Annotated in this window: 50 protein-coding genes (1 of these 50 cut by a window edge); 32 read left to right on the top strand and 18 right to left on the bottom strand. The window is 61.9% G+C overall.

The genetic code is table 11. The features are described from left to right. Window positions 1-116: the 3' end of a B3/4 domain-containing protein gene (locus tag AB5Y64_RS09570; RefSeq protein ID WP_161469910.1), read on the top strand. The gene continues 568 nt to the left of window position 1, outside the view; only the last 116 of its 684 coding nucleotides appear in the window; the start codon falls outside the window, past its left edge; the stop codon is at window positions 114-116. A gap of 216 nt (window positions 117-332) precedes the next feature. Here AB5Y64_RS09570 and sugE read toward each other — a convergent pair whose 3' ends face one another. After that, entirely contained in the window at window positions 333-647 is a 315-nt protein-coding gene (gene sugE / locus AB5Y64_RS09565; protein ID WP_041211362.1) for a quaternary ammonium compound efflux SMR transporter SugE, read from the bottom strand. Window positions 648-986: 339 nt separating this feature from the next. Between sugE and asd the strand changes: the two genes are divergently transcribed. Then, the gene (gene asd / locus AB5Y64_RS09560; RefSeq protein WP_042016283.1) at window positions 987-2,099 is read left to right on the top strand and encodes an aspartate-semialdehyde dehydrogenase; all 1,113 of its coding nucleotides are present in this window, start codon (window positions 987-989) and stop codon (window positions 2,097-2,099) included. A gap of 116 nt (window positions 2,100-2,215) precedes the next feature. Here the strand turns inward: asd and cspD are convergent, their stop codons facing one another. After that, window positions 2,216-2,434, bottom strand: a complete 219-nt coding sequence (gene cspD / locus AB5Y64_RS09555; RefSeq protein ID WP_010674510.1) for a cold shock-like protein CspD — start codon at window positions 2,432-2,434, stop codon at window positions 2,216-2,218. A gap of 228 nt (window positions 2,435-2,662) precedes the next feature. Here cspD and clpS point away from each other — a divergent pair, with 228 nt between their 5' ends. Continuing rightward, window positions 2,663-2,980, top strand: a complete 318-nt coding sequence (gene clpS / locus AB5Y64_RS09550) for an ATP-dependent Clp protease adapter ClpS (protein ID WP_005325410.1) — start codon at window positions 2,663-2,665, stop codon at window positions 2,978-2,980. A 60-nt stretch (window positions 2,981-3,040) separates the two neighbouring features. Beyond that, window positions 3,041-5,293: an ATP-dependent Clp protease ATP-binding subunit ClpA gene (gene clpA, locus AB5Y64_RS09545; protein ID WP_010674511.1), complete on the top strand. Its 2,253-nt coding sequence runs from the start codon at window positions 3,041-3,043 to the stop codon at window positions 5,291-5,293. Window positions 5,294-5,362: 69 nt separating this feature from the next. On the opposite strand, the gene infA is transcribed toward clpA, so the two are convergent. The 3 genes from infA to aat all read right to left on the bottom strand — a co-directional run bounded on the left by infA (window position 5,363) and on the right by aat (window position 7,070). Next, window positions 5,363-5,581, bottom strand: coding sequence for a translation initiation factor IF-1 (gene infA, locus AB5Y64_RS09540; protein ID WP_005300033.1), 219 nt, complete (start codon window positions 5,579-5,581; stop codon window positions 5,363-5,365). Between the two features lie 68 nt (window positions 5,582-5,649). Beyond that, a complete protein-coding gene (locus AB5Y64_RS09535) occupies window positions 5,650-6,366 on the bottom strand; it encodes an arginyltransferase (RefSeq protein ID WP_045524744.1) in 717 nt (238 codons plus the stop codon). Next, a complete protein-coding gene (aat, locus tag AB5Y64_RS09530; RefSeq protein WP_103244646.1) occupies window positions 6,363-7,070 on the bottom strand; it encodes a leucyl/phenylalanyl-tRNA--protein transferase in 708 nt (235 codons plus the stop codon). Before aat ends, AB5Y64_RS09535 begins: the two co-directional genes overlap by 4 nt. Window positions 7,071-7,087: 17 nt before the next feature. On the opposite strand from aat, the gene AB5Y64_RS09525 reads away from it, so the two are divergent. After that, complete coding sequence (locus tag AB5Y64_RS09525) at window positions 7,088-7,558, top strand: glycine zipper 2TM domain-containing protein (RefSeq protein WP_041211363.1); 471 nt, start codon at window positions 7,088-7,090, stop codon at window positions 7,556-7,558. Between the two features lie 83 nt (window positions 7,559-7,641). Here AB5Y64_RS09525 and AB5Y64_RS09520 read toward each other — a convergent pair whose 3' ends face one another. The 3 genes from AB5Y64_RS09520 to ald form a co-directional block, all read right to left on the bottom strand. Continuing rightward, entirely contained in the window at window positions 7,642-8,883 is a 1,242-nt protein-coding gene (locus tag AB5Y64_RS09520) for a diguanylate cyclase (protein ID WP_029314438.1), read from the bottom strand. 58 nt (window positions 8,884-8,941) lie between these two features. Then, window positions 8,942-9,892, bottom strand: a complete 951-nt coding sequence (gene trxB / locus AB5Y64_RS09515) for a thioredoxin-disulfide reductase (RefSeq protein WP_010674516.1) — start codon at window positions 9,890-9,892, stop codon at window positions 8,942-8,944. A gap of 183 nt (window positions 9,893-10,075) precedes the next feature. After that, entirely contained in the window at window positions 10,076-11,191 is a 1,116-nt protein-coding gene (gene ald, locus AB5Y64_RS09510) for an alanine dehydrogenase (RefSeq protein ID WP_010674517.1), read from the bottom strand. Between the two features lie 150 nt (window positions 11,192-11,341). Between ald and lrp the strand changes: the two genes are divergently transcribed. The 7 genes from lrp to purF all read left to right on the top strand — a co-directional run bounded on the left by lrp (window position 11,342) and on the right by purF (window position 20,402). Further along, a complete protein-coding gene (lrp, locus tag AB5Y64_RS09505; protein WP_005300047.1) occupies window positions 11,342-11,833 on the top strand; it encodes a leucine-responsive transcriptional regulator Lrp in 492 nt (163 codons plus the stop codon). A 189-nt stretch (window positions 11,834-12,022) separates the two neighbouring features. Next, window positions 12,023-14,527, top strand: a complete 2,505-nt coding sequence (locus AB5Y64_RS09500; protein WP_041211364.1) for a DNA translocase FtsK — start codon at window positions 12,023-12,025, stop codon at window positions 14,525-14,527. Window positions 14,528-14,604: 77 nt separating this feature from the next. Beyond that, a complete protein-coding gene (lolA, locus tag AB5Y64_RS09495) occupies window positions 14,605-15,213 on the top strand; it encodes an outer membrane lipoprotein chaperone LolA (RefSeq protein WP_039039163.1) in 609 nt (202 codons plus the stop codon). Window positions 15,214-15,280: 67 nt separating this feature from the next. Further along, a complete protein-coding gene (locus AB5Y64_RS09490; RefSeq protein WP_368203684.1) occupies window positions 15,281-16,618 on the top strand; it encodes a replication-associated recombination protein A in 1,338 nt (445 codons plus the stop codon). Between the two features lie 282 nt (window positions 16,619-16,900). After that, window positions 16,901-18,196: a serine--tRNA ligase gene (gene serS / locus AB5Y64_RS09485; RefSeq protein ID WP_039039009.1), complete on the top strand. Its 1,296-nt coding sequence runs from the start codon at window positions 16,901-16,903 to the stop codon at window positions 18,194-18,196. Window positions 18,197-18,371: 175 nt separating this feature from the next. Continuing rightward, window positions 18,372-18,863: a CvpA family protein gene (locus AB5Y64_RS09480; RefSeq protein WP_010674522.1), complete on the top strand. Its 492-nt coding sequence runs from the start codon at window positions 18,372-18,374 to the stop codon at window positions 18,861-18,863. A gap of 18 nt (window positions 18,864-18,881) precedes the next feature. Further along, a complete protein-coding gene (gene purF, locus AB5Y64_RS09475) occupies window positions 18,882-20,402 on the top strand; it encodes an amidophosphoribosyltransferase (RefSeq protein ID WP_010674523.1) in 1,521 nt (506 codons plus the stop codon). 89 nt (window positions 20,403-20,491) lie between these two features. Here purF and AB5Y64_RS09470 read toward each other — a convergent pair whose 3' ends face one another. Then, the gene (locus AB5Y64_RS09470; protein ID WP_368203682.1) at window positions 20,492-21,922 is read right to left on the bottom strand and encodes a 6-phospho-beta-glucosidase; all 1,431 of its coding nucleotides are present in this window, start codon (window positions 21,920-21,922) and stop codon (window positions 20,492-20,494) included. Between the two features lie 30 nt (window positions 21,923-21,952). After that, window positions 21,953-23,410 (bottom strand): PTS cellobiose/arbutin/salicin transporter subunit IIBC, encoded by a 1,458-nt coding sequence (gene ascF / locus AB5Y64_RS09465; protein WP_368203681.1) that lies wholly within the window; start codon window positions 23,408-23,410, stop codon window positions 21,953-21,955. Between the two features lie 253 nt (window positions 23,411-23,663). Between ascF and AB5Y64_RS09460 the strand changes: the two genes are divergently transcribed. Then, window positions 23,664-24,674, top strand: coding sequence for a LacI family DNA-binding transcriptional regulator (locus AB5Y64_RS09460; RefSeq protein WP_319911263.1), 1,011 nt, complete (start codon window positions 23,664-23,666; stop codon window positions 24,672-24,674). A 93-nt stretch (window positions 24,675-24,767) separates the two neighbouring features. Beyond that, the gene (locus AB5Y64_RS09455) at window positions 24,768-25,526 is read left to right on the top strand and encodes a tRNA-(ms[2]io[6]A)-hydroxylase (protein WP_368203680.1); all 759 of its coding nucleotides are present in this window, start codon (window positions 24,768-24,770) and stop codon (window positions 25,524-25,526) included. A gap of 138 nt (window positions 25,527-25,664) precedes the next feature. Here the strand turns inward: AB5Y64_RS09455 and AB5Y64_RS09450 are convergent, their stop codons facing one another. The 6 genes from AB5Y64_RS09450 to pspF form a co-directional block, all read right to left on the bottom strand. Beyond that, complete coding sequence (locus AB5Y64_RS09450; protein ID WP_039039015.1) at window positions 25,665-26,450, bottom strand: ABC transporter ATP-binding protein; 786 nt, start codon at window positions 26,448-26,450, stop codon at window positions 25,665-25,667. Window positions 26,451-26,532: 82 nt separating this feature from the next. Next, window positions 26,533-27,531 (bottom strand): oligopeptide/dipeptide ABC transporter ATP-binding protein, encoded by a 999-nt coding sequence (locus tag AB5Y64_RS09445; RefSeq protein ID WP_010674529.1) that lies wholly within the window; start codon window positions 27,529-27,531, stop codon window positions 26,533-26,535. A gap of 79 nt (window positions 27,532-27,610) precedes the next feature. Beyond that, window positions 27,611-28,504 carry an ABC transporter permease subunit gene (locus AB5Y64_RS09440; RefSeq protein WP_010674530.1) on the bottom strand — a complete coding sequence of 298 codons (894 nt, stop codon included), beginning with the start codon at window positions 28,502-28,504 and terminating at the stop codon, window positions 27,611-27,613. Between the two features lie 89 nt (window positions 28,505-28,593). Further along, window positions 28,594-29,553, bottom strand: coding sequence for an ABC transporter permease subunit (locus tag AB5Y64_RS09435; RefSeq protein ID WP_202039991.1), 960 nt, complete (start codon window positions 29,551-29,553; stop codon window positions 28,594-28,596). A gap of 61 nt (window positions 29,554-29,614) precedes the next feature. Next, window positions 29,615-31,210, bottom strand: a complete 1,596-nt coding sequence (sapA, locus tag AB5Y64_RS09430; protein WP_010674532.1) for an ABC transporter substrate-binding protein SapA — start codon at window positions 31,208-31,210, stop codon at window positions 29,615-29,617. 136 nt (window positions 31,211-31,346) lie between these two features. Next, window positions 31,347-32,387: a phage shock protein operon transcriptional activator gene (pspF, locus tag AB5Y64_RS09425; RefSeq protein WP_247631824.1), complete on the bottom strand. Its 1,041-nt coding sequence runs from the start codon at window positions 32,385-32,387 to the stop codon at window positions 31,347-31,349. Between the two features lie 196 nt (window positions 32,388-32,583). On the opposite strand from pspF, the gene pspA reads away from it, so the two are divergent. The 12 genes from pspA to hutW all read left to right on the top strand — a co-directional run bounded on the left by pspA (window position 32,584) and on the right by hutW (window position 43,750). Next, the gene (gene pspA / locus AB5Y64_RS09420) at window positions 32,584-33,264 is read left to right on the top strand and encodes a phage shock protein PspA (protein ID WP_103858954.1); all 681 of its coding nucleotides are present in this window, start codon (window positions 32,584-32,586) and stop codon (window positions 33,262-33,264) included. A 3-nt stretch (window positions 33,265-33,267) separates the two neighbouring features. After that, window positions 33,268-33,504 carry an envelope stress response membrane protein PspB gene (gene pspB / locus AB5Y64_RS09415; RefSeq protein WP_005300084.1) on the top strand — a complete coding sequence of 79 codons (237 nt, stop codon included), beginning with the start codon at window positions 33,268-33,270 and terminating at the stop codon, window positions 33,502-33,504. 106 nt (window positions 33,505-33,610) lie between these two features. Continuing rightward, the gene (gene pspC / locus AB5Y64_RS09410) at window positions 33,611-34,015 is read left to right on the top strand and encodes an envelope stress response membrane protein PspC (RefSeq protein ID WP_052815256.1); all 405 of its coding nucleotides are present in this window, start codon (window positions 33,611-33,613) and stop codon (window positions 34,013-34,015) included. A 72-nt stretch (window positions 34,016-34,087) separates the two neighbouring features. Beyond that, window positions 34,088-35,494, top strand: coding sequence for a YcjX family protein (locus tag AB5Y64_RS09405; protein WP_103858955.1), 1,407 nt, complete (start codon window positions 34,088-34,090; stop codon window positions 35,492-35,494). A gap of 49 nt (window positions 35,495-35,543) precedes the next feature. Beyond that, a complete protein-coding gene (locus tag AB5Y64_RS09400) occupies window positions 35,544-36,587 on the top strand; it encodes a YcjF family protein (protein ID WP_183148520.1) in 1,044 nt (347 codons plus the stop codon). 166 nt (window positions 36,588-36,753) lie between these two features. Continuing rightward, window positions 36,754-37,548, top strand: coding sequence for a phenylalanine 4-monooxygenase (phhA, locus tag AB5Y64_RS09395; protein WP_041215282.1), 795 nt, complete (start codon window positions 36,754-36,756; stop codon window positions 37,546-37,548). Window positions 37,549-37,589: 41 nt separating this feature from the next. Continuing rightward, window positions 37,590-37,928, top strand: a complete 339-nt coding sequence (locus AB5Y64_RS09390) for a 4a-hydroxytetrahydrobiopterin dehydratase (protein WP_010674539.1) — start codon at window positions 37,590-37,592, stop codon at window positions 37,926-37,928. A 142-nt stretch (window positions 37,929-38,070) separates the two neighbouring features. Next, window positions 38,071-39,618, top strand: coding sequence for a transcriptional regulator TyrR (gene tyrR, locus AB5Y64_RS09385; RefSeq protein ID WP_368203675.1), 1,548 nt, complete (start codon window positions 38,071-38,073; stop codon window positions 39,616-39,618). Between the two features lie 198 nt (window positions 39,619-39,816). Next, window positions 39,817-40,359, top strand: a complete 543-nt coding sequence (locus tag AB5Y64_RS09380) for a YfiR family protein (RefSeq protein WP_269429286.1) — start codon at window positions 39,817-39,819, stop codon at window positions 40,357-40,359. Next, a complete protein-coding gene (locus AB5Y64_RS09375) occupies window positions 40,356-41,597 on the top strand; it encodes a diguanylate cyclase (protein WP_279982798.1) in 1,242 nt (413 codons plus the stop codon). The genes AB5Y64_RS09380 and AB5Y64_RS09375 overlap by 4 nt, the downstream gene beginning before the upstream one ends. A 33-nt stretch (window positions 41,598-41,630) precedes the next feature. Further along, a complete protein-coding gene (locus AB5Y64_RS09370; protein ID WP_368203673.1) occupies window positions 41,631-42,119 on the top strand; it encodes an OmpA family protein in 489 nt (162 codons plus the stop codon). Window positions 42,120-42,394: 275 nt separating this feature from the next. Then, window positions 42,395-43,750, top strand: a complete 1,356-nt coding sequence (gene hutW, locus AB5Y64_RS09365; RefSeq protein WP_368203686.1) for a heme anaerobic degradation radical SAM methyltransferase ChuW/HutW — start codon at window positions 42,395-42,397, stop codon at window positions 43,748-43,750. A gap of 56 nt (window positions 43,751-43,806) precedes the next feature. Here hutW and xseA read toward each other — a convergent pair whose 3' ends face one another. Both xseA and AB5Y64_RS09355 read right to left on the bottom strand, forming a co-directional pair. Further along, window positions 43,807-45,171, bottom strand: a complete 1,365-nt coding sequence (gene xseA, locus AB5Y64_RS09360) for an exodeoxyribonuclease VII large subunit (RefSeq protein WP_368203672.1) — start codon at window positions 45,169-45,171, stop codon at window positions 43,807-43,809. 106 nt (window positions 45,172-45,277) lie between these two features. Next, window positions 45,278-46,186 (bottom strand): DMT family transporter, encoded by a 909-nt coding sequence (locus AB5Y64_RS09355; RefSeq protein WP_368203670.1) that lies wholly within the window; start codon window positions 46,184-46,186, stop codon window positions 45,278-45,280. Window positions 46,187-46,241: 55 nt separating this feature from the next. On the opposite strand from AB5Y64_RS09355, the gene AB5Y64_RS09350 reads away from it, so the two are divergent. From AB5Y64_RS09350 to AB5Y64_RS09325, 6 genes are all read left to right on the top strand, one after another. Continuing rightward, window positions 46,242-46,376: a hypothetical protein gene (locus AB5Y64_RS09350; protein WP_268843373.1), complete on the top strand. Its 135-nt coding sequence runs from the start codon at window positions 46,242-46,244 to the stop codon at window positions 46,374-46,376. A 186-nt stretch (window positions 46,377-46,562) separates the two neighbouring features. Then, window positions 46,563-49,769, top strand: a complete 3,207-nt coding sequence (locus AB5Y64_RS09345; RefSeq protein WP_368203668.1) for an alpha-amylase family glycosyl hydrolase — start codon at window positions 46,563-46,565, stop codon at window positions 49,767-49,769. 822 nt (window positions 49,770-50,591) lie between these two features. Next, window positions 50,592-51,227 carry a YitT family protein gene (locus AB5Y64_RS09340; protein ID WP_010674548.1) on the top strand — a complete coding sequence of 212 codons (636 nt, stop codon included), beginning with the start codon at window positions 50,592-50,594 and terminating at the stop codon, window positions 51,225-51,227. Between the two features lie 263 nt (window positions 51,228-51,490). After that, entirely contained in the window at window positions 51,491-52,954 is a 1,464-nt protein-coding gene (gene guaB / locus AB5Y64_RS09335) for an IMP dehydrogenase (RefSeq protein WP_010674549.1), read from the top strand. Window positions 52,955-53,037: 83 nt separating this feature from the next. After that, the gene (gene guaA / locus AB5Y64_RS09330) at window positions 53,038-54,627 is read left to right on the top strand and encodes a glutamine-hydrolyzing GMP synthase (RefSeq protein ID WP_042863789.1); all 1,590 of its coding nucleotides are present in this window, start codon (window positions 53,038-53,040) and stop codon (window positions 54,625-54,627) included. A 185-nt stretch (window positions 54,628-54,812) separates the two neighbouring features. Then, window positions 54,813-57,272, top strand: coding sequence for a hypothetical protein (locus AB5Y64_RS09325; protein ID WP_368203665.1), 2,460 nt, complete (start codon window positions 54,813-54,815; stop codon window positions 57,270-57,272). Window positions 57,273-57,325 lie beyond the last annotated feature (53 nt).

The following is a 57,325-nucleotide window of genomic DNA, read 5'->3' as shown; positions in this document are numbered from 1 at the left end:
TGGAGTGTCTGCCGCCGATGCCACGCACGGCCTTGTGGGAGGCCGGTGACAGGCTGATTGCTGGTCTCACGCAGATGATGCCTGGGGCCCGCATCGAGCAGACGCTGGTGGAGTGATTGAAGGAGCAGACGAAAAGATAAAAGGAGGCGCCTCATGCTCGCCCGGGCGGTCATGGGGCGGATCTTGCTCGCCATGCCACGTCTGTGCCACCCGCCTTTACCCACCGTCTGCGAACACATCAGCAAGCAGAGGAACACCGCAACACGCCGGGCTGACATCGCCCCCTGGAGCTTGCCACGTCGGGGCCGGTGTACCCGGCCCTTTCAGCGCGCCTAACCGATGAATTTCAGACCCAGGATCCCGCCGATGATCAGCAGCAGGCAGAGCACCCGGGCCAGGGTGGCCGGTTCGTTGAACAGCCAGATCCCCATCAGCACGGTGCCGACCGCGCCGATGCCGGTCCAGACCGCATAGGCGGTGCCAAGGGGCAGCTGTTTGACCGCCATGGCGAGCAGCAGCACGCTCACGGCCATGGCGATCAGGGTCAGCAGGGTGGGGAGGGGACGGCTGAAACCGTCGGTGTATTTGAGGCCGATGGCCCAGGCGACCTCGAAAAGGCCGGCCAACAGCAATAGCAACCAGGACATAAGGCAGATTCCGCAGGAAGCAGGGTCGTCCCTGCGTATCAGGAGGCCTCGGGGCCGTCCCCGAGGGGCAGCGGGGCTGCCGGTTGGTCTCAATGATGCCCCAACTGGAGGCAGGATGCCAACCGGCTGCCCGCAGGTCGGCCAGGCCGACGGATATTGCAGCGAATGGCACAGAATATTGCGCAATTCGACTTGCGCCCGCCGTCACAATCCGTAATGTGGACAGACGCATTTTTTGCAACTCATATATTGTGAATCCCTTGTAAACGGCTGGCGCCAAGGCAGGGGTCACGGGTACCACACACGATTTCTATAAGCAGCTATCCAGGGTAGGACATTATGAAAAAAGTAGGTTTGGTCGGTTGGCGTGGCATGGTGGGTTCGGTCTTGATGAGCCGGATGCAGGAAGAGAAGGATTTTGCCCGCATTCAACCCACCTTCTTCACCACCTCCCAGGCCGGTGAGGCCGCCCCCAATTTTGGTGTCGATGCCGGCACCTTGCAGGACGCCTTCGATCTCGAGGCGCTGGCCGCACAGGACGTCATCATCACCGCCCAGGGCGGCGACTACACCAAGGATGTTTATCCGCGTCTGAAAGCCGCCGGCTGGCAGGGCTACTGGATTGATGCCGCCTCCTCCCTGCGCATGGAGAAGGACGCCGTTATCATTCTGGATCCGGTCAACGGCGACGTCATTGAAGATGCCCTGAACAACGGCATCAAGACCTTCGTTGGCGGCAACTGCACCGTCAGCCTGATGCTGCTGGCCCTGGGTGGCCTGTTCAAGGCCGATCTGGTGGAGTGGGTGAGCGTGGCCACCTATCAGGCGGCCTCCGGTGGTGGTGCCCGCCATATGCGCGAGCTGGTCACCCAGATGGGCATGCTGCGGGATGAAGTGGCGGTGGAGCTGGCGGATCCCGCCTCCGCCATCCTCGACATCGAGCGCAAGATCACCGAGAAGACCCGCTCCGGCACCCTGCCGGTGGATAATTTCGGCGTGCCACTGGCCGGTGGCCTCATTCCCTGGATCGACACCAAGCTCGACAACGGCCAGAGCCGTGAAGAGTGGAAGGGCCAGGCCGAGACCAACAAGATCCTGGGTATCGAAAACGCCGCTATCCCGGTGGATGGTCTGTGCGTGCGGATCGGGGCCCTGCGCTGCCACAGCCAGGCCTTCACCATCAAGCTGAAAAAGGATGTGCCGCTGGCCGAGATCGAAGCTCTGCTGGCCGCCCACAACGACTGGGTCAAGGTGATCCCCAACGATCGCGACATCACCGCCCGCGAGCTGACCCCGGCCGCCGTCACCGGCACCCTCAGCATCCCGGTCGGTCGTCTGCGCAAGCTCAATATGGGCCCGGAGTACCTGGCCGCCTTTACCGTGGGTGACCAACTGCTGTGGGGCGCCGCCGAGCCGCTGCGTCGTATGCTGAACATCCTGCTGGCCCGCTGAGGTAGCGGCAGCAGGGAACAGGGAAGGCTTGGCCTTTCTTGTTCCCCTCTTCGTGCCTGTCCATAAAAAAGCGGCATCCCTTGGGATGCCGCTTTTTAATTTATCCAGTTTGACTCTTAGATGTTCTGTGCTTCGTTTGGCACGATGACAGAGGCATGATTTCCTTTCGGCCCCTGCTGCAGTTCAAAGTTGACTGCCTGACCTGCTTTCAAGGTCTTGTAACCTTCCATTTGAATCGTGGAGTAGTGAGCGAAGATGTCTTCACCACCGCCTTCCGGACAGATAAACCCAAATCCTTTTGCGTTGTTGAACCACTTGACTGTTCCGGTTGCCATACATCTACATCCTTTTATTGATTACCCTGAAGTCGTTGAGTAACCTGCGCCAGCCTTATATAACTAGGGCATGACCCCGTAGCAGACGGGCGCCGATTAGCAAGTAACCAATCTAGTCCAACTTTTAAGCGAGTCAAGAAGTTGTTAACAACCGATGTGATCTGGTTAACAAGTCTATTGACAATCTTGAGCGACACGGTAGTAATCTAGAGGTACCAAAGCGCAACTATGAGCAAGCAGAAAGAACTCTTTGCTAATGAAGAGATTGCAGAGGCAGAGAAAACGAAGCTGCAACCGCCACCCATGTACAAGGTCGTCCTGAACAACGACGACTACACACCGATGGAGTTCGTGGTGGAGGTGCTGCAAAGGTTCTTTGGTATGGATCTGGAGAAGGCCACTCAGGTGATGCTGAGCGTGCATTATAGTGGTAAGGGGGTCTGCGGCACATTTACCGCCGAGATTGCCGAGACCAAAGTGGTCCAGGTCAACACCTATTCACGTAACAACGAACATCCACTGCTATGTACCATGGAAAAGGCTTGAATCTGATGACTTGATGGCGATAACGACACCGCATTGTTGCTGTACTGAGGGGAGGTGCCTATGTTGAACAAAGATCTAGAAAAGACGCTGAACGAGGCTTTCAAGCTGGCCCGTGACGAGCGCCACGAATTCATGACCGTCGAGCACCTGTTGTTGGCCCTGCTGGATAACAGCTCAGCCCATGAGGCGCTGAGTTCATGTGGTGCGGATGTGGAACAGATGCGCAAAGAGATCCGCGCCTTCATCAATCAAACGACCCCGCTCATCCCCCGTGACGACGAAGACAGGGAAACCCAGCCGACGCTGGGCTTCCAGCGCGTGCTGCAACGTGCCGTCTTCCATGTCCAGTCGTCCGGCAATACCGAGGTGAGCGGTGCCAATGTCCTGGTCGCCATCTTCAGCGAACAAGAGTCCCAGGCCGCCTACTTCCTGAAAAAAGCCGAAATAAGCCGCCTGGATGTGGTGAACTTCCTGTCCCACGGGGTGCGCAAGGACAACAAGCCCGAGAGTGGTGGCAACAATGCGGAATCTGATGACGAGGTATCCTCTGCCCAGATAGAAAGCTTTGCCACCAACCTCAACCAGCTGGTGCTGGAGGGGCGCATCGATCCGCTCATCGGCCGTGATCAGGAGCTCAATCGCACCATTCAGGTATTGTGCCGCCGTCGCAAGAACAACCCCTTGCTGGTCGGGGAAGCCGGGGTGGGCAAGACCGCCATCGCCGAAGGGCTTGCCTACCGTATCGTCAAGGGGGATGTGCCCGAGGTGATTGCGGGTAGCACCATCTACTCCCTGGACATGGGCTCCCTGCTGGCGGGCACCAAGTATCGTGGTGACTTCGAGAAGCGCCTCAAGGTGCTGCTCAAGCAGATCGAACGTCAGGAAGGGGCCATCCTCTTCATCGACGAAATCCACACCATCATTGGCGCTGGTGCGGCTTCCGGTGGCCAGCTGGATGCGGCCAACCTCATCAAACCGCTGCTCTCCAATGGTTTGCTGCGCTGCGTGGGCTCCACCACCTACCAGGAATATGCCCAGATCTTCGAGAAGGACAGGGCTCTGGCTCGTCGCTTCCAGAAGATCGACATCGTCGAACCCACAGTAGACGACACCACTCGCATTCTGATGGGACTCAAGAGCCGTTATGAGTCTCACCATGGCGTGCGTTATACCGTCAAGGCGATCCGGGCGGCGGTGGAGCTTTCCGCCAAGTACATCAATGATCGCCATCTGCCTGACAAGGCCATCGACGTCATCGACGAAGCGGGTGCAGGGCAACGCCTCTTGCCCGTCAGCAAGCGCAAGAAGGTGATCAATGTGCCGGAAATCGAGGCCATTGTTGCCAAGATTGCTCGTATTCCCGAGAAATCTGTCTCCTCCTCCGACAAGGAGGTGCTGAAGAATCTGGAGCGCAATCTCAAGATGGTGGTGTTCGGGCAGGACAAGGCCATCGAGGTGCTGACCGATGCCATTCGGTTGTCACGTTCAGGGCTTGGCAACGAACGCCGACCTGTGGGCTGCTTCCTGTTTGCCGGCCCGACCGGGGTGGGCAAGACCGAAGTGACCCAGCAACTGGGCAAGGCGCTCGGGGTCGAGGTATTGCGATTTGATATGTCGGAATACATGGAACGCCATACCGTGTCCCGGTTGATCGGGGCTCCTCCCGGTTACGTGGGATTCGAACAGGGAGGGCTGTTGACCGACTCCGTCCTCAAGCATCCGCACTCCGTCGTGCTGCTTGACGAGATCGAGAAGGCGCACCCGGATGTCTTCAACTTGCTGCTGCAGGTGATGGACAACGGTACCCTGACGGACAACAACGGGCGCAAGGCAGATTTTCGCAATGTGATCCTGGTGATGACCACCAACGCAGGGGTTCAGGAGACCCAGCGCAAGTCCATCGGCTTCCAGCAGCAGGACATGAGCCATGATGCCATGGCGGTGATCAACAAGACGTTCAGTCCGGAGTTCCGCAACCGGCTCGATCACACCATCTGGTTCAACCATCTCGACATGGGAGTGATCCATCAGGTGGTCGACAAGTTCATCGTCGAGCTGCAGGTTCAGCTGGATGCCAAGGGCGTTTCACTGGAGGTGTCTGAAGAGGCGCGCCACTGGTTGGCAGAGAAAGGGTATGACAGGGCAATGGGAGCAAGACCCATGGGCCGGGTCATTCAGGAGCACCTCAAGAAGCCCCTGGCCAACGAGATCCTGTTCGGTTCCCTGGTCGATGGCGGCATTGTGAAGGTCGAACTGGTGAACAACAGCCTCAGCTTTGATTTTCAGGTCAACGTTGAAGCTGTCTCTCACTGACTGTGAGCAAGGCCGGAAATGACAAAAAACCCCAACCGAGAGGCTGGGGTTTTTTGCTGAATTCCTGGCTTAGCGAGAGCGGAAAACAATACGTCCCTTGGAGAGATCGTACGGAGTCAGAGCCACCGTTACTTTGTCCCCAGTCAGGATACGGATGTAGTTTTTGCGCATCTTGCCGGAAATATGAGCGATAACCACGTGACCATTTTCCAGTTCCACACGGAACATGGTATTGGGCAAGGTTTCGAGAATGGTACCCTGCATCTCAATACTGTCTTCTTTAGCCATTGAATCCTCTTGATAAGCCACAACAAAAAACCGCTGGATCATGCCGGATTTAAGGCTATGTGTAAAGTTTACTCGGGCTTGGTGTCGATTTTTTTCCATTCGCCCTGTACCAGCAGCTCATGGGGCAGGTATTGGCGCTTGTAATTCATCTTGCGGCACTCCTCCACCAGATACCCCAGATAGAGCCACTGACGACCGGTACGTCTGGCCAGTTCCAACTGGCTCAGGATGGCGAAGGTGCCGAGCGACCGGTCGGCATAGTCGGGGTCGAAGAAGGTGTACATGGCGCTCAGAGAGTGGGGAAGCAGATCCGTGGTGGCCACGCCGATGAGGCGTCCCTCCTTGCGCATCTCCAGATAGAGGGGGGGCATCCAGTCGCAGTGCAGGAACCCCTTGTATTGGGTCCGGCTCGGTGGATACATGCTGCCATCCCGATGACGCTCACGGATATAGCGTTCATAGAGCTGGTAATACTCGGGCTTGTCGTCATAGCTCAGCACGAGCTCGAGATCCCGGTTCAACTGGCGGATGCGCTTCTGCCCACGGCTCGGGATGAAGCGTTCACTGTGTATGCGCAAGGATTGGCAGGCGCTGCAGGCGGGACAGTGAGGACGATAGATGTCGTTGCCACTGCGCCGGAATCCTGCCGTCAGCAGCCGTTCGTACCCGGCGGCGTTGAGCAGTTCATGGTCCATCAGGACCAGCAACTGCTCCTGCTCGTGACCGAGGTAGCTGCACGGGTGCCTGGGGGTCAGCCCGACCTTGAGGATCACTTCTTCACTCATAGGCTGATTCTCCTCGGTTGCCAGCATCCCTCTTGCAACGATTGCCGGGTCAGGGTGGCCAGGGTGGCCAGAAAGCGCTGCCTTGGCCACTCCTGGACACCCAGCGTGGCCAGAAAGTCGTTTTGCATCTGGCAGTCGATGAGGGCACCGCCGTGCCCTGCAAAGTGGCGACAGAGGGCCACCATGGCCAGTTTGGCGCCATTGTCGATGCGGCTGAACATGGATTCACCACAAAAGAGTCGGCCCAGGGAGAGGCCATAGAGGCCTGCCTGCAACTGATCATCCTGCCAGATTTCGATGGAGTGGGCATGACCGAGGCGATGAAGGCACCGATAGGCGTCGATCATGGGGGCACTTATCCAGGTGCCGCTGGCGGTGCGACGGGGGGCGGCGCAGGCTGCAATGACGTCATCAAAGGCGCGATTGATGTAAATCTCGAAGGGTGTGCGGCGCAAACACTTCTGCAGGCTGCGGCCGATGTGGAGTTCCTCGGGCACGATGACTCCCCTGGGGTCCGGTGACCACCACAGCAGTGGCTGATGGGGTTCATTCCACGGAAAGATCCCGCTGTGGTAAGCTGCCAGCAATCGAGCGGGGGAGAGATCTCCCCCAATCGCGAGCAGCCCGTTGGGCTCTTCCAGCGCATGGCTGGGGGAGGGAAACCAGCACAGCTCATCATCCAGTTCGGTAAGATAGCGAGACATAAGGCAGAGGTTCATAGATGAAGGCCATTATCCTGATAGTATCCAGCTTGCTTGGCTTTGTCACGGCGCCGGCCTGGAGTGCGGTGTATGAACGCAACACGGCGCGTCCGGTGGAGCAGGTGGTCTTCGGCCAGGTGGATGCGGTGCGCAACATCACCCAGCGCCAGATGGTGGAATCAGAGCATTCCGGCTGGAAAACGCTGGGAGGGGCCGTGCTTGGCGGGCTGCTCGGCAACCAGTTTGGCGGTGGGCACGGGCGGGAGATTGCCACTGCGGTCGGAGCGCTGGCGGGAGCGGCGGCGGTGCAGCAGTTTCAGTCAGGGGGCAGCGTGGTGGAGAACAAGCTGGTGGAGCTGCTGATCCGCAACGAGCAGAACGGGCTCATCAACGTGATCCAGGATTACGATCCGGCCATGGTCTTTGCGCAGGGCGACAAGGTGCGCATCCTCTATTTCAGCGATGGGGTGCGGGTCGACAAGACCTATTGAACGGTGAAGAAGGGATTGACCCGGCGGCCGCCACACAAGGGGCGCCGGGCGGTACTACACGGAGTGCCTCTGCTGATGCTTGCTCAGACGTCCTGACAGACTATCTTGTCTCGCCCGGTATTCTTTGCCTGATACAACTGGCGATCTGCCTCGCTCAGCGCCTCGTCCATGGAGAGCCGCCCGACATTGATGACGCCGAAACTGGCGCGTACAAAGAGCGATATCTCCCGGGACAGCGGTTGCTGGCGCATTTGCAGACGAAGCCCTTCCAGTCGCTTGAGCAGCACGGGAACGGGGCAGTGGGGCACCATCAGGGCAAATTCTTCACCACCGAATCGGGCTATCATGGCATCCGGGAAGAACTGGGTGAGCAGCCTGGCCAGATGACAGAGCAGCTGATCGCCGATGGCATGCCCCCAGTGATCATTGACCTGCTTGAAGTGATCCACATCGAGCACGCACAGGGAGAGCTGCGCCTGATGGCGCTGATGCTCCTCGAACCACTTTTGACCCTCGTTGAACCAGTAGCGTCTGTTGTAAAGTCCGGTCAGGTAGTCTCGGTTGGCCGATTCCTGGATGTTGTTGAACTGCTCAAGGGCCTCCAGGTTGTGGCTGACCCGGCACTGCAGCTCCTCGGGTTCAAAGGGCTGATTGAGAAAATCATTCGCCCCTTGCTTGAGGTAGCGTGCCGAGAGGCCGTGTTTGTCCGATACCGAGATGCCGATGATGGCGAGCTGCTGCTTGCTGTAGCGCTCGCGCAGCATTCGCACCAGGCTGATGCCGTCGATCTCCGGCATGTAGTAGTCCACCAGCATCAGGCGAATGGCGGGGTGCTGCTCGAGCTGCGCCAGCGCATCGCGGGCAGAATTGGCCTCGTGCACCTGCAACAACTGCTTGCGCAACTGGGCCGCGGTACGGTGACGGGAGGTGCGTGAATCGTCGACCACCAAGACTTCGATGGCCTGGTTGAGGTAGAGGCGGTGCACCAGACCGACAGCATATTGCAGGGAGTGACGTGAATCCTTCATCACGTAGTCCAGCACCCCGGCCTCCAGCCAGGCTTCCCGCTTCTCTTCGCTGATGTCGGCCGTCAGGATCACCACCGGCAGCCCACGCTCCCTCAGCACGTTGACAGCCTCTCCGCCGGGGGCGTCCGGCAGGGTGAGATCCACCAGGGCGACCACATAATCTTCCCCATGGCAATCGCGAGCCCCTTCAAGGGTATCGAACGCGTCGATTTCCAGCCCGGTCTGCTGCGCAATGGCCTGGGTCAGCATGCGGCGTACCGTCAGGCTGTCTTCCACTATCATTATTTTTCGTTTCATCCTGCTCCTTGCAATAAAAAAGGGCATGCCAACTGGCATGCCCTTTATATCCTTCCGATTATTGTGCGTCCAGATATCGCTCAGCATCGAGGGCGGCCATGCAGCCGGTCCCTGCGGAGGTGATCGCCTGGCGGTAGACGTGGTCGGCCACGTCGCCGGCGGCGAACACGCCCGGGATGCTGGTCTGGGTTGCGAACCCTTCCAGTCCGCCACGCACTTTCAGATAGCCGTTTTCCATCGCCAGCTGCCCTTCGAAGATCTGGGTGTTGGGCTGGTGACCGATGGCGATGAAGACCCCCATCAGCGGCAGCTCGGAGGTGGTGTCATCCCGGGTGCTGCGCAGGCGCACGCCGGTGACGCCCATGTCGTCACCCAGTACTTCGTCCAGGGTCTGATGGGTGTGCAGGACGATATTGCCGCTCTCGACCTTGTCGTTGAGGCGCTTGATCAGGATCTTCTCGGCGCGGAACTCGTCGCGGCGATGGATGAGGTGCACCTTTTTGGCGATGTTGGCCAGATAGAGTGCCTCTTCCACGGCGGTGTTGCCGCCGCCGACCACTGCCACTTCCTGATTGCGGTAGAAGAAGCCGTCACAGGTGGCGCAGGCGGAGACGCCGCGGCCCTTGAAAGCCTCTTCGGAGGGCAGACCCAGATATTTGGCGGAGGCACCGGTGGCGAGGATCAGCGCATCGCAGGTGTATTCACCGTTGTCCCCCTTGAGGCGGAAGGGACGCTCGGTCAGCGTCACTTCATTGATATGATCAAAGAGGATGCGGGTATCGAACTTCTCTGCATGCTCTTTCATGCGCTCCATCAGGGCCGGGCCGGTCAGCCCTTCCGCGTCCCCTGGCCAGTTTTCCACTTCGGTGGTGGTGGTCAGCTGACCACCTTGCTGCATGCCGGTGATGAGCAGGGGATTGAGGTTGGCGCGAGCGGCATAGACGGCCGCAGTGTAACCTGCCGGACCGGATCCCAGGATCAGCAGTTTGCTGTGAGTGACTTGGCTCATGATGTGATTTCCGAGACGTGATGAGTTTGCGCGATTGTAGGTAATTCGTGATCCGTGGTCAAAGGCCAGCGCATCGATTGGGGCAATCGCCAGCAAGAGGGGTGAGCCGGGGATGGCAGGCATAAAAAAACCGCCCATCGCGGGCGGATTTTCACTCATCTACCTCCCTTTGCAGGGACGCGATCAGTTCAGCAGGGTCAGGGGATCCGTGTAAGCCAGGTTGTGGGCCACGGCAACCTCCTTGCAGGTGATTTTGCCCGCCATCACGTTCAGGCCGTGCAACAGGTGGGGATCGGCGAGCAGAGCGTTGCGATAGCCCTGTTCGGCCAGCTTGATGATGAAGGGGAGGGTGGCGTTGTTCAGGGCCACGGTGGAGGTCCGCGCCACGGCACCCGGCATGTTGGCCACGCAGTAGTGCACCACCTCGTCGACGATGAAGGTGGGATCTTCATGGGTGGTGGCATGGGAGGTCTCGACACAGCCGCCCTGGTCGATGGCCACGTCCACGATGGCTGCACCGGGTTTCATGCGAGCAATGTGGTCACGGCTGACAAGTTTTGGCGCAGTGGCGCCAGGTACCAGCACGCCGCCGATGACCAGGTCCGCCGCCAGCAGATGGCGCTCCAGGGTCTCGCGGTTGGAGTAGACCACCTTGGCAGCCCCTTGGAACTCGCTGTCGAGACGGCGCAGGGTATCGACGTTGTTGTCGAGGATGGTGACGTCGGCACGCAGGCCGACGGCCATGCGGGCTGCGTTGGAGCCCACCACACCACCACCGATGATCACCACCTTGGCCGGTTCCACACCGGGCACACCGCCGAGCAGCACGCCGCTGCCGCCACGGGATTTCTCCAGTGCCTGGGCTCCGGCCTGAATAGACATGCGTCCGGCCACTTCCGACATGGGGGCCAGCAGGGGCAGACCGCCACGACCGTCTGTGACGGTTTCATAGGCGATGCAGACGGCACCACTGTCGATGAGATCCTGGGTCTGGGCCAGGTCCGGCGCCAGATGCAGATAGGTAAAGAGGGTCTGGCCGGGACGCAGCATGGCCCGTTCCACTGCCTGGGGTTCCTTGACCTTGACGATCATCTCCGCCTTGGCGAAAACTTCGGCAGCGGAGGCTAGGATCTCGGCTCCGGCAGCCAGATAATCTGCGTCACTGAACCCAATGCCATTTCCTGCGCCGCTTTGGACGAAAACAGTATGGTTTCGTGCTGTCAGTTCACGTACACTGGCCGGAACCATGCCTACGCGATATTCATGGTTTTTTATTTCCTTAGGTACACCGATAATCATGCTATCCCTCGTCTATCGATTGGTGGTTTATGTTGCCTAGATGTTAAGCGACATTTGCGCCTAGTATATTCAGGTATTGACAGGATTTGTGACCATTATTATAAAATGACTGGTGATTCTTACCAAAAAATAGCCAAAGGATGGAATTAAATGATGGAAGCTAAGAGTCGGCTAAAGGATTTGGACAGGATTGACCGCAACATTCTGAATGAACTGCAAAAGGATGGCAGGATTTCGAACGTTGAGTTGTCCAAACGAGTTGGCCTGAGTCCCACACCGTGTCTGGAACGGGTTCGTCGCCTGGAGCGACAAGGGTATATCGAAGGATATGCCGCCATTCTGAACCCTCATTATCTGGACGCGTCTCTGCTGGTGTTCGTGGAAATTACCCTCAATCGTGGCGCCCCCGATGTGTTCGAGCAGTTCAACAAGGCTGTTCAGGTGCTCGAAGAGATCCAGGAGTGCCATCTGGTGTCCGGTGATTTCGACTATCTGCTCAAGACCCGCGTCAGCGACATGTCCGCTTACCGCCGCCTGCTGGGTGAAACCCTGCTGCGTCTGCCGGGCGTCAACGACACCCGCACCTACGTGGTGATGGAAGAGGTCAAACAGAGCAGTCGTCTGGTGATCAGCACCCGATAAGCGGGGTTGTGCTGTGACTTGCAAGTTCCATGACGAGTCACGATAGTCAGAAACGAGCGGCCGGTCCGCTCGTTTCTTCTTATAGAGAGTTTCAGGCCCGCCCTCAGGCACTGGCTGACAATCGGTGGGCTTTTCAGGGATACTAGGCCCCCTATCCCCGCATTCATGTTTTCACAAAGGAGCCGGAGTTTGGCCGATAAAAAGCTGTTTACTCCTTTATCAGGTACACAACGGATCTTCGAGGCCGTCTTGATCGCCATCACCCTGATGGCTGCCTATCTTTTGCTTGCCCTGCTGACCTACCATCCCGCCGATCCCGGCTGGTCGCAAACCTCCTGGCAAGGGGAGGTGAAGAACCTCGCGGGCAGCGCAGGTGCCTGGCTCGCCGACATCACCATGTTTACCTTCGGGGCCTTCTCCTATCTGGTGCCCCCTCTGGTGGTGCTGCTTGGCTGGAGCCTGTTCTGGCGCCCGAGCAAGCTGCTGGAAGTGGATTACCTCACCCTGTCGGTACGGATCATCGGCTTCGTGCTGACGGTGCTTGGCATGTCCGCCATCGCCAGCATGAACTTCAACGACTTGCAGAACTTTTCCGCCGGCGGCCTGGTGGGGGATGTGATCGCCTCAGCCGTGGTGCCGCTCTTTGGCGGCGTGGGGGCCAACCTGATGCTGCTCTGCTTCGTGGCGACCGGCATCACCCTCTTTACCGGCTGGTCCTGGCTCACCATCGTCGAGCGCATCGGTGCCGCCTGCACCGGCTCAGTCAGCGCCATCTACCATTTCCCCACCACCCTGGGCCGCTGGCTCACCGGTGGTTGGCGCCAGCCCCGCTATGAGGGGCCGGATCCCCTGCTGGAAGGGGGCGTGGGCAGCTTCGATCAGGAAGAGGATGACGAAGACCCCCACGGCAGCTGGACACGCAACCCCAAGGCGAAGAATCGCGCTCAAAAGACAAAAGCTGACGAATGGCTGCCGGAGCTTGACGAAGACACCTTCCAGTTCGATCCGCAGTTTGACGACGAAGAGGACGAGGCTCCGGCGCCTGCCGCCAAGGGCAAGCGCGTGGCCAATGGCCGTCCGCGTCCTGCCGTGCGCCAGGAAGAAGATGACCTCGACTTGCCCTGGGCGGAGGGGGATGACGAACCCGATGCTCCCGTTGCCGCTGCGCCGGTGAAAGCCAAGCGCCGTCCCCAGCCCGGTCTGGCCCCTTTGCCGAGCATCGATCTGCTGGACAGGCCGCCCGCCAAGACCCAGATGATGAGCAAGGACGAGCTGGAGCGCATGGGCCGGCTGGTGGAGGCGAAGCTCGCCGATTACAACGTGCAGGCCAAGGTGGTGGGCGTCTATCCCGGTCCCGTCATTACCCGCTTCGAACTGGACCTGGCGCCGGGCATGAAGGCGAGCAAGATCACCAATCTTTCCCGGGATCTCGCCCGTTCTCTCTCTGCCAGCAGCGTGCGGGTGGTGGAAGTGATCCCGGGCAAGACGTTCGTCGGGATCGAGCTGCCCAACCGGGTACGCCAGACCGTCTACCTGCGGGAGACCCTCGACTGCGAGGCGTTCGCGGCCAGCCGCAATCCGCTCACCATGGGGCTGGGTCAGGACATCGCGGGGGAACCCGTGGTGGTGAACCTCGCCAAGATGCCCCACCTGCTGGTGGCCGGTACCACGGGCTCGGGCAAGTCGGTGGGGGTGAACACCATGATCATCTCCATGCTCTACAAATCCTCCCCCGAGGATCTGCGCTTCATCATGATCGACCCCAAGATGCTGGAGCTCTCGGTCTATGAAGGCATTCCGCATCTGCTGACCGAGGTGGTCACCGACATGAAGGATGCCGCCAACGCCCTGCGCTGGTGCGTAGGCGAGATGGAGCGTCGTTACAAGCTGATGTCCGCGGTCGGGGTGCGCAACCTCAAGGGGTACAACGACAAGGTGTTGGCCGCCATCGAGGCGGGGGATCCCTTGGTCGACCCCCTGTGGCGTCCGGGTGACTCCATGGATCAGATGCCGCCGGAGCTGGAAAAACTGCCCCACATCGTGGTGGTGGTGGACGAGTTCGCCGACATGATGATGATCGTCGGCAAGAAGGTGGAGGAGCTTATCGCCCGTATCGCCCAGAAGGCACGGGCGGCCGGTATTCACCTTATCCTCGCGACCCAGCGTCCGTCGGTGGATGTCATTACCGGTCTCATCAAGGCCAACATCCCGACCCGTATCTCCTTCCAGGTGTCGAGCAAGATCGATTCGCGCACCATCCTGGACCAGGGGGGCGCCGAATCCCTGCTCGGCATGGGTGACATGCTCTACATGCCTGCCGGCACCTCCAACCCCACCCGTGTCCACGGTGCCTTCGTCGATGACCACGAGGTACACAAGGTGGTGGCGGACTGGAAACTGCGTGGCGAGCCGGATTACATCGACGAGATCCTCTCCGGCGAGTCGGACGGCGAGGGCGGCGGTGGCGACTTCGGCGGGGGCGGCGATGAAGAGCTCGATCCCCTGTTCGACGAGGCGGTGGCCTTCGTGGTGGAATCCCGCCGTGGCTCCACCTCCAGCGTCCAGCGCAAGTTCAAGATCGGTTACAACCGGGCGGCCCGTCTCATCGAGCAGATGGAAAACCAGGGCATCGTCAGCGCCCCGGGCGGCAACGGCCAGCGCGACGTGCTGGCACCGCCGCCGGTTCGTGACTAAGCCTAACTCCTGTATCATTCTGGCCATGCCCTCTGCGGGCGTGGCCTTTTATCGAGAACCTCCCTATGAAGAGCCTGATGAAAAAACAACTGTTGATGGGTTCCATTCTGCTGGTCGCCAGCAGCCAGGTATGGGCCGATGCGGCCAGTGATCTCAAGGAGAAGCTCTCCTCCGTCAATGTCTTCTCCGCGACGTTTGCCCAGACCGTTTATGACAGCAAGGGCAAGGAGCTGCAAAAGGCGAGCGGCTCCCTGCTGGTGCAGCGACCCAACCGCTTCAACTGGCACACTACCTCCCCGGACGAGAGCCTGATCGTGGCCGATGGCAAGGATGTGTGGGTGTACGACCCCTTCGTCGAGCAGGTCACCGCTCTCAAGATGAAGGATGCGGTGCTCAACACCCCCTTCGTGCTCATCGCGGGCAACGACAACAGCCTCTGGAAGAACTATGACGTGACCCAGGAAGGGGATGTCTATACCGTCACCAGCCGCAACAAGGACGAGCTGATCGCCTCCTTTCGCATCACCTTCGACCGTCAGAACAACATCAGTCGCTTCGACGTGAAAGAGGCCCAGGGCCAGTGGAGCGAGTTCACCCTGAGCAGCTTCAACCGCAAGCCGGTGCTCAAGGGCAACGAATTTGTCTTCAAGATCCCGAAGGGGGTCGAGCTGGACGACCAGCGCTGATGAGCCAGCCGTTACCGGCGTTATCGTCTGACCGGGCGTCATGGACGACCGGTCAGATGCAAGGTCAATGCAGATGAGCAATTTATCCCTGGATTTCTCCTCGGACTTTCGTCCGCTGGCGGCCCGGATGCGGCCGCAAACCCTCGAGCAGTACATCGGCCAGCAGCATATCCTGGGGCCGGACAAGCCCCTGCGAAAAGCGATCCTGGCGGGGCACTGCCACTCCATGATCCTCTGGGGGCCCCCCGGCACCGGCAAGACCACGCTGGCAGAACTGGTTGCCCACTACTGCCAGGCGGAGGTGGAGCGGCTCTCGGCGGTCACCTCCGGCATCAAGGAGATCCGCACCGCCCTCGACAAGGCGAAGGAGAACGGGTGGCGCGGGGTGCGCACCATCCTGTTCGTGGATGAAGTCCACCGCTTCAACAAGAGCCAGCAGGATGTCTTCCTGCCCCACATCGAAGACGGCACCATCACCTTCATCGGCGCCACCACCGAGAACCCCTCGTTCGAGCTCAACAATGCGCTGCTCTCCCGGGCCCGGGTCTATCTGCTCAAGAGGCTGGAGGAGCAGGACATCCTCGCCATGATCGATCAGGCGATGCAGGATGCTCGCGGGCTCAATGACCCTAGCCTGCGCTTTGCCCCCGGGGCCAAGGAGGCGCTGGCGAAAGCCGTGGACGGGGACGGGCGCAAGTCTCTGAACTATCTGGAGCTCCTGGCCGACATGGCCGAGGCCGACAGCTCAGGGGCGCGGGTGATCGACAGTACCCTGCTCGCCGCCGTGGTGGGGGAGCACGTGGCCCGTTTCGACAAGGGCGGCGATCACTTCTACGACCTCATCTCGGCGGTGCACAAGTCCATTCGCGGCTCGGCACCGGATGCGGCCCTCTACTGGTATGCCCGCATGGTGAGCGCCGGCTGCGATCCCCTCTACATCGCCCGCCGCTTGCTGGCCATTGCCTCGGAAGACGTGGGCAACGCCGATCCCCGTGCCATGCAGGTGGCGCTCTCGGCCTGGGACTGCTTCCATCGCATCGGCCCGGCGGAAGGGGAGCGGGCCATCGCCCAGGCCATCGTCTACCTCGCCTGCGCCCCCAAGAGCAATGCGGTCTACACCGCCTGGAAGGCGGCGCTTCACGACGCCAAGAACCTGCCGGACTTCGAGGTGCCGCCGCACCTTCGCAATGCACCGACCAAGCTGATGAGCGAGCTGGGCTACGGCGCCGAGTATCGCTACGCCCACGACGAGCCGGGGGCCTATGCGGCCGGCGAGCAGTACTTCCCCCCGGAGCTTGCCGGCAAGCAGTACTATCAGCCCACCGAGCGGGGGCTTGAGAAGCAGATAGCCCAGAAGCTCGACTATCTGCATGAGCTGGACAAGCAGAGCCCGCGCAAGCGATAGGAAAGACCTTCAGGTTCCTTGCCCGGAAAAGGGCACGGCAAGGGCATCAGGGGAGGGGGTTCCCGGCAAAAACGGGCGCAATAGTCCCTGTTCGGGCGGGGGGGCGGTCTGCTACACTGCCCGTCTGACCCCGGTTGTCTTGGCCTTGCACCATCTTCTTGATTTCGAAGGCCCGATTCCGAAGGCAAAGGGGTGCGCCAACCGATGTTAACTTCCGGATCTGTTTCCCAACCCGGTCACGATGACCCGGGCCCAGATCCCATTAAAAAAAGTAGGTAAACCATGCTGGATCCCAAATATCTGCGCAGCGACATCACCGAAGCTGCCGCTCGTCTGGCGACACGTGGCTACGTTCTGGACGTAGCGGCGGTCAATGTTCTGGAAGAGAAACGCAAGGATCTGCAGTCCCGCACCCAGGAGCTGCAGGCCGAGCGCAACGCCCGCTCCAAGTCCATCGGTGAGGCTGCCCGTCGTGGTGAAGATGTTGCCCCCCTCAAGGCCGAGGTGACCAAGATCAACGACGAGCTCGAGACCAGCAAGGTCGAGCTGGAGGCCCTGCTGGCCCAGCTCAAGGGGATCGCCGACGCCATCCCCAACCTGCCGAGCGAGACCACCCCGGTGGGCCGTGACGAGAACGACAACGTGGAGGTCCGCCGCTGGGGTACCCCGCGTGAGTTCGATTTCCCGGTGCGCGATCACATCGATCTGGGTGAGGCGGCCAAGGGGGTCGACTTCAAGAACGGCGTCAAGCTCTCCGGCGCCCGTTTCGTGGTCATGAAGGGTCAGATTGCCCGTCTGCACCGCGCCCTGGCCCAGTTCATGCTGGACCTGCACACCCTGCAGCACGGCTACACCGAGTGCTACGTGCCCTATCTGGTCAACCCGGACAGCCTGTACGGCACCGGCCAGCTGCCCAAGTTCTCCCAGGATCTCTTCAATACCGGCATCGAAGGGGAAGGGGAAGACGAAGGCAAGGTGCGCAAGTTCTCCCTCATCCCGACCTCCGAAGTGCCGCTCACCAACATGGCCCGTGACGAGATCTTCGACGAGCAGGAGCTGCCCATCAAGATGACCGCCCACAGCCCCTGTTTCCGCTCCGAAGCCGGCTCCTACGGTCGTGATACCCGTGGCCTCATCCGTATGCACCAGTTCGACAAGGTCGAGATGGTGCAACTGGTGCACCCGGAAAAATCCTGGGATGCCCTGGAAGAGATGGTGGGTCACGCCGAGAAGGTGCTGCAACTGCTGGAGCTGCCGTATCGCGTGATGGCGCTTTCCACCGGTGACATGGGCTTCTGCGCCGCCAAGACCTACGATCTGGAAGTGTGGCTGCCGGCCCAGAACACCTATCGCGAGATCTCCTCCGTCTCCAACTGCACCGACTTCCAGGCGCGCCGCATGCAGGCTCGCGTGCGCATCGACGGCAAGCCGCAGCTCATTCACACCCTGAATGGTTCCGGTCTGGCGGTGGGTCGTACCCTGGTGGCCGTGCTCGAGAACTACCAGCAGGCAGATGGCCGCATCGCCATCCCGGCTGCGCTGCAATCCTACATGGGCGGCCTGACCCACATCGGGTAAGCGCTGGTTGCAGACGACAACGCCATGGCATGCCATGGCGTTGTGCATTCTGGGCCCGGGAAACCCGCCGCAAGGGGAAGGGATAGCTCCCTTCGGGCCTGTAACACAATTTTATCAAGCATTGCGCAATCGTTTTTGTTAGACTGCGCCGCAATTTCGCAGGACATCTTTTTCTATGGTCTGGATTGATTACGCCATCATCGGCATCGTCGGTTTCTCCGCCCTCATCAGCCTGGTGCGCGGCTTTCTCAAGGAGGCCATGTCTCTGGTCACCTGGTTCGTCGCCTTTTTCATTGCCAGCCATTTCTATCCTGATCTCGCCGTCTATTTCACCTCTTTCTCCGATGCCATGGTTCGCAACGGTCTGGCCATCGCCGCCCTGTTCGTGGCGACCCTGATCCTGGGGAGCGTGGTGAACTACGTGGTGGGCCTGCTGGTGGAAAAGACCGGGCTTTCCGGCACCGACAGGGTGCTCGGGGTCTGTTTTGGCGCCATTCGCGGGGTGCTGATCGTCAGCGCCCTGCTGTTTTTCATGGATACCTTCACCAGCCTCTCCCAGAGCGACTGGTGGGTGGCGTCCAGGCTGGTGCCGGAGTTCAAGCCGGTGATCCAGTGGTTTTTCGGGTTCATGATGAACTCGTCCAGTTTTCTTCAACAGGTACAGTGACTTCGAGGTAGCAAAGACATGTGCGGTATTGTCGGTATAGTTGGCACCACCCCCGTCAATCAGGCCCTCTACGACGCCTTGACGGTGTTGCAGCACAGGGGACAGGATGCCGCCGGGATCGTGACCATTGACAGTGGAAACTTCCGGCAACGCAAGGCCAACGGTCTGGTGAAGGATGTGTTTGAAGTGCGCCACATGCAGCGCCTGAAAGGGAATATCGGCATCGGACACGTCCGTTATCCCACCGCAGGCAGCTCCAGTGCGGCAGAGGCGCAGCCGTTTTACGTGAACTCCCCCTACGGCATGGTGCTGGCCCACAACGGCAACCTCACCAACGCCAAGGAGCTCAAGGAGCAGCAGTTCAAGGTGGCCCGCCGCCACATCAACACCACCTCGGACTCCGAAGTGCTGTTGAACGTGCTGGCCCACGAGCTGGACTTGTGCGACAAGATGGCGCTGCGCCCGGAAGATATCTTCTCGGCGGTGCGCAAGGTGCACCAGCAGATCCGCGGCGCCTATGCCGTGGTCTCTCTGGTGATCGGCCACGGCCTCATCGGGTTCCGTGACCCGAACGGCATTCGCCCGCTGATCCTGGGTCGCCGGGTCGACGAGCAGGGGCAGGTGGAGTACATGCTCGCCTCCGAGAGCGTGGCCCTCGACGCCATCGGTTTCGAGACGGTGCGTGACGTCGCCCCGGGCGAGGCCATCTACATCACCGAGCAGGGCCAGCTCTTCTCCGAGCAGTGTGCGGAGAACCCGCAGATGAACCCCTGCATCTTCGAATACGTCTACTTCGCCCGTCCCGACTCCTTCATCGACAAGGTCTCCGTCTATGCCGCCCGCCTCAACATGGGTCGCAAGCTGGGCCAGAAGATCGCACGGGAGTGGGATGATCTCGACGTGGACGTGGTCATCCCCATCCCCGAGACCTCCTGCGACGTGGCGCTGGAAATCGCCCACACCCTGGGCCTGCCGTACCGTCAGGGCTTCGTGAAGAACCGCTACATCGGCCGTACCTTCATCATGCCGGGCCAGACCCAGCGCAAGAAGTCGGTGCGCCGCAAGCTCAACGCCATCAGCTCCGAATTCAAGGGCAAGAAGGTGTTGCTGGTGGACGACTCCATCGTGCGGGGCACCACCTCCGAGCAGATCATCCAGATGGCCCGTGAAGCGGGGGCCGCCAAGGTCTACTTCGCCTCGGCCGCGCCGGAAATTCGCTTCCCCAACGTCTACGGCATCGACATGCCCACCGCCAACGAGCTCATTGCCCATGGCCGTGAAGTGGAAGAGGTGTGCAAGCTTATCGGTGCCGACGGCCTCATCTTCCAGGATCTGGAAGATCTGGAAGAGGCGGTGCGGGAGATCAACCCCGAGCTGCGCCACTTCGAGACCTCGGTCTTCAACGGTCACTATGTGACCTCCGACGTGGATCAGGGTTATCTGGACCACCTCAATGCCCTGCGCAGCGACGACAACAAGGCCGTACGCGAGTGGCAGGAAGGGACCAGCAACCTCGAGATCTTCAACGAAGGCAGTTAAACGTTTTCAGATTGCCAGCGTGATGAACAACAGGGGGGCCTCGGCCCCCCTGTTGCATGGATGCGCCTTGCGGCGAAACTGAGGGGGGCTCAGGCCAGATCCTCCCCGTTGCTCGCGATCACCTTTTGGTACCACCAGAACGACTTCTTGCGCCGGCGGGCCAGGGTGCCATGGCCGGCGTCGTCCCGGTCCACGTGGACGAAGCCATAGCGCTTGCTCATCTCGCCGGTGGAGGCGGAGACGAGATCGATGCAGCCCCAGCTGGTGTACCCCATCAGGGGCACGCCGTCCTCGATGGCGTCCCCCATGGCCTCGATGTGGGCGCGCAGGTAGGCGATGCGGTAGTCGTCCTCTATCTCCCCTTGCTCGTTCACTTCGTCCACTGCACCCAGGCCGTTTTCCACCAGGAAGAGCGGCTTCTGGTAGCGATCGTGCAAGGTGTTGAGGGTGATGCGAAGGCCCAGGGGGTCGATGCCCCAGCCCCACTCGCTCACCTCGATGTGGGGATTGCGCAGGGACTTGACCACGTTGGCCTCGCTGGTGTTGCCCGCATTCATGTCGGCGGCGGCGCAGCGGGAGGCGTAGTAGCTGAAGGAGACGAAATCCACGGTGTGCCTGAGGATCTCGTCATCTTCCGGCCCCTTCACCAGGGTGATCCCCTTGTCACGAAACACCCTCTGCGCATAGGCCGGGTAGGCGCCCCTGGCCTGCACGTCGATGAAGAGGAGGTTCTCCCGATCTTTCTGGAGGGCGGTCCAGACGTCGGCGGGCTTGCAGGAGTAGGGGTAGAAGTTGCCCCCCGCCAGCATGCAGCCCACCTGGTTGGCCGGGTTCACCTCGTGGGCGATCCGGGTCGCCAGGGCGCTGGCCACCAGCTCGTGGTGGGCGGCCTGATACTTCACCTGATCCTGGTGCTCCCCTTCCTCGAACACCAGCCCCGCCCCGGAGAAGGGGCTGTGCAGCAGGATGTTGATCTCGTTGAAGGTGAGCCAGTACTTCACCAGGCCGTCGAACTGCTCGAAGCAGGCGCGGGCGTAGCGGGTGAAAAACTCCACCATCTGGCGGTTGCGCCAGGAGCCGTACTCGGTCACCAGGTGCATGGGCACGTCGAAGTGGCACAGGGTCACCAGGGGTTCGATGCCGTGCTTCTTGCACTCCTCGAACAGGGCCCGGTAGAAGGCGATGCCCTCCGCATTGGGCTCCCGCTCGTCCCCCCTGGGGTAGATCCGGCTCCAGGCGATGGAGGTGCGAAACACGGTGAAGCCCATCTCGGCCATCAGGGCGATGTCGTCCTTGTAGCGGTGATAGAAGTCGATGGCCCCGTGGCTCGGGTAGAACTCGTCCTCCCGCAGGGAGAAGCGCTTCTCCTGGCCGAGCTTGACCGCCATGCGGCTCGGGCCGTGGGGGATCATGTCCACCGTGGTCAGGCCCTTGCCCCCCTCGAGATGGGCGCCTTCCGCCTGGTTGGCGGCCAGGGCGCCGCCCCACAGGAAGCCTTCGGGAAATCTTGCTAACGACATTGGTTACCTCTTGTCATGTCTGATAGGGAGTCACGCGCCGGCGGTGGCCTGTGCCTGGCTGGCCGTGACGGGCTGGGGAGCAGCGTTCTCGCCGGGGGCCTCCACCGGGATGTCCTCAAATCCCATCACCAGGGTCAGCACGAAGGAGAGCACCACGGAGAGCGCCATCACGCCGAACACCCAGGCGATGGTCATGGGGTTGGCCGGATCGAAGAACTGCACGCTGGTAAAGAGCCCGGGGGCGGCCATGGAGTGGCTGGCGAGCCCCGCCATGCCGGCGACGGCGCCGCAGACAAAGCCGCTGATGAGGCTCGCGATGAGCGGACGCTTGAGGCGCAGGGCCACACCGTAGAGCGCGGGTTCGGAGATCCCCGCCATGATGGCGGAGGCGGCCGCCGCGAGCGCCGTCTGGCGCAGTTCCGGGTTTCGGGTGCGCCAGGCCACCGCCAGGGACGAGCCGCCAAGAGAGAGATTGGCGCCGATTTCGGAGGGCATGACCATGCCTTCCTTGCCGGTCTCGGCGATGGTCTGGATGATGGTCGGGGTGAAGACGCGGTGCATGCCGGTCATCACCAGCAGGGGCCAGAGCGCCCCCATGATGGCCACCGACAGCCAGCCCAGGTAGTCGTGGACCGTGTAGACCAGGCCGGAGATGGCGGTGCCAATCCAGATGCCGACGGGGCCGATGAAGAGGATGGCCAGCGGCGCCGCGATCAGCACGATCAGCATGGGTTTGAGGAAGTTCTTGGTGACCGCCGGGGTGATGCGGTCGACCCAGCCCTCGATGTAGGAGAGGCACCAGGTCATCACCAGCGCCGGAATGACGGTGTAGGTGTATTTGACCGCGGTCACCGGGACCAGGGCGAAGGTCACCTGCTCCCCTTCGGCGGCTCTGGCCATCAGCTCGATGAAGCTGGGGTGCACCAGCACGCCTGCGATGGCGATGGCCAGGGACATGTTGGTCTTGAACTTGACGGCGGCGGAGGCGGCCACCATCAGGGGCAGGAAGAAGAAGGCCCCATCCCCGGCCACCGTGAGGATGGTGAGGGTCGAGGAGCCTTTCTCCAGCACGCCGGTCATCTCCAGCACCATGGCCAGCAGCTTGAGCATGGAGCCGCCGATGATGGCCGGGATGAGGGGGGACATGGTGCCGATCAGGGCGTCGAGGATGGCGGCGCCCATGCGGCGCAGGCTCCAGCCAGCGGAAGCCTCCGCAAGCGGAGTCTGCCCGCCGCCCTGGGGCAGCAGGGCCAGCACTTCGCGATAGGCGTGGGAGACGGTGTTGCCGATGATCACCTGACACTGGTTGTCCGCCTGCACCACCCCGAGCACGCCCGTGATGGCCTTGAGGGCAGGGCCATTGACCCGGGCGGGATCGCCGAGCACAAAGCGCAGCCGCGTCATGCAGTGGGTCACGGCGACGACGTTGTCGGCGCCGCCGAGTGCGGTGATGACGGTACCGGCCAGAGCCGCATAGTTTTTTGACATCGAGGTAGATCCTTTTCACCAAGTGGGCCTGCTCGCCCCCGCCGCCGCGAAGGGCGGGAACGCGCATGAAACTGAATGTGGAACCGGTTCCATATGGAGTGCGCGGCCTGAGCGCGGGAGACAAGCACCTTGTGCAGCGAGCGTCCGGATCCGTGAATGGGATCACTGAACCCGGGCCAGCACACCATTCGTGCGACGACAAGCCGGGGGCGGTGCAGTACACTGCGCCCCGTTACGAGCAAGGGAGAACACAATGACGACGATGCTGGAGGTGGCAAGGCGGGCAGGGGTGTCGAAGGCGACGGTCTCCCGGGTGTTGTCGGGCAATGGTTACACCAGCCAGGAGACCCGGGACCGGGTGCAGCAGGCCATCGAGGAGTGCGGCTATCGCCCCAACCTGGTGGCGAGGCAGCTGGCGACCAGGCACACCCGGACCCTGGGACTGGTGGTCACCAACACCCTCTACCACGGCGTCTACTTCGGCGAGCTGCTCTCCCAGGTGGCGCGGATGACCGAGGATCGGGGGCGCCAGCTCATACTGGCGGACGGCAAGCACAGCGCCGACGAGGAGCGCCAGGCCATCCAGTATCTGCTCGATTCCCGTTGCGATGGCGTCATCATCTATCCGCGCTTTCTTGGGGTGGAGGAGATGGACGAGATCATCGAGCAGCATGAGCAGCCCATCATGGTGCTCAACCGGCGTCTGAGCCGCCATCCGGCCCACTGCGTCTATGCGGATCAGCAGGCGGCGGCGGAGGCGGTGGTGGAGAAGCTGGTGGCCATGGGGCACAGGGAGATCGCCTTCATTGCAGGCTCTGCGGATTCCCCCACCGGCGCCGAGCGCCTGGCCGGTTACCGGCAGGCGCTGATCCGGCACGGCATCCCCGTGCAGGAGACCTTGATCGCCCCCGGCAAATGGACCCCCGCCTGTGGCGCGGCCGCCGTCTCGGCCTTGCTGGCGCGAGGCGCTCGCTTCAGCGCCCTGGTGGCCAGCAACGATGACATGGCGATCGGGGCCATCAAACGGCTGCACGAAGCCGGTGTGATGGTGCCTGACGAGGTCTCGGTGGTGGGGTTTGACGACATCCCCCTGGCCCCTTACGTCATTCCCGCGCTGTCGAGCGTCAAGATGCCGGTGAACGGGATGATCCAGGAGACCATCAACCGCCTGATCACCATGGTGGAGGAGGGGAGCCGGGACGCACTGCCCGCCTTCAGCGGCACCCTGATCCGCCGCGACTCCCTCAGGCGTCTGACGGGCTGAGCCATGATGGCGGTGGGCAGGCCGGGCGGGATCCGTTAGCATAGGCCCCCCGGCGCCAGGCGCCGCGTGTCGTATCAACAGATGAGAGTTCAGATGGATGACCTGTTAGCCCCCGTTCGCCAGTTCCTGCATTGCGAGACCCCGGATGAGTGGGTGGAAATGGCGCGGGATCCCGCCCAGTTGCCGACCCTGCTTATCGATCACGCCAACTGCGAGAACAAGGCGGCACTCACCGCCCACAGCTTGGTGCGTCGCTACTGCCTGCCCAAGGAGAGGCGTCACCTGCTGCCCAAGCTGACCTTCTACCGGGAGCTCGATGCCTTGCCGGAGAAGGCGGAGATCCTCGGCAAGCGCACCATGGGCGAATCAGACAGGAGCGTGTTTGCCGAGCTGGAGCGCAATCCCCTGCTGCTCCCCATGGTGCGCCTCATCCAGGAGGAGCTGCACCACTTCGAGCAGGTGCTGGAGATCATGGCCGCACGGGGCATACCCTATGGTCCCGTCACCGCCTCCCGCTATGCCCGCAGCCTGCTGACCCATGTGCGCACCTATGAGCCGGCGGCCGTGGTGGACAAGATGATCATCGGTGCCTATATCGAAGCGCGATCCTGCGAGCGTTTTGCCAGGCTGGCCCCTCATCTGGACGAGGAGCTTGGCCGCTTCTATGTCTCCCTGCTGCGCTCGGAGGCGCGTCACTATCAGGACTACCTGGCCCTGGCACAGACGTTCGCAGACGAAAACATCAGCGAGCGGGTGGCCTTCTTCGGTCGCCTGGAGGCCGAGCTCATCTGTTCGCCGGATCCGCAATTCCGGTTCCATAGCGGACTGCCTGTCAGATCTGACAGTTGTTGAGGTGACGGGGGCTGCCTACCATTCCCCTGTTCCTACTACGAGCGACGCAATCACTTTTTGAGCGCAATCCCCCGGCGACTGATGAGACATCAGGCCGGGTTTTTTTATGTCTGGCGCAAGGGGAAACGCGCCGCGGGATCAGCGGCGGTATTCGTTGTTGTAGTTCTGAATGAGGCGGCGGGTGACGTCGTGCTGGGGATCGGCGAAGACCCGCAAGGTCTTGCCGCGCTCCACCACACGGCCTTCGTGCATCACCAGCACCTCGTCGCTGATGTGGCTCACGATCCCCAGATCGTTGGCCACCAGCACATAGCTCAGCCCCATGGTCTCCTGCATCTCCAGCAGCAGGTTGATGATCTGGGAGCGTACCGAAATATCCAGGGTCGAGAGCGCCTCGTCCGCCACCACTATCTTGGGATTGAGGATGAGCGCCCGTGCCAGCCCCACCCGCTGCTGCTGGCCGGCGGAGAGCATCTGGGGATAGAAGAGGGCGTGGTCGGGCAGCATGCCCACCATGCGCAGGGTCTGGATCACCTTCTCCCGGCGCTCCTCCTCGCTCAGGGCCGTGTTGAGGCGAAGGGGGGTCTCCAGGATCTGGCCGACCCGGATTTTCCGGTTAAGGGAGGTGTTGGGGTCCTGGAAGATCATCCGCAGCAACTTGCAGCGGGTCTGGTAATCGCCGTGGACCATGGGTTGCCCCTCGATGGCGATCTCCCCGCCGCTCGGTTCAATCATGCCCGCCAGAATGCGGGCCAGGGTGCTCTTGCCCGAGCCCGCCTCCCCGACGATGGCCAGGGTCTGGCCCACCTCGAGATCGAACGAGAGGGGCTTTATCGCCTCCACCGCGCGGCGCCTGAACAGGCCGGTGCGGTTCTGGTAGGTCTTGCACAGGCCCCTGACCTGCAACAGGGAAGGTTCGGTCACGACGTGGTCTCCTTGGGTGTGCTCGCCGGATAGAGGGGCTGACGGGGCGGGCAGGTGCCCCGGATCAGGGTCTGGTGCCGGTTCATTTCTTCGGTTCTTCCATGTTGAGCGGGAAGTGGCAACTGAACTGATGCCCCTTGACCTTGCTCATCAGCGGCGTCTGCACGCACTGCTTCTGGGCGTAGGGGCAGCGTGGGCCGAGGCGGCAGCCGATGGGCAGGTGCTGCAGCGGCGGTATCACCCCGGGCAGGGTCTCGAGCCGGGACTTGTGGCGCACCAGCTTGTCAAAGTCGGGGATGGATTTGAGCAGGGCATCCGTATAGGGGTGGTGAGGGGATTCCAGGATCTGGTCCCGGGTCCCCACTTCCACCATCTGGCCGCAATACATGATGTTGAGGGTGTCGGTCAGGTTCGCGATGGCGGCGATGTCGTTGCTGATGATGAGGATGGTGGTATTGCCCAGCTTGTTCATCTTGTCCAGCAACCGCAGGATCTGGGAGTGGGTGGTGGACTCCATGGCGCTGGTGGGCTCGTCCGCCACCAGCAGGCGCGGCTGGTTGGCGATGGCCATGGCGATCATCACCTTCTGGCACATGCCGTCTGACAGCTCGTGGGGATAGGCCCGCATGACCTTGCGGTGATCCTTGACCCCGACCCGGTGCAGCAGGGCGATGGCCCGCTTCTTGCGCCACTGGAAGCGCTGCCAGAACTTGCCGGTGAAGGCGCTGGTGGGGATGGCCTCTTCGAGCTGGGTGCCTATCTCCTCCGAGGGGTCTAGGCAGCTGATGGGATCCTGGAAGATCATCGCTATCTCCCGCCCCATGATGCGGCGCCGTTCCTTGGGCGCCATGGTCAGCAGATCCATGTCGTTGAAGCGCATCCGGTCGGCGCGCACCGTCCAGTTGTCCTTCTGGATGCCGACGATCACCTTGGCCACCAGGCTCTTGCCCGAGCCGGATTCCCCCACCAGCCCGCGGATCTCCCCCTCGTTCAGGGTCAGGCTGACTCTGTCCACCGCCTTGACCTTGCCCTGGGGGGTGTCGATTTCGATGGTGAGGTTGCGTATGTCGAGCAGGGGCATCAGCAATGTCTCCCGTTCAGGGCGCAGCCGGGTCGCTCAGGGCGTCCGGGGGCGGGGATAGATAACAAGGCTGGCAACATCAGTCGTTCCCTTCTTTGAGTGCTTCGCGAATGCCTTCGCCCACCAGGTTGGTCACCAGCACGCTGAACAGGATGGCCATCCCGGGCAGGGTCACCGTCCAGGGGGCCAGATAGATAAGATCGCTCGAGTCGGCCAGCATGGCACCCCACTCCGGCTGGGGAGACTGGGCCCCGAGACCGAGGAAGCCCACCGCCGAGATGTCCAGGATGGCGGCGGAGAGGGTGCGGGTGGTCTGGGTCACCAGGGTCTCGACGATGTTCGGCAAGATGGCCAGACGCATGATCCGCTGGGGCGGAGAGCCGTCGAGGCGGCTGGCGATGATGTACTCCTTCTGCATCTCGGCGTGGACCGCGTTGTAGGTCGCCCGGATGAAAGGTGGTATCAACGCGAGCGTGATGGCGATCAGGGTGTTGAACAGACCCGGCCCCAGGATGGCCACGACGATGATGGCCAGCAGCAGGGACGGGATGGAGAGAAGGGTATCGAGCAGGTGATGGAGCACGCTCGACTTCACCCCCTTGCTCATGCCGCCGAGGATGCCGATGGCCGAGCCGATGACCAGCGCGATGAGCACCACCAGCAGGGCGTTGCCGAAGGTGAGCCTGGCCCCGGCCACCAGACGGGAGAGGATGTCGCGCCCCAGATCGTCGGTCCCCAGGAAGTAATCGATGTTGCCGCTGTTGGCCCAGGAGGGGGCGAGCAGCAGGTGGTTGCTGTGCTGATCGTCGATGCCGTAGGGGATCACCAGGGGACCGATGAGGGTCACCAGCAGCAGCAGACCGAAGCACCAGAGTCCCGCCATGGCCAGCGGGTTGCGCCGGTAGGAGGCCCAGGTCTGCTCCAGGGGGGAGAGGATCTTGAGCTCCGGATAGATGTTCGATTTATCGTGCATGATGCAGGCTCCCGTGCTGGTCGCAAGGGGATGGGCACGCCTGTGCGCCGGTGGCCCATGGGCCGCCGTGGTTCATCCACAGACCGCAATCAATCTTGTCTTGCATAGAGTTCTTTACGCCGTGCCGGATACATGATGGTGGTCAGCAGATCGGTGCTGACGCTGATGAAGATGACGAAGCTCGCCACCACCAGGAAGGCGCCGCGGATGGCGGCATAGTCCTGCAGCGCGATGCTGCTCACCAGCCAGCGGCCGATGCCGGGCCAGTCGAACACCACCTCGGTGATCATGGCGGATGTGAGCACGCTGCCAAGTTGCAGCCCCAGCAGCGGCAACACCGGGGGCAGGGCGTTCTTGAGCCCGTGACGCCAGACGATCTGGCGGCGGGAGAGTCCGCGGCTGGCGGCGGCCTTGATGTAGTTCTGTTTCATCACGTCGATGAGGGAGCTGCGCACGTGGCGGATCACCTCGGTGGTGGGCACCACGGCCAGCACCAGGGAAGGCAGTACCAGATGGCGCAGGGCGTCGTGCAGGGCCGCCTCCCGCCAGGGCTCCTGGCTCATCAGCACATCGACGATGGCGATCCCGGTGATGGAGGGCACGTCGTAGAGCAGGCTGATCTGGCCAGAGGAGGGGAGCCAGCCAAGATCCAGGGAGAAGAACATCACCATCAGCAGCCCCAGCCAGAAGACCGGGATGGCATAGCCGACGAGGCCGGCGGCCATGATGGAGAGGTCCGGGCTGCGCCCCTGATAGAGGGCCGCGAGGGTGCCCAGGGGGATACCCACCAGCAGCGAGATGGCGAAGGCGGCGAGGCAGAGGGTCAGGGTCGCCGGGAAGTAGTGACGGATCTCGTCGAGGACCGGCTGGCCGGAGACGCTGGAGAGCCCTAAATCCCCGGCGGCGATGCGCTGGAGGAAGTCAGGATAGCCGTGCCAGAAATCCAGCACCTGGGTGATGAGGCGAAACTCCAGGAGGTAGGCCCCCAGAGTCAGCACCAGGAGGGTGATCACCAGCAGGGTGATGCGGCGCAGGATATAGAAAAACATGCTTATGCCTCCTGGGGGCGGTGCGCCGATGGCCCGACGATGGAGTGGTTATCTGTCATGGTCACTCCCGATGGGCCTGGTTGAAGGTGGTGCCGCCAAAGGGCATCAGGGTCAGCCCCTGAATGTCGCTGCGACTCACCTGGGTTCTCAGGGCATGGGCCAGGGGAATGAGCGGCAACTGCTCGTTGAGCAGGGACTGGGCATAGTAATAGTTGCGCAGGCGGAAGGCGAGCTGCGGGGTGGTCACCGCATCGTCCAGCAGTTGATCGAAGGCGGGGCTGCACCAGCGGCTGTAGTTGTTGCCCCGCTCGACGGCGGCGCAGCTCAGCAACTGGCGGAAGAAGTTGTCCGGATCCGCGTTGTCGGCGATCCAGCCCGAGAGCAGGCTGTCATATTGTCCATGGGCGAGCCGGGTTTCGATGACCGGCCAGGCCTGCTGCACTATCTTGAGGCTCACCCCAATCTTGGCGAAATCGCTGCGCATCAGTTGCGCCGTTTTGAGGCCGTCCGGGTTGTAGGGACGGGCGCCGGGTTGCACCAGCACCTGCATCTCGAAGCCGTTGGGGTAGCCCGCGTCCTTGAGCAACTGGCGAGCGAGCTTGAGATCCGGCTTGCGCTGGGGCAGGGAGGGGTTGTAGCCCCATGAGAGGGGCGGCAGCAGGCTGGCGGCACTCTGGCCGGTCTCGAAATAGACCGCCTGCAGCAGATTCTGCACATTGATGGCGCTGGCGAGGGCCTGGCGCACTTGCACCTTGTTGAACGGGGCCTTGCGGGTATTGAGGGCGAGGAAGGCGACGTTCATCCCCGACTGCACCGACAGATCCAGGTGGGAGTCTTTGTCTATCACCGACAACTGGCTGGCAGAGGGGGTGCTCATCACGTCGCACTCGCCGGTCAGCAGCTTGGCAAGGCGCTTGGAGGATTTGGGGGTGATGTCGTAGATGAGCTGCTCCATTCTGGCCTCGCCGCCCCAGTAGCCGGGGTGACGCAGGTAGCGCACGAACTCGTTGTGGCGATACTCCTTGAAGCTGAAGGGGCCGGTGCCGATGGGGCGGCTGTCCAGCAGCGCCGGGGTGCCGGCCTTTAGCATCTGCTCCCCGTACTCGGCGGAGAGCACGATGGCGTAGTCGCTGGCCAGGGTGGCGAGGAAGGAGGCATCGGGGCGGTTCAGCTCGAACACCACCTCATAGGGCCCCTTCTTGTAGACCCGCTTGATGAGGTTGCCGAGCCCCAGGCTGTAAAAATAGGGGTACTCGCCGCCGGAGACGGCGTGGAAGGGGTGGTGTTCGTCCAGCAGACGCTGCCAGGTGAACAGGACGTCGTCGGCATTGAAGTGACGGGTCGGGCTGAACCAGGGGGTACGGTGGAAGGTCACTCCCTTGCGCAGGGTCAGGGTATAGGAGAGGCCGTCCTCGCTGCTTTGCCAGCGGGTGGCGAGCCCCCCTTCGATGCCGAGGGTGTTGGCATTGACCTCGAGCAGGCGATCGTAGATGGGACGGGCACTGGCATCCAGGGTCGCATCCGAATTGGCAAGCTGCGGGTTGAAGGTTCGGGGTGCCCCTTCGGCACAATAGATGAGCCCGGTTTTGGAGGCTTCATCGCGTTTCTGACAGCCGCTGACCAGGACCAAGAGACCAAGCAGCAGGGGGGTGAGCATTCTCATGTTGGAACCATGTTTTCAGACAAAGTTGCCCGCCAGGGGGCGGGCGCGTTGCGGGGGGCGGCCGGGCAGGCGCTCCCGTCGGGGGTGACGTGCGCCGCGTTATCCGCGCATACAGACCCGGTGCCAGGCATCAGCCCGCCTCCTGGTTGCCACTGTTGTCATCCCCGTCCAGCAATTGATATTTGCGCAGCATCCCCCGGAACTGGTGATAGCTCAGGGCCAGCAACTGGGCTGCTTTGCGCTGATTATACTGGGATTGCTGCATCGCTTGCTTGAGTAAATTAATCTCGTACTCCGCCACCGCCCCTTTGAGATCCAGCGGCAGGGTCGGGGCCGTCTCTGCCGAGGTCGGCGCGTCCGTGGAAGGGGCGGCGTCACCTCGGGCACGGGGGCGCCAGGGGGAGTCAAAGGGATTGAGCACCAGATCCGCCAGCGGCAACTGGGGGTTGCCCTGGCGATAGAGACTGCGCTCCACCACGTTCTTGAGCTCCCGCACGTTGCCCGGCCAGGGGTAATCTTGCAGCAGCTGGGTCGCCTTGCGCGAGAAGCCGGCAAAGAGCGGATACCCCAGCTCCCGGGTCATGCCGTGGGCGAAGTGCTCCGCCAGCATCAGGATGTCCTCGCGCCGCTCCCGCAGGGGGGGCAGGGTGATGACGTCGAAGGCGAGCCGGTCCAGCAGGTCGTGACGAAACCGTCCTTTCTGTGCCAGTGCAGGCAGATCCTCGTTGGTGGCGCACACCAGCCGCACATCCACCTTGAGGGGCTTGGCGCCGCCCACCCGCTCGAACTCCCCGTACTCGATGACCCGCAGCAGTTTTTCCTGCACCCGGGCGCTGGTGGTGGCCAGTTCGTCGAGGAACAGGGTGCCGCCGTCGGCCCGCTCGAAGCGCCCCTGATGACGCTTGGCGGCGCCAGTGAAAGAGCCCGCCTCGTGGCCAAACAGCTCGGTCTCCAGCAGGCTCTCGCTCAAGGTGGCGCAGTTGATGGTGACAAAGCTTTGATCCCAGCGATCCGAGAGATAATGTAGGCGGTGGGCGATGAGCTCCTTGCCGGTCCCACGCTCGCCGATGATGAGCACGGGCTTGCGCAGCGGCGCGAGGCGCGATGCCTGCTCGATGATTTCTAGAAATGCGTTGGATTCACCCAACAGACTTTCCGTGGCCGTGGTCATCCCTGCCCCTGTGAGTTGAAAAATCTGGTTAATCTTACCAAAAGTTGGTTATTTTAATCATCACTTGTTTCCCCGGGACTTGAACTGCATTCTGAGTGCCCATATAAATCAACAAGTTAAATATTGTTCCAGATTGGCACACAAGTTGCCATTGTCAATGGAGACACAACCCGATGCCTATCACAGGAGTACAATCATGAGCATTTTTTCTCGCCTGGCCGACATCATCAATTCCAATCTGACGGCCCTGCTCGACAAGGCGGAAGATCCCCAGAAGATGGTGCGTCTGATCATCCAGGAGATGGAAGATGAACTGGTGAAGGAGCGCTCCAACCTGGCCCGCTTCCTCGCGAATCAAAAAGAGATCGGCCGTCAGGTGAGCCGCCATCAGGAGCGGGTCGCCGAGTGGCAGGGCAAGGCCGAGCTGGCCCTGACCAAGGGACGTGAAGATCTGGCTCGTGCTGCCCTCATCGAGAAGAGCAAGCAGGCGGAGCTTGCCGACGCCCTGTCTCGTGAACAGCAGGCGGTGGACAGCGGCATCGAGAAGCTGGGGGAGGAGATCCGCCAGCTGGAAGCCAAGCTGGAAGATGCCCGTGCCCGCCAGAAGGCGATGGCCATTCGCAGCGAAGCCGCCAGCAGCCGCCTCAACGTGCAAAGCCAGGTGGCCCGTGGCGACAGTCAGGCCGTGGTGAGCAAGTTCGAGCGCATGGAGCGCCGCATCGACGAGATGGAAGCCCGCGCCGATCTGGGGCAGTCCGACAAGGCGCTCGCCCAGCAGTTTGCCGAGCTGGAAGCGGACGACCAGATCAGCCGCGAGCTGGAAGCCATGCGCCAAAAGCTGGGCCAGCACAATCCGGCACAGAAACAGGGAGAGTAACAGATGGAAGATCTGCTGGGTGTATTGATGGTTCCCATGGTGGTCTTCATGGTGGTGGTGGCCCCCATCTGGCTGGTGCTGCACTACCGCGCCAAGGGACGCATTGGCGCCGGCCTTGCCGATGGTGAGCGTGAACAGCTGCAGGGCTTGCTGGTGCGTGCCGAGAAGATGCAGGAACGGGTCGGCGCCCTGGAGTCGATTCTGGATGCCGAGGTTCCTGGTTGGAGAAACAAGGTATGACGGTTTTCAATGAGAGATGTCATGACTGTGGCAAAAAGCCGGAGCGGGCCGAAACCGTATTGGCGTCGATTCTGGATGCGGAAGTCCCCGGTTGGAGGCACAAGGTATGAACACTGTCAGTCGTGAAGGGCGCAACCTGTACCGGAATCCCCAGCGGGGCAAGATTGCCGGGGTCTGTGCCGGTCTGGCAGAGTACTTCGGGGTGGAGACCTGGATCGTGCGGCTGCTGGCCATCAGTGGTCTCATCTTCGCCGGTTTCATCACCTTCACCGCCTATATTGCCGCCTGGTTCTTGCTCGACAAGAAGCCGGTCACCCTCTACTCCCAGGAAGATGCCGAGTTCGCAGAGGTGCGGATGAAGGCGCGCAGCTGGCAGGCAGGCGTCACACCTCATCAGGCCCTTGCCCGCATCGGCCAGGAGCTGGATGCACTGGAGCCCAGGGTGCAGCGCATCGAGAAGCTGGTGACCTCCAAGGAGTTCACCCTGCAACGGGAGTTCAGCAAGCTCTAATCGTGCCGGGCCGCGAGGATACTGCCTCGCGGCCGTCTCTCTGATGTGATCACAAGGAGAAGAAGACCCGCCTTGATACGCAACAAACTTGAACACTCCTGGTCTGTGCTCCAGCACAAGGCCGTTGACGCGGTGAACCGGGCCCGGGATCGCCACATCCGGCTGGCGGTCACCGGCCTCTCTCGCAGTGGCAAGACCGCGTTTATCACGGCGCTGGTCAATCAACTGGAGCACGCGGCCATCGACGGTCGTCTGCCACTCTGGGACGCCCAGCGTCAGGGACGCATCCTCGGTGCTCGCCGGGTGCCCCAGCAAAACGCCCACATTCCCACCTTTCCCTATGAACGGGGCCTCGATGCCCTGTTTGGCGATCCGCCCGCCTGGCCCGCGCCGACCCGGGGGGTGGCCGAGGTACGCCTCGAGATCCGTTATCGCACCCGCCATCCGCTGCGTCGGCACCTGGGGGAGATCTCCACCCTCTATGTGGATCTGGTGGATTATCCCGGGGAGTGGCTGCTGGATTTGCCGCTGCTGGATCTGAACTACAAGCAGTGGAGCGAGCAGGTGCGGGAGCAACTGTGCCGCCCCGAGCTGCAAGCCCTGGCGGCAGGCTGGTTGACGCCGCTCTGGCAGGCAGATCAAGCCTTCGAGGAGCGGGCCGCCAGCGAACTGGCCGCCCGCTACACCGATTATCTGCACGCCTGCAAGCAGGATCTCGGGCTTCACCTCATCCAGCCCGGGCGTTTCGTGTTGCCCGGCGAGTATGCCGGTGCGCCGCTGTTGCAATTCGTGCCCTGGGTGTGGGAGATGCCCACGCACTCCCCCGAAGACGGCACTCTCTACGCCACCTTCAAGCAGCGCTTCGAGCAGTACAAGCAGCATCTGGTACAGGGCTTCTATGAGCAGCACTTTGCAGGCTTTGATCGCCAGATCGTGCTGGTGGACTGCCTGGCGCCCCTCAATGCCGGTGCCGCGAGCTTTGGTGACATGCAGCAGGCCATCGCCCGCATCATGGAAAGCTTCGCCTACGGCAAGAGCAACTGGTGGCGCCGTCTGTTCGCCCCGCGCATCGACAAGCTGCTGTTTGTGGCGAGCAAGGCCGATCACGTCACGCCGGAGCAGCACGGGCCTCTGGTGTCGCTCCTGCAGCATCTGGTGAGCCGTGGCCGGGGTCAGGCCCGCTTCGAGGGGATAGAGACCGAATGCCTGGCGCTGGCCGCCATCAAGGCCACCGAGGTGGGCAAGGGGGTGGCAGACGGACGGGAATTTCCCGCCATTCGTGGCACTACCCTCTCGGGCGAGCCCTTGCTGCTCTTCCCGGGGGAGGTGCCTGCCCAGATCCCGCCTGCGCAGTGGTGGAAAACTCAAGGGTTTGATTTTCAGGCCTTTCGCCCGCTGCCCATGAGCGCTCATCAGGCGCTCCCCCATATCCGGCTCGATGCGGCGCTGGAATTCCTGCTCGGGGATCACCTCGAATAACGGGTGGGTGGCCCGCGGTGATCGAGGGGCGCCCACAGGAGAGAATGCGATGAACGATCAGACAAGATGGCGCACCGATGACGCCGCTCCCCTGCAAGGCAAGGTGACGCTGGAGCCCGCGCCCTCGATGGCAAGCGAAGCGCAACCACCGGCCCCGGCCCGGCGGCTGGAAGAGGAGAGCTTCGAGCCTCTGGACGCGCTGGACGAGCTCACCGAGGTGGAACCCGCGCTTCACGTCAGGCCTCGGCGCCGTCATCGTCTGCTGGCCTGGGGGCTGGGCGGGGTGGGGCTGCTGTCCCTTGGCCAGTTTGGCGCTTTTCTGGTGGATCAGTTTGCCGCCTCCCCCTTCTGGGGCGGCGCCTGGCTGCTCGCCTCCGGCCTGGTGGCGGTGGGCACCGCCGGGGTGGCGGGGCGCGAATGGCTGCGGCTGCGCACCTTGAAGCGACGCCAGGATGTGCGCTCAAGAGCCGAGGATCTGCTGGCCCATCAAGGGGTCGGTCAGGGGCAGGCCTTCTGCGAGGCCCTGGCCGAGAAGAGCGGTGACAAGGGGAGGGAAGGGTATCGCACCTGGTTAACCCAGCTTGACGAGAGCCACAGCGATCGGGAAGTGCTGACCCTCTACAGCCAGCTGGTGCTCACCGAGCGGGACAAGCTGGCCCAGGCCCGCGTCGCCAAATGGTCGGGGGAGGCCGCCGTGCTGGTGGCCTTGAGCCCGCTCGCCACCGTCGACATGATGCTGATGCTCTGGCGCAACCTGCGGATGATCGAGGACATCGCCGATGTCTATGCCATCGAGCTCGGCTACTGGAGCCGCATCCGCCTCATCCGTCAGGTGTTTCGCAACATGCTCTATGCGGGAGCCACCGAGCTGGTGACCGAGGTGGGGATGGATCTGCTGGGGGCCGAGCTGACCGCCAAGCTCTCCGCCCGCGCCGCCCAAGGGGTCGGGGCCGGGTTGCTCACCGCGCGCCTCGGGATGCGTACCATGGAAGCCTGTCGTCCGCTCCCCTGGTGTGCCGACGAGAAGCCGAAACTGGGCGAGCTGCGCAAGCGGCTGATCGGCCAGTTGGCGGGTTATCTCAACAAGTCGTGAGGTGGCTGGCACCCGACATGAATGTCACAAATTATTTACAATTGTCAAAAGCAGCCGACCCCGGGGTCGGCTGCTTTTTTGAGGGGCAAACCGTTACAGTGATCCCATGACTCAACGGCCAGTGACCGCCCGGATGGCGGCTGGCACCCGAAGGATGGGAGCACTCATGGCAAGTCTCTACACGGCCCGCCAACCGGATGGGCAGGGCCGGATCCACTACACGGACGAGGAGCACGGCACCTGGCGGATCCTGATTGCACGCCAGCTTGCGGCGCTCGATGGCAAGGCCTGCGACGAATACCAGGCCGGGTTGGCACGCCTCGACCTGCCTCTGGACCGCATCCCCCAGCTGGGCGAGATCAACGCCGCCCTGATGCCCGCCACCGGCTGGTCGGTGGCGGCGGTGCCGGCCCTCATCTCCTTTGATCACTTCTTCGCGCTGCTCGCTGATCGCCGTTTTCCCGTCGCCACCTTCATTCGCCGCCGGGACGAGCTCGACTACCTGCAAGAGCCCGACATCTTCCACGAGATCTTCGGCCACTGCGCCATGCTGACCAACCCGGCCTTTGCCCACTTCACCCACCTGTATGGTCGGCTCGGACTCCATGCGAGCAAGGAGGAGCGGGTCTATCTGGCGCGGCTCTACTGGTTCACGGTGGAGTTCGGTCTCCTGCAGGGGGAGGAGGGGCTGCGTATCTACGGCGGCGGCATTCTCTCCTCCATCGGCGAGACCGCCTATGCCCTCTCGGGCAAGCCCGAACTGCAACCCTTCGATCTGCTGGAGATCCTGCGTACCCCCTATCGCATCGACATCATGCAGCCGACCTATTTCGTGCTGCCTCGTCTCGATACCCTCTATGGTCTGGAGGGGCAGGGGATCATGGCGGCCGTGGCCGAGGCCCGTCGTCTTGGCCTGCGTCCACCCCGCTTTGCCCCCGTTGCCGGCAAGCAGGCGAGCTGACCCGTATTCATTCCCACGATGTTTCATGAAAGGAGTCCCGAATGACTGAACTGGCGAGTCAACGATGCGAGGCGTGCCGCGCCGATGCCCCCAGGGTGAGCGATCAGGAGCTGGGGGAGCTGATGCACCTCATCCCCGACTGGCAGCCCCTGGTGGTCAACGGCGAGCTTCAACTGCGGCGTGAATTTGTGTTTCGCAACTTCAAGGAGGGGCTGGCGTTCACCAACCGCCTCGGAGAACTGGCGGAGGCGGAGTTCCATCATCCGGCGATCTTGCTCGAATGGGGCAAGGTGACCGTGAGCTGGTGGACCCACAAGATAGGCGGCTTGCATCGCAACGATTTCATCATGGCAGCCCGCACCGACGGTCTGATGAAGTAACCGCCGTCTGGCGCCAACGCAGACAGGGCCTGCCCGGTGAAAGCGGGGCAGGCCCGCATTTTTGTGGGGGAGCGCTCGCACTGGCGGGATCGAGTCTGTATTATCCCGTTATTCAGAATGTTAGCTAGGAAGTGTGTGCCGAATGCGTCTTGAAGTCAGCTGTGAAGACCGTCTGGGCCTGACCCGGGAATTGCTCGACCGACTGGTGGAGCACAACATCGATCTGCGCGGCATCGAAATCGATACCTCAGGCATCATCTATCTCAATTTCCCCGAGCTGGAGTTCCGTGACTTTCAGCATCTGATGCCGGAAATTCGCCGCATTCCCGGCGTCTATGACGTCAAGACCATCCCCTACATGCCCTCCGAGCGGGAGCACCACGAGATAGAGGCCCTGCTCAAGGCGCTGCCGGACCTGGTTTTCTCCCTCGACAGCAAGGGGCGGGTGACCCAGGCCAACCAGGCCGCCCTCACCACCCTGGCGTTGCCACCGGACGAGGTGCGCGGCGTGGCGATCGCCTCCCTGGTCAAGGGCTTCTCGTTTGGCCGTTGGCTGGAGTCGGGGGAGATCAAGCCCCAGACCTGCAAGCTGAGCCTCGGTGGCGAAGAGTACCTGGGCGATCTGATGCCGCTGTTCGTGGCCGAAGAGAAGGGCAAGCAGGCTCTGGCCGGCGCCGTGGTGGTGCTCAAATCCGCCCGCCGGGTCGGCATGCACTTCAGTGCCCTGCACGCGGTGGAAGTGGGGGGCTTTGAGCACCTCCAGGCCGAGAGCCAGAAGATGAAAGAGGTGCTGGCCCAGGCAGCCAAGCTCGCGATGCAGGACGCCCCCTTGCTCATCGTGGGAGAGACCGGCACCGGCAAGGAGTTGCTGGCCCGGGCCTGCCACGGCGCCAGCCTGCGCTCCAGCCACCCCTTCATGGCGCTCAACTGTGCGGCCATGCCGGACAACGTGGCCGAGAGCGAGCTGTTCGGCTATGCCCCCGGCGCCTTTGGCAACAACACCGAGGGCAAGCGTGGGGTGCTGGAGCTGGCCAGCGGCGGCACCCTGATGCTGGACGAGATCGGCGACATGTCCCCCCATCTGCAGACCAAGTTCCTGCGGGTGCTGCAAGATGGCGTGTTTCGCCGGGTCGGTGACGAGCAGGAGGTGAGGGTCAACGTGCGCTTCATCTGCACCACCCAGAAGCAGTTGCTGGATCTGGTTCATGAAGGGAAGTTTCGCGAAGATCTCTACTACCGCCTCAATGTGCTTAGCCTCAATCTGCCGCCGCTGCGCGAGCGCAAGGCGGACATCATGGCCCTGGCCCAGCAGTTCGTGTCGCGCTTTGCGAGCGAACTGCAGCGCCCGCGTCCGCGCTTTACCCGCAACATGGCCGAGTACCTCACCGTCTACCGCTGGCCCGGCAACGTGCGCCAGCTGCGCAACTGCCTCTATCGGGCCATGACCCTGCTGGAAGGGGACGAGATTGGACCCGAGCACGTGGACTTGCCGGTGGCGGCCGATGCCATGCCGCTCATCGACGAGTGGTTCGAAGGGGGGCTTGACGAGGCGGTGAAGCGTTTCGAGAGCCGCCTGCTGGAGCGGCTCTACCCGGCGTTCCCCTCCACCCGCCAACTGGCCAAGCGGCTCGGTGTCTCCCATACTGCCATCGCCAACAAGCTGCGCGAATATGGGATTGGCAAGAAGTAGTGTTGATGGACGGTGTCTGCCTGGAGCATTGAGCGCCTTGCAGGCACGGCTGCGACACCCGGTGACGCAACCGTGCCACTTGCCTCTGGGGGCTGGCCACCCGGCTGGTAAGCTCGGTGCGGTGCCATGCAGGCACTCTCATCATGGGCGTCGGGTTACCCCGGCGCCGACCTGGACACTCTCGCGGGCACCATGCAGATGTTTTGTTACCTCCGGTTACTGATGTGGCTGGCGCCACTGTGCTGCATGCTGATGCTGGCAAACCAGGCCATGGCGGCAACCTCCGCCGAGGCGCGCAGCGACATGGTGCGCCAGACTGTGCTCGATATCCTCAGTTACACCCGCTGGCCCAGCGAGCCCGCCAGACTTCGGCTCTGCATCACGGCGCCGACGGAATATGCGTCATCCCTTCTGACCATCGAACGGCAGGCCAATGGCCGACCGGTGGAGGTCCATCGCTACGACATGGACGATGAGGCGCTGATCCAGCGCTGCGATGTCATCTATCTGGGGGTGCTGGCACCGGCGCAGCGCCTCTCCCTGTTCGAACGCCTGCGCGGTCACGCCATCCTCAGCATCAGCGAGCAGAGCCGCGAGTGCATCGCCGATGCGGTCTTCTGTCTGCAGGCCGGGGAGGAGAGGGTGCGTTTTCGGGTCAATCTGGATGCGCTGGCCCGCAGTGGCGTGCGAGTGCACCCGGCCGTGCTCAAGCTGGCGCGAGCCGATGAGGAGGTGCGATGACGGTCCATCACGCCACTCCCCGGCTTACCTTGCGACAGAGTCTGGGGCGCACCCACATGATGATCTCCCTGACTGCCGTCTGCATGGCAGGGCTGTTTCTGACCGTCACGGCGCTGCTGGCGCTGCGCCTTTATGCGGATCACAACCTCAAGCTGGTGGCGCGGGCCATCAGCTACACCACTGAGGCGGCCGTGGTCTTCCATGACAAGGAGGCGGCACTGGATGCCCTGGAGACCATCACCTCCCGGGAAGACATAGCCAGCGCCAGCATAGTGCTGCCGGACGGCCAGGTGCTGGCGAGCTGGCGCCGGGACATCACTACCCCCTGGACCACCCTGGAGCAGCACCTGGCCCGCCTGATCCTGCCGGGGCCCGTGGCGCTCCCCATGGTGCGCGAGCACAAGGAGATAGCCAGGGTGCATCTGGTCGGTCACGGCCAGTACCTGCTGCGATTCCTGTTGCAGACCTTGCTGGCTACCCTGGTGTGCCTGCTCATCAGTATTCTCGGGGCACTCCATGTGGCGCGCCGGATGCAACGCTCCATCACGGCACCCCTCAAGGCCCTGACCGAGGTGGCTTACAACGTCAGCCGCCAGCGGGCCCTCAAGGTGCGGGTGCCGGCGGCCAATATCGCCGAGCTGCACGAGCTGGGTGAGGATTTCAATTCGCTGCTCGATGAGCTGGAAGCCTGGCAGGCCCACCAGAAGCGGGAGAACGCCAGCCTGCTGCATCAGGCAACCCATGATCCCCTGACCGGTCTGCCCAACCGCGCTCTGTTCGAGGCTCGCATGGAGCAGGCCATCCTGGCAGGCAACAAGGGGCATGAAGGTTTTGCCCTGCTCTATCTGGATTGCGATCGTTTCAAGCAGATCAATGACAACCTGGGCCACAGCATCGGCGACGAAGTGCTGATCGCAGTGGCGCGGCGTGTGCAGCATCAGCTCAGGCCCCTGGATCTGGTCTGCCGGCTGGGGGGAGATGAGTTCGTCATCCTCCTGACCCCGATCCATGGGGAGGACGAGGTGCGCGAGGTGATAGGGCGAGTGCAGCAGGCCATGAACACCCCCGTGGTATTGAGTGACGGTCGCCATCTCGGGGTGGGGATCAGCATCGGCTCTGCCCGCTATCCCGAGCAGGGGAAGACGGCGGATGCCCTGCTGCAATGGGCAGACGACGCCATGTATCAAGCCAAACGACAACGCAGGGAGGAGAGAGAAACACGAAAAACGAGCACGTGAAGTTGAACCGGAAATAGTGAAAGGATGATAAGAATGCGCATGTTGAACCCGATCAAAGCGGGCCTGGTGGCACTGTTGCTGAGTGTGCTGGCGGCGTGCCAGAGCCCTCCCCAGGGGCTCACGGCGGAGCAGATCGCCGCCTTGAAGGAGCAGGGATTTCACCTGACCGACCAGGGATGGACCCTGGATATCTCCAACAAGGTGCTGTTCGCCAACAATGTGGGGGCCCTCAACCCCGAGACCCGCCAGGTGGTGGAGAAACTCGGCAAGGCCCTGATTGAGGTAGGACTGAACCGGGCCCGGGTGGACGGTCATACCGACTCCAACGGTGATGAGGCCTACAACCAGCAACTCTCCCTCAAGCGGGCACGGTCGGTGGCCGATGTCCTGGTGTCGGTGGGTATGCCCCAGGGGAACCTGGATATCCGTGGCCGCGGAGAAGAGGCGCCCATCGCTGACAACGCGACCGCTGCCGGACGAGCGGAAAATCGCCGGGTTGCCATCATCATCGGCAATGGCTGACCCCGTCAGCCGGTATCGGCGCGGCGCTCCCGTCGGGAGCCTTGAATCAACCGCCTGATCCCGTGTGTGCCACCACTCTCCAGTGGGAGAGTGGCTCTCTTCCCTTGTTGTTTCACGTCTTCCTTGCCTGACGCGCTGCTGCCCTGATGGGGACAGAGTGACGGCTCAATCCTTCCCGACTTGATCCAGCACAAATACCTGCAACTGATATTCGTTATCATTTGCGTTATTTACGCAGGGTAACCCCAGTGACGACTCTCCAGCTTTCTTCGACCATGACGGGGCTTTGTACCCCGGATCCCCTCAAATTCGCCTTCACCGCCAAGACGTCGGCCCATGCCAGCCGGGGAGGGGCCGCCCCCCTGATGCTGGACGATGCCGGCTGGCAAGCCTGGTGGCAGCAGGAGAGCGAGGCCAAGGCCCGAGCGCTCTATATCCATATCCCGTTTTGCCGCAAGCGCTGCAGTTTTTGCAACTTCTTCGAAAACGGCGCCAATCCGGCGCGCATGAGCCGCTACATGGAGGCACTCTGCGGGTCGCTGCGCCAGGCAGCCGAGACGCCGCTCGTCCAGAGCCGGCCTTTCTCGGCGGTCTATGTGGGGGGCGGCACGCCGACCGACATGGCGGCGGGCGATCTCGCCCGCCTGGCCAGCGCCATCCGCCGTTTTCCCCTGACCGTGGATGCGGAGCTGACCCTGGAGGGGCGGCTCAACGGCTTTGATGACGAGAAGTGGCAGACGGCCCTGGCGGGTGGCTTCAATCGTTTCTCGTTCGGCGTGCAGAGTTTTGATACCCGCGTGCGCCAGCAGGCGGCCCGCTTCGATGACAGGGAGACCTTGCTGTCCCGGCTGGCGGCGCTGACCCGCCACAACGAGGCGGTGATCGTGGCGGATCTCATCTTCGGTCTGCCGGGGCAGGATGAGGCCGTGTGGCGCCAGGATATCGCGGATGTGATGGCGAGCGGGGTGCACGGGGTGGATCTCTATCAACTCATCTCCATGGCGGGCACCAACCTGGCGCGCGCCGACGAGAAAGGCACCCTGGGCTGGGCCGCCGATGGCCAGCAGCGGGCAGTCATGTATGCCGACGGGGCACGGACGCTGGAGGCGGGGGGCTGGGAGCGGCTCTCCTGCAGCCACTGGCGGCGCACCGATGCCGAGCAGAGCCGCTACAACCAGATGGCCAAGTGGGGCGCCGAGATCCTGCCCTTCGGCGCAGGGGCGGGGGGCAACATTCACGGCCACGGCCTCATGTATGGCCGGGATCTGGCGCCCTGGCATGAGGCGCAGGCGGGGGGCGTGCGTGCTCCCGGCATGGTGATGAGGCCCAATCCCGATGCCCGTCTCGATGGGCTGCTGCGAGGGGGGCTCGATACCGGATGGCTGGCGTTGTCGCAATTGCCACCGGGGCTGGTCTCCCACCTGATGCCGCTCTTTGAGGCCTGGCAGCGACACGGGCTGGCACGACTCTCGGCCGAGCGTCTCGCCCTCACCCTGGCGGGGCGTTTCTGGAACGTCAATCTGCAGGCCGGGTTGTTCGAGTATCTGAGGTGCAATCCACCGGGGGGGATCAAGGGGGGCGAGAAACCATCCGGCCACCCGGGCAAGATGGCCGGTCATGCCCTGGTATAACGGGCTATCGGAGCACAGAAAGGTGGCGGGGGCCTGGTGCAAGCCCCCGCTTTTTGTCAGCGGTTGTCGACTTCGTCCACCCGCACTCGCAGCGCTCCCTCTGCGAGGGTGGTGATCAGGGTCTGGCCTGCATTGACCTGGGATGCGCGGCGGATCACCTCCCCGGAGGGGGTGCGCACGATGGCGTAACCGCGCCCCAGGGTGGCCAGCGGGCTGATGCCGTCGAGGCGGGCTCCCAGCATGGCGAGGCGGTGGCGGGCGAGATCCTGGCGTTTTGCGATGAGGGCATGGAGGCGCTCCTCGGCAAGCTGGTGACGACGTTTGCCGATGGCCAGCAGCTTTTCGGGGCTTCTGGCCTGCAGGCGCATGGCGAGGCCCGCGAGGCGCCGCTCCCCCTGGTGCAGGCGATCACGCAGGTGCTGCTGCAAGCGGCGGTCGAGCTCGTCGAGGCGCTGGGACTGCTGCTCCAGCCGTCGCTTGGGATCCTGATGATCGAGCCGCTTCTGCAGCAGGACGAAGCCATGGCGGGCGGCGACCTGGTGACGGCTCATGGCCTGGGTGAGCCGCTGGCGCAGGTGCACGAGGCGCTGGGCGCGGGTGCTCCTGTCCGGCGCCACCAGCTCGGCGGCGGCAGAGGGGGTGGGGGCACGAAGGTCGGCGGCAAAGTCGCTGATGGTGACGTCCACCTCGTGTCCTACGGCGCTCACCACGGGGATGGCGGAGCCTGCGATGGCCCGTGCCACCGCCTCTTCGTTGAAGCACCAGAGATCTTCAAGGGAACCGCCGCCGCGTCCGACGATGAGCACATCCACCTCGGCGCGGCGATTGGCAAGCATGATGGCCGAGACGATCTGGGCGGTGGCGGCGCTCCCCTGCACCTGGGTCGGGTAGATGAAAACGGGCAAGTCCGGGGCGCGGCGGCGCAAGACGGTCAGCATGTCGTGCAGGGCGGCGCCTGTGGCGGAGGTGACCAGCCCGACGGCGCGGGGTTCCCGGGGCAAGGGGCGCTTGCGCCCTTCGTCAAAGAGCCCTTCGGCCCCGAGGCGGCGCTTGAGCTCCTCGAAGCGCAGGGCCAGCATGCCATCCCCGGCGGGCTGCATGGACTCGATGATGAGCTGGTAGTCGCCCCGGGGTTCATAGAGGGAGACTCGCGCCTGCACCAGCACCTGCATGCCATCCTGGGGACGGAACGGCACCCGGCGGTTGTTGCCCTTGAACATGGCGCAGCGCACCTGGGCCGACATGTCCTTGAGGGAGAAGTACCAGTGGCCGGAACTTGGCATCGCGAGGTTGGAGAGCTCGCCGGTGAGCCACACCAGCCCCAGATCCTGCTCCAGGATCATGCGCACGGCGCTGTTGAGGCGGGTGACGGTGAAGATCTGCTGTTGTCTGCTCTGACTGGCGGGTTCGAGGTGATTCAAGGCTGGCCCTGCTGTGGTGTCCGCCGGGGCGGGAGAAACGATGGGGGTCATCTTACCCCAGTTGCGCCCATCTGCCGAGCCATGGGCCCGGCAGATGACGCGGAGCCTAGGCTTGTGCCTTGGCCGACTTGACGGCTCTGGCGGGGCTGGTCACCAGCCAGACCGCGAGGCAGACCACGGCGCCGCCGAACACGAAGCCGCCGGTGAGGGTTTCCCCCAGCACCAGATAGCCCCACAGGATGCCGAAGGGCGGAATGAGGAAGGTGACAGTGAGACTTCGCAGGGGGCCGATGTCGGCGATCAGCCTGAAATAGAGCAGATAGGCGAAGGCGGTGCAGAGGAAGCCGACCGCCAGCACGCTGGCCCAGACCCAAGGCTGGGCCCAGTCGACGGCGGGGCCGGTCGCCAGGGTGTAGCCGAAGAAGGGAAGCAGGAAGAGGACGGCCCCTATCTGGCTGCCAAAGGCCACCAGTTTGGCGTCCAGGCCTCCCCGCTCGGTGACCCAGCGTCTCGTCAGAAAGCCGGCGCAGCCATAGCAGGCGGTGGCGATGAGGCAGGCCAGCACCCCGATGGCAAGTTGGCCGCTCAGGTCGACCTCCCCGGTGGTGGTGATGAGCCCGATGCCCACCAGCCCCAGCATGACCCCGGCCCACTTGCGCAAGGTCAGCGTCTCGTGAAAGAAGGAGAAGCCGATGAGGGCGCCCATCAGGGGCGTGGTGGCGTTGAGGATGGCGGAATACCCCGCGGGCAGCCAGAGGGCCGCCACCGCATACATCAGGAAGGGGACGCCGGAGTTGATGATGCCAAGCACCATGATGGATTTGAGCTTGCCCTGAAACTGCATGGGGGTGCGCAGCAGCAGGAGCATGGCGGCGAGCCCGACGAGGGCGAAGAAGACCCGCAGGAAGGTGGTGTTGACCGAGCCGAACGCCGGCGCCGCGATGCGCATGAACAAAAAGCTGGCACCCCAGATGGCTGCCAGCGCGAGCAATCTCCCGTAATCCGATGGTCTCATCGTTTCTCCCTGAATGAACCGCCCTGTTGCCCGAGATGGCAAGGGGGATTGCATCATGGGGGCAAGCGTCCCCGATGGCAACGGCGCCGTGCAGGAGGCAGGGGCTGACCCTGTGCCCGAGGTGGTCGTGGAGGGCGGCCATCTTGCTCTCCCCGATGGGGGCGCCCCTCACTTCTGCGCCAGGAAATGAAAGCGCTATCAATCACATACAGCCCATGACGAGGTCGACAGTGGTCACATTTTGCGCGTGTTGGCCATGAATTGGCCATGGGGGACTCTAGACTGGTCGGGCTCATCTGAAGGCGGGACGTTGCGGATGGGGGAATGCCGGGACACACCGGCATCACACACAAACAATGAAAATAAAGGACTATCAATGGCTAGATGGATACTCGCGGCCGGATTGTTGGGAACCCTGATCACGGCGCCGAGCACGGCGGCGGAGTGGTTCTTCCGGGGCACCGCGAATGGATGGGCGGCGACCGCCATGACGTCGACGGACGGCGTCAATTTTGATACCTGTCAGCGCTTCGTGAGCGGGGATGCCAGCGGCGGCCCGCGCTTCAAGATAGACAGGTACGGCAACTGGCAGCAGAGCTACCCGGCGGCCGACTACGGGGTCAATGCCAACACGGCGTACCAGATCCGCATCAACGCGAGCACCCAGGCGGTGAGCGCGACGGCGGTGGCCAGTTGCGAGGCCTCGGGGTTTGCCAGCACCTTGCCGCAGCTCAACGTGCGCGGCACCTTCAACGGCTGGGCCAGCCTCCCCATGACCCTGGTAGGGGATCACCTGTGGCAGGTGGAAGCCTACCTGGATGGCAAGGCGAGCCAGCGCCTCAAGTTTGATCAGGCTGGGGACTGGGCCGTCAACTTTGGCGACAGCAACGGCGACGGCGTGCTGGAGAAAAGTGGCGGCGACATCTTCTGGAGCGCCGTGGGCACGGTGCGCATCCAGGTCAACGATCAGACCCTGGCCTACAGCATCACCCCCCTCGGGGATGACAACCAGCCGCCGCTCGCGGTCATCACCCCGGGGGGGACGGTGAACGTGACCCAGGGGGCGTCGCTCACCTTGAGCGGCAGCGACTCCACGGATCCCGACGGCCAGATCGCGAGCTATCTGTGGAGCAGCGGCGAGACCACGGAGAGCATCGTCGTCAACACCACCCAGACCGGCACCTTCACCTATGGCCTCACGGTCACCGACGATCAAGGCGCCAAGGGCAGCAGCAGCGTGAGCGTGGTGGTCGGGGCAGGACAGAGCAGCGACAGCTGGTACTTCCGGGGCACGGCCAACAACTGGGGGCTCACCCCCATGACCAGCGAGGATGGCACCACCTTCTGCACCGAGCAGGCCTTTGGCAGCAACAACCCCCGCTTCAAGATTGACCACAAGGGGGACTGGACCGAGGCGTATCCGGCCCAGGATTACCTGGTCAGCGCCAACACCAGTTATCGCATCTGCTTTGACAGCCTGCGCAAGGCCATCGAGGTGGAGAAGCTGGCCGGGGCCGATCTGCAGGCCCCCACGGTGACGGCCACCCCGTCCCCGGGGAGTTATGTGGACAGTCAGTCCATCACCCTGGGAGTGAGCGACGATCAGGACAGCGCCCCCGCCGTGCATTTCACGACGGACGGCAGCCAGCCCACCACGGCATCGGCCCGCTATGCAGGTCAGCCCCTGGTGGCGAGTGACAAGGGGAGCGGCACCGATCTGGTGATCCGCACCCTTGCCATCGACGCCAGCGGCAATCAGCGCGAGCAGCGCTTCGAGTACCGTATCGGCGAGCAGGGGGTGGCGAGCGGCGATTTTCGCGCCGAGAGCATCTACTTCCTGCTGACTGCCCGCTTCTATGATGGCGATGCCAGCAACAACTACTACAACCGGGATCGCTACAAGGCGGGGGATCCCCAGTGGCGTGGCGACTTCAAGGGTTTGATCGCCAAGCTCGACTACATCAAGGATCTCGGCTTCACCGCCATCTGGGTGACGCCGCCGGTGGAGAACCGCTCCGGCCTCGACTACCACGGCTACCATGCCTACGACTTCTACCGGGTCGATCCCCGTCTGGAGTCGCCGGGGGCGGGTTACCGGGAGTTCATCCAGGCGGCCCACGCCAAGGGGCTCAAGGTGATCCAGGACGTGGTGCTCAACCACTCGAGCCAGTACGGCCTGCGCGGCAAGACCTGGATCGATCGCCTGCCCGTCAAATACTACGTACCGGCGGGGTCGAGCCAGGGACTCATCAACAATGGCCCCTATCAGGGCAATCTTGGGGATTACGCCAGTGCCAACCGCTGTGACGACGACAACCCGGCGGCGCCCGACTGGTACAAGGCTCGCTGCCAGTCCGATCCGGCGGGCACCCAGCCCCTGGTAGATCCCAAGACCGGCGCCACCGTGCCGAGCGCAGGCTACAACCCCAACCGCTTCTTCGGCATCGACGCCCAGACCCTGGATCCCGCCTGGTATCACCTGGACGGTTTCATGTCCGGCGGTGACTGGGAGAGCCCGCTCGCCCTGCAGCGCAAGCACATGGCGGGGGACTGCATCGATCTCGCCACCGGCAACCAGAACGTCAAGGACTACCTCAACGGCGCCATTCGTCAGTACCTCGACATGGGGGTGGATGCGATTCGTATCGATACCTTGAAGCACATCGAGCGGGACGAACTGCTGACCTATGTCCATGACTGGCAGGCCCACAAGCCGGGGCTGTTCGTCTTTGGCGAAAACCTGGTCAAGGGCACCGGCTGGGGCTCTGAGCTGGCCAACGACAATGCCTCGGCGGTGATCCGCCCCTGGTGGTATACCCGCACCACGCCGAACCCGGCCAATCCCCGTGCAGGGGGCGATTCCGGCCTCTCTGTGCTGGACTTCTCCCTCTTCTCCACCTTCCGTGACAACGTCACCCGGGGGAACTTTGGCGGGGTAGGGGGGATTTTCGCCATGGACTGGGTCTATGGGGATGCCACCAAGCTCATCACCTTCTTCCAGAACCATGACGTGGGGCCGGACAACGACTTCAAGTACCGCTACGGCGGGGAAGAGGGGAATGCGGCCATGACCTACAACCTGCTCTGGACGGCGCGGGGGATCCCGACCCTCTACTACGGGGAGGAGGTGATGTTCCAGGCGGGCAAGCCCCAGGATATCGATGGGGCCACCATGACGGTGGATCAGACCGGTCGTGCCTACTACGGGGAGGTGCTGGACAACCCCGCCACCCCGAGCCACCCGCTTTATCAGCACATCAAGCGCTTGAACCAGATCCGCAAGGCGGTGCCCGCCCTGCAAAAAGCGCCCATGAGCCAGGTGAACGAGTGGGGGAGCGGCATCAGCTTCGTGCGTGATCTGAGTGCCGAAGGGAGCTACGCCGCCGTGGGCCTTGCGGCCAACTCGGCCCAGCAGATAAACCTGAGTGGCCTGAAGAACGGCACCTACACGGACGCGGTAACCGGTGCGAGCCAGAGCGTCAGCAACGGCAGCCTGAGCTTTGCGGTGCCCGCCTATTCGGCGCGGGTCTGGGTACTGAACGGCCCGGGCAAGGTCGGTGCTGACGGCAAATACCTCAAGTAAGGAAGCCCTGTCACAGGGTGCAGCGAGTCGGCCTTCGGGCCGACTTTTTTATTCTGCCTTCTGCCTATGCCTGAATGGATGCCCCATCCTGATGGGGCTCTGGCTCTGGCTCTGGCTGCGGGGGCTGGTGGATGGGCAGACCTGTGGACTCGCGACCAGCACGCTCATGGGCAGGGGGCTAGAGGGAAGGGAAGTGGTGCATCCGCCGCCCGAGTCACTTCATGCTCTGCATATTGGAGTGCTCATTGCTGTGCTCATGGCAGTGAGCAAAGCGGTGCCCATGTCGTCTTTGCGCTGCGGTGCAAGGCAAACTGTGCCACTCGGCTGCTCTATATTGGTGCAATTGCTCTTTATTGGTGCGCGACATCCACATCCGCCCCTGGAACCCGCCCCGAAGAAACACGCCGTATGGCCCCCGGGCTTCCCCCATGACAAGCATCATCCATGCTGAAAAGCGGCATCCTATCGACATGATCTGCCGAAAAACCGGGCTGTGAAGGGGATAGCACGAGGCCTTTTTCGGTGACGCGGGTAAACATGCTGCGCCACTGTGATGGCCGATCACGGAAGTGGTGGATTCTACCTGCATATTGCGCATTTGTCGGAATTTAAATCCGATTATTTATGTTATCGCGGACTCTTGTTTTGATTGGCGCTCTTTTTGCTGTGCCTTGTCATCCCCATGATGGCGAGATCAGGGGGCGGGGGAGCGCAAGATTGGGGGGTGGGGACGGCAAGGTGAACGGGTCGCCGCCATCAGCCCCAACGCGGCCTGGTTGTCGGGCAACGGATGCCACCATCAAATCGGATCTAAGGAGTCATATGGAAGGTGAAATGACCATGCAGCCAGCGGCTGCGGGCAGGGGGCTGGCCCATACCCTCAAGGACGATGTCTACGGCATGGTGCTCGGGGTCATGTTTATCGCCGTGGGGCTCAATCTGCTCAAGTGTTCCGGCATGATCACCGGTGGCATCGCGGGCATCGCCCTGCTGATCGCCCATGTCAGCACCCTGCCCATCGGCGTGCTCTTCTTCCTGGTGAACCTGCCCTTCATGGTGTTCTGCTACGTCACCATGGGGCGCGCCTTCACCCTCAAGACGCTGATCGTCAACGTCGCCCTCTCGGCGGCCACCCAGGCGGTGCCGCTGCTGCTGACGGTGAGCTATGTCCATCCCCTGTTTGCCGCCCTGGTGGGGGGAACCTTCCTCGGCATGGGGGTCTTGTCTCTGGCGCGTCACAATGCCTCCGTGGGGGGCACCGGCGTGGTGACGCTCTGGCTGCAACGGCGCACCGGCATCAATGCGGGAAAGAGCCAGATGGTGCTGGATGTGCTGGTGTTTGCGCTCTCTCTGCTCACCCTGCCGCTTCCCCTGCTGCTCTGGTCAACCCTGAGTGCGCTGGCCATGAACGCCATGCTGATGAACTGGCACAAGCCGGGCCGCTATCAGGGGAACTGACAGCCGGTCTGGCTGACGGCTGAGAGGGAAAAAGGCCGTTCCGGGAGACTGGCGGCAGAAAGGGGCTCAACGGCAAAAAAGATCATCTTGTCGGGAAAAACGGCATGGTTACGGCTGAATTTATTGGTTTTTTGCCCTGTTGGTGGCGTTAAATCGGGCTACGCCATAAAAAATTCAAAAAACTTCTTTACCACTGCCCAATGCATGAGTAAAATTTGTCGGCAATATTTTACACCCCCACTCCTCAACGGTGAGATATTGCCATGCTCAGGATTGCCAAAGAAGCGCTGACCTTCGACGATGTACTGTTGGTTCCAGCCCACTCCACTGTTCTCCCCAATACCGCCGACCTGCGTACCAAGCTCACGTCTGCGATCACGCTGAATATCCCGATGATCTCCGCTGCCATGGACACAGTGACCGAAGCCCGTCTGGCTATCGCACTGGCCCAGGAAGGCGGCATCGGCTTCATTCACAAGAACATGTCCATCGAGCAGCAGGCTGCCGAAGTGCGCAAGGTCAAGAAGTACGAGAGCGGCGTGGTCAGCGATCCCGTTACCGTGCGCCCTGACATGACCATCGCCCAGATCAAGGAGCTGAGCCACAAGAACGGTTTCGCCGGTTACCCCGTGGTGACTGACGGCAACCAGCTGGTGGGCATCATCACCGGCCGTGACGTGCGCTTCGTCATCGATCTCTCCCAGACCGTCGAACAGATCATGACCCAGAAAGATCGTCTGGTGACCGTGCGTGAAGGGGCCCCTCGTGAAGAGGTGGTGGCCCTGATGCAAAAGCACCGCATCGAGAAGGTGCTGGTGGTCAACGGCGACTTCAAGCTCAAGGGCATGATCACCGTGAAGGACTTCCAGAAAGCCGAGCGCAAGCCCAACGCCTGTAAAGACGAGCGTGGCCGTCTGCGGGTCGGTGCCGCCGTCGGTGCCGGTGCCGGCAACGAAGAGCGCGTCGCCGCCCTGGTGGAAGCCGGTGTGGACGTGCTGCTGATTGACTCCTCCCACGGCCACTCCCAGGGCGTGCTGGATCGCATCAAGGCGACCCGTGAAGCCTATCCTGACCTGCAAATCATCGGCGGCAACGTCGCCACTGCCGCGGGCGCCAAGGCGCTGGTGGAAGCGGGTGTCAACGCCGTCAAGGTCGGTATCGGCCCGGGCTCCATCTGTACTACCCGTATCGTGACCGGCGTGGGCGTGCCCCAGATCACCGCCATCTCCGACGCCGTCGACGCCCTGGAAGGCACCGGCGTGCCGGTGATTGCCGATGGCGGCATCCGCTTCTCCGGCGATGTGGCCAAGGCCATCGCCGCGGGCGCAAGCTGCGTCATGGTGGGCTCCATGTTTGCCGGTACCGAAGAGGCGCCGGGCGAGATCGAGCTCTATCAGGGCCGCTCCTTCAAGTCCTACCGCGGCATGGGCTCTCTGGGTGCCATGTCCAAGGGCTCCAGCGACCGTTACTTCCAGACCGACAACGCCGCCGACAAGCTGGTGCCGGAAGGGATCGAAGGGCGCGTGCCGTACAAGGGCCGCCTCAAAGAGATCATCCACCAGCAGATGGGCGGCCTGCGCTCCTCCATGGGTCTGACCGGCAGCGCGACCATCGACGACATGCGCACCAAGGCCGAGTTCGTGCGCATCTCGGGCGCCGGGATGAAAGAGTCCCACGTTCACGACGTGACCATTACCAAAGAAGCCCCCAACTACCGGATGGGCTGATGAAACGGGGCTCTGCGCCCCGTTTTTCCACCTTTTTTTATCCCGTGCTTTTTGTGACAACATCAGCCTGATGCAGGAATAAAATGACTAAAGACATTCACGCCCACCGTATCCTTATCCTGGATTTCGGTTCCCAGTACACCCAGCTCATCGCCCGTCGCGTCCGTGAAATCGGCGTCTACTGCGAGCTGTGGGCCTGGGACGTAACCGAAGAGCAGATCCGCGAGTTCAACCCGAGCGGCATCATCCTCTCCGGCGGCCCGGAATCCGTGACCGAGGCGGGCAGCCCGCGCGCCCCCGAGTACGTGTTCAACGCCGGTGTGCCGGTGTTCGGTATCTGCTACGGCATGCAGACCATGTCCGAGCAGCTCGGCGGCAAGGTGCAGTCCTCCAACCTGCGTGAATTCGGCTACGCCCAGGTCGAAGTGCTGGGCCAGTCCGGCAAGACCAGCGCTCTCTTGCGCAACATCGAAGACGCCATTGCCGACAACGGCAATGCCCTGCTGGATGTCTGGATGAGCCACGGCGACAAGGTCACCGAGATCCCCGCCGGCTTCACCACCATCGCCCAGACCGCCACCTGCCCCCACGCCGCCATGGCCGACGAAGCCAAGCGCTTCTACGGCGTGCAGTTCCACCCGGAAGTGACCCACACCCGTCAGGGTGCCCGCATGCTGGAGCACTTCGTCAAGGACATCTGCGGCTGCGAGTGCCTCTGGACCCCGGCCACCATCATCGATGACGCCGTCGCCCGCATTCGCGAGCAGGTGGGTGACGACGAGGTGATCCTGGGCCTCTCCGGCGGCGTGGACTCCTCCGTGGTCGCCATGCTGGTGCACCGCGCCATCGGCGATCGCCTCACCTGCGTCTTCGTCGACAACGGCCTGCTGCGCCTGAACGAAGGCCAGCAGGTGATGGACATGTTCGGCGATCACTTCGGCCTGAACATCATCAAGGTCGACGCCGAAGAGCGCTTCCTCTCCGCCCTCGCGGGCATCGACGAGCCGGAAGCCAAGCGCAAGACCATCGGCCGCGTCTTCGTCGACGTGTTCGACGACGAGTCCAAGAAGCTCAAGAATGCCAAGTGGCTGGCCCAGGGCACCATCTACCCGGACGTCATCGAATCCGCTGCCAGCAAGACCGGCAAGGCCCACGTCATCAAGTCTCACCACAACGTCGGCGGCCTGCCGGAAGAGATGAAGATGGGTCTGGTGGAGCCGCTGCGCGAGCTGTTCAAGGACGAAGTGCGCCGTGTCGGCCTCGAACTCGGCCTGCCCTACGACATGCTCTACCGTCACCCCTTCCCGGGTCCGGGCCTGGGCGTGCGCGTGCTTGGCGAAGTGAAGAAAGAGTACTGCGACTTGCTGCGCAAGGCTGACGCCATCTTCATCGAAGAGCTGCGCAAGGCCGACCTCTACAACCAGGTCAGCCAGGCGTTCGCCGTCTTCCTGCCGGTGCGCTCCGTCGGCGTCATGGGCGATGGCCGCAAGTACGACTGGGTCATTGCGCTGCGCGCCGTCGAGACCATCGACTTCATGACCGCCCACTGGGCTCACCTGCCGTACGACTTCCTCGGCCACGTGTCGAATCGCATCATCAACGAGATCAACGGTATCTCCCGCGTGGTGTACGACGTCTCCGGCAAGCCGCCTGCAACCATCGAATGGGAATAAGCGGCTAACGCCCTTTCATCCTTCAAACATAAAAATGTAAAAAAGACGCCCTTGCGGCGTCTTTTCTTTTTCCAATCGTTTGCGGAGCAAAATTCGCTCTCAAGCGGCGATGGTTCTTTTCATTAAATGGATTACTGACTTACCTCCGAATATGATATGAGCGTTCAATTTGGGGGGAAGGTGTCGTGGCCATTTTTGATATTGAGAAAGATGAATTACTCCGCTTTTCCGATACTCAGCTCGAAGAGTTGATCGCGCGCCTTGCCGAGGCTGAGATTGCTGCTCATGGTTATAGTCCTGCCTATGTACACTGGTCAGGCTCTATCAATGCTCCTGATGGTGGTATCGATGTTCATGTTCAAGTGCCTGTTGAAAAAATAAACACGGGCTTTATTGAACGACCTGATACGATCTTTCAAGCCAAAAAGCATCCAATGCCGAGGGCTGCGATAACCTCAGAAATGACCAATGATGGGATATTATCACCGACGATCTCTGAACAAGCGGCAAAGGGAGGGAGTTATATCATCGTTAGCTTGGGTGATGATTGCTCTCCTCCTATGAAAGAGGACCGTCTCGAAGCAATGCAGTATGCGGTAGCGGATTATCCTCATGGGGCCAGTATTCACTTGGATTTTTACGACCGCTCTAAACTAGCGCAATGGTTGCGGCAGCACCCGTCAGTCATGCTCTGGGCCAAAAAAACGCTTGGTCAGGGATATTCTGGGTGGCAGCCATATGGTGCTTGGAGCAATCCGCCTCAGGGGTCAGTAGATACCTTGATTTCAGCGCCAGGGGTGACAATTACTCTGCCATCCGGAAAGGGGCAAAAGCTAGCCATTCAGGACGCTATCGGGCCAATGCGAGAACTGATTAGCTCAACCAATAAAGCTGTTCGTATCACTGGATTATCCGGTGTTGGAAAGACCCGAATCTTACAGGCTCTTTTCGATGAAACGGTCGGAGCAGATGCGCTCGATCGGACTATCGCAGTTTATGTTGATACCGGTGAAAGCCCGGAACCCTCTGCAACAGCAATGCTAGATCGACTGATCGCTGAGGGGCGACGTGCCATTATGATCCTTGATAATTGCCCTTCTGAATTGCACACACTCCTAGCCCGTAAAGTAGCGGCCAAAGGTGCGATCAGCCTGATCACTGTCGAGTATGACATTAGAGATGACAAGCCTCAGACCACAGAGGTCATCCATATAGAAGCGATCGGACCGGAGATGGCTGAGCAGCTTCTTATCCGTCGCTTTCCCATTATTGGTCGGAATAACGCCCGCCGCATAGCCGAATTTGCTGACGGCAATGCGCGGGTTTCTCTGGCTATCGCCGAGAGAGTGGAAGAAGGTGAAAGTTTGGCTCAACTTTCTGACGTTCAGTTATTTGACCGATTGTTTGACCAGCGGAAGAGCCCGGACGATGACCTTCGGGCGCAGGCTGAAATATTGTCTTTGGTTTATTCATTTTCAGTTTCAACGGCTGAGGAAGGTCAAAACGAACTGGAGGTATTGGGTTCTATCTCAGGGTATTCCGCAAACCAGTTGTTCCGAGCAACAAGCAAGCTGTCTGATCGCCATATTGTACAGAAGAGGGCCCATTGGCGGGCCATTTTACCTCATGCCATTGCCAACAGGCTGGCGTCATCGGCACTGAATTGTATTCCGGTTAATCAACTAAGAGCGACTTTTGAAACTCTTGGCAACCAACGCTTACTCATGTCGTTCGCACACAGGTTAGGGCTGCTTCACGATCATCCCGTGGCGAAAGAGATTGTTGAATGTTGGCTTCAGCCCGACGGGCTGTTGGGGCGGTTAACAGAATTAAACGATATATCTGAAAGAATGCTGAATTATATCGCGCCAGTTGCACCTGAAGCTCTGCTAGATAGGATCGAAATGGTGTTGACTACGTCTGATATTCATGACGGTGCAACGAGTGAGAATCTACATACCGCAACCATCATCAATCTTTTACAGCTATTAGCATATGAATCGAGAGCATTCGATCGCTGTATTAGACTTCTTATTCATGTGGCTGGTTATGAGAAAGAGAATGATGACAATAACTCGCTAGGAAGCCAGATAACCAAATTCTTCCAAGCATATCTGTCTGGTACTCACGCTACGTTAGAGCAACGCATTACCATCATGAATGAATGCTTTTCATCGGATGTTCCTAGACGTATAGCGTTGGGTTTCAAGATGCTTGCGACAACCTTAGAAGATCGCTGGACTGGATTTGGAATGAATGCGTTTGGTGCTCGGCCGAGAAACTATGGACTTCACCCCAGTCATGATGAGCTTGTGCAGTGGCGAAGTGCTTTTATCGATGTTGCGGTACAATTGGGCACCTCCGGCGATCCCGCTATTGAGGTTCCCGCGCGTCAAATCATGGAGAATACATTCCGAGGGATGTGGAGCCAGATAGCGATAAGAGAAAAACTGATTGATGCTGCTCGAAAATTACATGCACATCGCCCTTGGGGAGGTGGTTGGAAAGCCGTTCGCTCTACGATCTATTTCGATCATACCGAGCGCAAAAACGCGAATAATGTCGAGTCCATACCAGATAATCTTGCTGCCTTGGAGAAAGAGCTAGGGAAGGTGCGAATAAGCGGGGAAATTCTTCTCGGCTGACTCAGTCATTTCATTTTTTCAGTTTGAGCCGATTTTTTCTCCCGTAAATGCCT

Origin of the sequence: Aeromonas sp. R5-1 (assembly GCF_040908265.1) — a bacterium.
In the GTDB taxonomy this organism is placed as follows: domain Bacteria; phylum Pseudomonadota; class Gammaproteobacteria; order Enterobacterales; family Aeromonadaceae; genus Aeromonas; species Aeromonas caviae.
The sequence above is the reverse complement of the archived record's forward strand: the minus strand, read 5'-3'. Positions and strand labels throughout refer to the sequence as shown.

Bases quoted from the DNA above. Each gene is read 5' to 3' on its own strand.
- sugE (WP_041211362.1), bottom strand. From the start codon at position 647: ATGTCCTGGTTGCTATTGCTGTTGGCCGGCCTTTTCGAGGTCGCCTGG.
- asd (WP_042016283.1), top strand. From the start codon at position 987: ATGAAAAAAGTAGGTTTGGTCGGTTGGCGTGGCATGGTGGGTTCGGTC.
- cspD (WP_010674510.1), bottom strand. From the start codon at position 2,434: ATGGCAACCGGAACAGTCAAGTGGTTCAACAACGCAAAAGGATTTGGG.
- clpS (WP_005325410.1), top strand. From the start codon at position 2,663: ATGAGCAAGCAGAAAGAACTCTTTGCTAATGAAGAGATTGCAGAGGCA.
- clpA (WP_010674511.1), top strand. From the start codon at position 3,041: ATGTTGAACAAAGATCTAGAAAAGACGCTGAACGAGGCTTTCAAGCTG.
- infA (WP_005300033.1), bottom strand. From the start codon at position 5,581: ATGGCTAAAGAAGACAGTATTGAGATGCAGGGTACCATTCTCGAAACC.
- AB5Y64_RS09535 (WP_045524744.1), bottom strand. From the start codon at position 6,366: ATGAGTGAAGAAGTGATCCTCAAGGTCGGGCTGACCCCCAGGCACCCG.
- aat (WP_103244646.1), bottom strand. From the start codon at position 7,070: ATGTCTCGCTATCTTACCGAACTGGATGATGAGCTGTGCTGGTTTCCC.
- AB5Y64_RS09525 (WP_041211363.1), top strand. From the start codon at position 7,088: ATGAAGGCCATTATCCTGATAGTATCCAGCTTGCTTGGCTTTGTCACG.
- AB5Y64_RS09520 (WP_029314438.1), bottom strand. From the start codon at position 8,883: ATGAAACGAAAAATAATGATAGTGGAAGACAGCCTGACGGTACGCCGC.
- trxB (WP_010674516.1), bottom strand. From the start codon at position 9,892: ATGAGCCAAGTCACTCACAGCAAACTGCTGATCCTGGGATCCGGTCCG.
- ald (WP_010674517.1), bottom strand. From the start codon at position 11,191: ATGATTATCGGTGTACCTAAGGAAATAAAAAACCATGAATATCGCGTA.
- lrp (WP_005300047.1), top strand. From the start codon at position 11,342: ATGATGGAAGCTAAGAGTCGGCTAAAGGATTTGGACAGGATTGACCGC.
- lolA (WP_039039163.1), top strand. From the start codon at position 14,605: ATGAAAAAACAACTGTTGATGGGTTCCATTCTGCTGGTCGCCAGCAGC.
- AB5Y64_RS09490 (WP_368203684.1), top strand. From the start codon at position 15,281: ATGCAGATGAGCAATTTATCCCTGGATTTCTCCTCGGACTTTCGTCCG.
- serS (WP_039039009.1), top strand. From the start codon at position 16,901: ATGCTGGATCCCAAATATCTGCGCAGCGACATCACCGAAGCTGCCGCT.
- AB5Y64_RS09480 (WP_010674522.1), top strand. From the start codon at position 18,372: ATGGTCTGGATTGATTACGCCATCATCGGCATCGTCGGTTTCTCCGCC.
- purF (WP_010674523.1), top strand. From the start codon at position 18,882: ATGTGCGGTATTGTCGGTATAGTTGGCACCACCCCCGTCAATCAGGCC.
- AB5Y64_RS09470 (WP_368203682.1), bottom strand. From the start codon at position 21,922: ATGTCGTTAGCAAGATTTCCCGAAGGCTTCCTGTGGGGCGGCGCCCTG.
- ascF (WP_368203681.1), bottom strand. From the start codon at position 23,410: ATGTCAAAAAACTATGCGGCTCTGGCCGGTACCGTCATCACCGCACTC.
- AB5Y64_RS09460 (WP_319911263.1), top strand. From the start codon at position 23,664: ATGACGACGATGCTGGAGGTGGCAAGGCGGGCAGGGGTGTCGAAGGCG.
- AB5Y64_RS09455 (WP_368203680.1), top strand. From the start codon at position 24,768: ATGGATGACCTGTTAGCCCCCGTTCGCCAGTTCCTGCATTGCGAGACC.
- AB5Y64_RS09445 (WP_010674529.1), bottom strand. From the start codon at position 27,531: ATGCCCCTGCTCGACATACGCAACCTCACCATCGAAATCGACACCCCC.
- AB5Y64_RS09440 (WP_010674530.1), bottom strand. From the start codon at position 28,504: ATGCACGATAAATCGAACATCTATCCGGAGCTCAAGATCCTCTCCCCC.
- AB5Y64_RS09435 (WP_202039991.1), bottom strand. From the start codon at position 29,553: ATGTTTTTCTATATCCTGCGCCGCATCACCCTGCTGGTGATCACCCTC.
- sapA (WP_010674532.1), bottom strand. From the start codon at position 31,210: ATGCTCACCCCCCTGCTGCTTGGTCTCTTGGTCCTGGTCAGCGGCTGT.
- pspF (WP_247631824.1), bottom strand. From the start codon at position 32,387: ATGACCACGGCCACGGAAAGTCTGTTGGGTGAATCCAACGCATTTCTA.
- pspA (WP_103858954.1), top strand. From the start codon at position 32,584: ATGAGCATTTTTTCTCGCCTGGCCGACATCATCAATTCCAATCTGACG.
- pspB (WP_005300084.1), top strand. From the start codon at position 33,268: ATGGAAGATCTGCTGGGTGTATTGATGGTTCCCATGGTGGTCTTCATG.
- pspC (WP_052815256.1), top strand. From the start codon at position 33,611: ATGAACACTGTCAGTCGTGAAGGGCGCAACCTGTACCGGAATCCCCAG.
- AB5Y64_RS09400 (WP_183148520.1), top strand. From the start codon at position 35,544: ATGAACGATCAGACAAGATGGCGCACCGATGACGCCGCTCCCCTGCAA.
- phhA (WP_041215282.1), top strand. From the start codon at position 36,754: ATGGCAAGTCTCTACACGGCCCGCCAACCGGATGGGCAGGGCCGGATC.
- AB5Y64_RS09390 (WP_010674539.1), top strand. From the start codon at position 37,590: ATGACTGAACTGGCGAGTCAACGATGCGAGGCGTGCCGCGCCGATGCC.
- tyrR (WP_368203675.1), top strand. From the start codon at position 38,071: ATGCGTCTTGAAGTCAGCTGTGAAGACCGTCTGGGCCTGACCCGGGAA.
- AB5Y64_RS09380 (WP_269429286.1), top strand. From the start codon at position 39,817: ATGTTTTGTTACCTCCGGTTACTGATGTGGCTGGCGCCACTGTGCTGC.
- AB5Y64_RS09375 (WP_279982798.1), top strand. From the start codon at position 40,356: ATGACGGTCCATCACGCCACTCCCCGGCTTACCTTGCGACAGAGTCTG.
- AB5Y64_RS09370 (WP_368203673.1), top strand. From the start codon at position 41,631: ATGCGCATGTTGAACCCGATCAAAGCGGGCCTGGTGGCACTGTTGCTG.
- hutW (WP_368203686.1), top strand. From the start codon at position 42,395: ATGACGGGGCTTTGTACCCCGGATCCCCTCAAATTCGCCTTCACCGCC.
- AB5Y64_RS09355 (WP_368203670.1), bottom strand. From the start codon at position 46,186: ATGAGACCATCGGATTACGGGAGATTGCTCGCGCTGGCAGCCATCTGG.
- AB5Y64_RS09350 (WP_268843373.1), top strand. From the start codon at position 46,242: ATGGGGGCAAGCGTCCCCGATGGCAACGGCGCCGTGCAGGAGGCAGGG.
- AB5Y64_RS09345 (WP_368203668.1), top strand. From the start codon at position 46,563: ATGGCTAGATGGATACTCGCGGCCGGATTGTTGGGAACCCTGATCACG.
- AB5Y64_RS09340 (WP_010674548.1), top strand. From the start codon at position 50,592: ATGGAAGGTGAAATGACCATGCAGCCAGCGGCTGCGGGCAGGGGGCTG.
- guaB (WP_010674549.1), top strand. From the start codon at position 51,491: ATGCTCAGGATTGCCAAAGAAGCGCTGACCTTCGACGATGTACTGTTG.
- guaA (WP_042863789.1), top strand. From the start codon at position 53,038: ATGACTAAAGACATTCACGCCCACCGTATCCTTATCCTGGATTTCGGT.